This is a genomic window from Paenibacillus sp. MCAF9 (assembly GCF_052114265.1).
Lineage (GTDB): Bacteria > Bacillota > Bacilli > Paenibacillales > Paenibacillaceae > Pristimantibacillus.
Genome location: NZ_JBFREL010000008.1, coordinates 1 through 57671, shown reverse-complemented (window position 1 = coordinate 57671; position 57671 = coordinate 1). Strand labels below are relative to the sequence as shown.

The 57671-nt window shown below is 47.4% G+C and carries 40 protein-coding genes (1 of these 40 running past the window's edge); 28 read left to right on the top strand and 12 right to left on the bottom strand.

Going from position 1 to position 57671, the window contains the following annotated elements; genetic code table 11:
* The 3 genes from AB4Z45_RS15840 to AB4Z45_RS15830 all read left to right on the top strand — a co-directional run.
* A protein-coding gene (locus AB4Z45_RS15840; RefSeq protein ID WP_441910291.1) for an extracellular solute-binding protein crosses the window boundary here: on the top strand, nt 1–1452 show its 3' portion. 261 nt of this gene lie to the left of the window's left edge; 1452 of the gene's 1713 nt are visible here — the last part of the coding sequence; its start codon lies off the left edge, out of view; its stop codon occupies nt 1450–1452.
* Between the two features lie 85 nt (nt 1453–1537).
* Entirely contained in the window at nt 1538–3307 is a 1770-nt protein-coding gene (locus tag AB4Z45_RS15835; protein ID WP_441910290.1) for a sensor histidine kinase, read from the top strand.
* A complete protein-coding gene (locus AB4Z45_RS15830) occupies nt 3282–4910 on the top strand; it encodes a response regulator transcription factor (RefSeq protein WP_441910289.1) in 1629 nt (542 codons plus the stop codon). The genes AB4Z45_RS15835 and AB4Z45_RS15830 overlap by 26 nt, the downstream gene beginning before the upstream one ends.
* A 275-nt stretch (nt 4911–5185) precedes the next feature.
* On the opposite strand, the gene AB4Z45_RS15825 is transcribed toward AB4Z45_RS15830, so the two are convergent.
* The gene (locus tag AB4Z45_RS15825) at nt 5186–6328 is read right to left on the bottom strand and encodes a glycosyl hydrolase family 8 (protein ID WP_441910288.1); all 1143 of its coding nucleotides are present in this window, start codon (nt 6326–6328) and stop codon (nt 5186–5188) included.
* A 122-nt stretch (nt 6329–6450) separates the two neighbouring features.
* On the opposite strand from AB4Z45_RS15825, the gene AB4Z45_RS15820 reads away from it, so the two are divergent.
* The 6 genes from AB4Z45_RS15820 to AB4Z45_RS15795 all read left to right on the top strand — a co-directional run bounded on the left by AB4Z45_RS15820 (nt 6451) and on the right by AB4Z45_RS15795 (nt 16212).
* Nucleotides 6451–8022 (top strand): response regulator transcription factor, encoded by a 1572-nt coding sequence (locus AB4Z45_RS15820; RefSeq protein WP_441910287.1) that lies wholly within the window; start codon nt 6451–6453, stop codon nt 8020–8022.
* A gap of 630 nt (nt 8023–8652) precedes the next feature.
* Nucleotides 8653–10188, top strand: a complete 1536-nt coding sequence (locus AB4Z45_RS15815) for a glycoside hydrolase family 43 protein (protein WP_441910389.1) — start codon at nt 8653–8655, stop codon at nt 10186–10188.
* A gap of 505 nt (nt 10189–10693) precedes the next feature.
* Nucleotides 10694–11377, top strand: coding sequence for an ABC transporter ATP-binding protein (locus AB4Z45_RS15810; protein WP_441880612.1), 684 nt, complete (start codon nt 10694–10696; stop codon nt 11375–11377).
* Nucleotides 11325–12410, top strand: coding sequence for an efflux RND transporter periplasmic adaptor subunit (locus AB4Z45_RS15805; protein ID WP_441910286.1), 1086 nt, complete (start codon nt 11325–11327; stop codon nt 12408–12410). Before AB4Z45_RS15810 ends, AB4Z45_RS15805 begins: the two co-directional genes overlap by 53 nt.
* 55 nt (nt 12411–12465) lie before the next feature.
* Nucleotides 12466–15333 carry an FtsX-like permease family protein gene (locus AB4Z45_RS15800; protein ID WP_441910285.1) on the top strand — a complete coding sequence of 956 codons (2868 nt, stop codon included), beginning with the start codon at nt 12466–12468 and terminating at the stop codon, nt 15331–15333.
* Between the two features lie 3 nt (nt 15334–15336).
* Nucleotides 15337–16212, top strand: coding sequence for an ABC transporter ATP-binding protein (locus tag AB4Z45_RS15795; protein ID WP_441910284.1), 876 nt, complete (start codon nt 15337–15339; stop codon nt 16210–16212).
* A gap of 159 nt (nt 16213–16371) precedes the next feature.
* Here the strand turns inward: AB4Z45_RS15795 and AB4Z45_RS15790 are convergent, their stop codons facing one another.
* Nucleotides 16372–17133: a response regulator transcription factor gene (locus AB4Z45_RS15790; protein ID WP_441910283.1), complete on the bottom strand. Its 762-nt coding sequence runs from the start codon at nt 17131–17133 to the stop codon at nt 16372–16374.
* Nucleotides 17134–17514: 381 nt separating this feature from the next.
* Between AB4Z45_RS15790 and AB4Z45_RS15785 the strand changes: the two genes are divergently transcribed.
* The 13 genes from AB4Z45_RS15785 (at nt 17515) to AB4Z45_RS15725 (ending at nt 36026) form a co-directional block, all read left to right on the top strand.
* Nucleotides 17515–18897: an ABC transporter substrate-binding protein gene (locus tag AB4Z45_RS15785; protein ID WP_441910282.1), complete on the top strand. Its 1383-nt coding sequence runs from the start codon at nt 17515–17517 to the stop codon at nt 18895–18897.
* A gap of 95 nt (nt 18898–18992) precedes the next feature.
* A complete protein-coding gene (locus AB4Z45_RS15780; protein ID WP_441910281.1) occupies nt 18993–21887 on the top strand; it encodes an extracellular solute-binding protein in 2895 nt (964 codons plus the stop codon).
* 20 nt (nt 21888–21907) lie between these two features.
* On the top strand, nt 21908–22864 hold the full coding sequence (locus AB4Z45_RS15775; protein ID WP_339204238.1) for a carbohydrate ABC transporter permease: 957 nt from the start codon (nt 21908–21910) through the stop codon (nt 22862–22864).
* A 14-nt stretch (nt 22865–22878) separates the two neighbouring features.
* Nucleotides 22879–23742: a carbohydrate ABC transporter permease gene (locus AB4Z45_RS15770; protein ID WP_441910388.1), complete on the top strand. Its 864-nt coding sequence runs from the start codon at nt 22879–22881 to the stop codon at nt 23740–23742.
* A 16-nt stretch (nt 23743–23758) separates the two neighbouring features.
* Complete coding sequence (locus tag AB4Z45_RS15765) at nt 23759–25216, top strand: hypothetical protein (protein ID WP_441910280.1); 1458 nt, start codon at nt 23759–23761, stop codon at nt 25214–25216.
* Nucleotides 25209–25835, top strand: coding sequence for a Yip1 family protein (locus tag AB4Z45_RS15760; protein WP_441910279.1), 627 nt, complete (start codon nt 25209–25211; stop codon nt 25833–25835). The genes AB4Z45_RS15765 and AB4Z45_RS15760 overlap by 8 nt, the downstream gene beginning before the upstream one ends.
* A gap of 17 nt (nt 25836–25852) precedes the next feature.
* Nucleotides 25853–28405 carry a DUF5696 domain-containing protein gene (locus AB4Z45_RS15755; RefSeq protein ID WP_441910278.1) on the top strand — a complete coding sequence of 851 codons (2553 nt, stop codon included), beginning with the start codon at nt 25853–25855 and terminating at the stop codon, nt 28403–28405.
* On the top strand, nt 28402–29310 hold the full coding sequence (locus AB4Z45_RS15750) for a carbohydrate ABC transporter permease (RefSeq protein WP_441910277.1): 909 nt from the start codon (nt 28402–28404) through the stop codon (nt 29308–29310). Before AB4Z45_RS15755 ends, AB4Z45_RS15750 begins: the two co-directional genes overlap by 4 nt.
* Before the next feature lie 16 nt (nt 29311–29326).
* Nucleotides 29327–30277, top strand: a complete 951-nt coding sequence (locus tag AB4Z45_RS15745) for a carbohydrate ABC transporter permease (RefSeq protein WP_339209718.1) — start codon at nt 29327–29329, stop codon at nt 30275–30277.
* 128 nt (nt 30278–30405) lie between these two features.
* On the top strand, nt 30406–31689 hold the full coding sequence (locus AB4Z45_RS15740; protein WP_441910276.1) for an endo-1,4-beta-xylanase: 1284 nt from the start codon (nt 30406–30408) through the stop codon (nt 31687–31689).
* 127 nt (nt 31690–31816) lie between these two features.
* Nucleotides 31817–33346, top strand: a complete 1530-nt coding sequence (locus AB4Z45_RS15735; protein WP_441910275.1) for a glycoside hydrolase family 43 protein — start codon at nt 31817–31819, stop codon at nt 33344–33346.
* Nucleotides 33347–33379: 33 nt separating this feature from the next.
* Nucleotides 33380–34894 carry a glycoside hydrolase family 43 protein gene (locus AB4Z45_RS15730; RefSeq protein ID WP_441910274.1) on the top strand — a complete coding sequence of 505 codons (1515 nt, stop codon included), beginning with the start codon at nt 33380–33382 and terminating at the stop codon, nt 34892–34894.
* A 124-nt stretch (nt 34895–35018) separates the two neighbouring features.
* On the top strand, nt 35019–36026 hold the full coding sequence (locus AB4Z45_RS15725) for an endo-1,4-beta-xylanase (RefSeq protein ID WP_441910273.1): 1008 nt from the start codon (nt 35019–35021) through the stop codon (nt 36024–36026).
* A 249-nt stretch (nt 36027–36275) separates the two neighbouring features.
* On the opposite strand, the gene AB4Z45_RS15720 is transcribed toward AB4Z45_RS15725, so the two are convergent.
* Both AB4Z45_RS15720 and AB4Z45_RS15715 read right to left on the bottom strand, forming a co-directional pair.
* A complete protein-coding gene (locus AB4Z45_RS15720) occupies nt 36276–37499 on the bottom strand; it encodes a GDSL-type esterase/lipase family protein (protein ID WP_441910272.1) in 1224 nt (407 codons plus the stop codon).
* A 327-nt stretch (nt 37500–37826) separates the two neighbouring features.
* Nucleotides 37827–38678, bottom strand: coding sequence for an AraC family transcriptional regulator (locus AB4Z45_RS15715; protein WP_441910271.1), 852 nt, complete (start codon nt 38676–38678; stop codon nt 37827–37829).
* Nucleotides 38679–38866: 188 nt separating this feature from the next.
* Here AB4Z45_RS15715 and AB4Z45_RS15710 point away from each other — a divergent pair, with 188 nt between their 5' ends.
* The 6 genes from AB4Z45_RS15710 to AB4Z45_RS15685 all read left to right on the top strand — a co-directional run bounded on the left by AB4Z45_RS15710 (nt 38867) and on the right by AB4Z45_RS15685 (nt 48079).
* Nucleotides 38867–41215 carry a beta-L-arabinofuranosidase domain-containing protein gene (locus AB4Z45_RS15710; protein ID WP_441910270.1) on the top strand — a complete coding sequence of 783 codons (2349 nt, stop codon included), beginning with the start codon at nt 38867–38869 and terminating at the stop codon, nt 41213–41215.
* Nucleotides 41216–41330: 115 nt separating this feature from the next.
* Nucleotides 41331–42374: an alpha/beta hydrolase gene (locus tag AB4Z45_RS15705; protein ID WP_441910269.1), complete on the top strand. Its 1044-nt coding sequence runs from the start codon at nt 41331–41333 to the stop codon at nt 42372–42374.
* A gap of 390 nt (nt 42375–42764) precedes the next feature.
* Nucleotides 42765–43688 (top strand): ABC transporter permease subunit, encoded by a 924-nt coding sequence (locus tag AB4Z45_RS15700; protein WP_441910268.1) that lies wholly within the window; start codon nt 42765–42767, stop codon nt 43686–43688.
* On the top strand, nt 43685–44632 hold the full coding sequence (locus AB4Z45_RS15695; RefSeq protein WP_441910267.1) for a carbohydrate ABC transporter permease: 948 nt from the start codon (nt 43685–43687) through the stop codon (nt 44630–44632). Before AB4Z45_RS15700 ends, AB4Z45_RS15695 begins: the two co-directional genes overlap by 4 nt.
* Nucleotides 44633–44674: 42 nt before the next feature.
* Nucleotides 44675–46432, top strand: a complete 1758-nt coding sequence (locus AB4Z45_RS15690) for a hypothetical protein (protein WP_441910266.1) — start codon at nt 44675–44677, stop codon at nt 46430–46432.
* Between the two features lie 96 nt (nt 46433–46528).
* Nucleotides 46529–48079 carry a carboxylesterase/lipase family protein gene (locus AB4Z45_RS15685; protein ID WP_441910265.1) on the top strand — a complete coding sequence of 517 codons (1551 nt, stop codon included), beginning with the start codon at nt 46529–46531 and terminating at the stop codon, nt 48077–48079.
* Between the two features lie 32 nt (nt 48080–48111).
* Here AB4Z45_RS15685 and AB4Z45_RS15680 read toward each other — a convergent pair whose 3' ends face one another.
* The 8 genes from AB4Z45_RS15680 to AB4Z45_RS15645 all read right to left on the bottom strand — a co-directional run.
* The gene (locus tag AB4Z45_RS15680) at nt 48112–48876 is read right to left on the bottom strand and encodes a helix-turn-helix transcriptional regulator (RefSeq protein WP_441910264.1); all 765 of its coding nucleotides are present in this window, start codon (nt 48874–48876) and stop codon (nt 48112–48114) included.
* Nucleotides 48877–49075: 199 nt separating this feature from the next.
* Entirely contained in the window at nt 49076–49996 is a 921-nt protein-coding gene (locus tag AB4Z45_RS15675; protein WP_441910263.1) for a carbohydrate ABC transporter permease, read from the bottom strand.
* A 19-nt stretch (nt 49997–50015) separates the two neighbouring features.
* On the bottom strand, nt 50016–50924 hold the full coding sequence (locus AB4Z45_RS15670; RefSeq protein WP_430060463.1) for an ABC transporter permease: 909 nt from the start codon (nt 50922–50924) through the stop codon (nt 50016–50018).
* Between the two features lie 161 nt (nt 50925–51085).
* Complete coding sequence (locus AB4Z45_RS15665) at nt 51086–52765, bottom strand: ABC transporter substrate-binding protein (RefSeq protein WP_441910262.1); 1680 nt, start codon at nt 52763–52765, stop codon at nt 51086–51088.
* Nucleotides 52766–52875: 110 nt separating this feature from the next.
* Nucleotides 52876–54636 (bottom strand): sensor histidine kinase, encoded by a 1761-nt coding sequence (locus AB4Z45_RS15660; protein WP_441910261.1) that lies wholly within the window; start codon nt 54634–54636, stop codon nt 52876–52878.
* Between the two features lie 12 nt (nt 54637–54648).
* Nucleotides 54649–56214, bottom strand: a complete 1566-nt coding sequence (locus AB4Z45_RS15655; RefSeq protein ID WP_441910260.1) for a response regulator transcription factor — start codon at nt 56212–56214, stop codon at nt 54649–54651.
* A 53-nt stretch (nt 56215–56267) separates the two neighbouring features.
* Nucleotides 56268–57179, bottom strand: coding sequence for an AraC family transcriptional regulator (locus AB4Z45_RS15650; protein WP_441910259.1), 912 nt, complete (start codon nt 57177–57179; stop codon nt 56268–56270).
* A gap of 123 nt (nt 57180–57302) precedes the next feature.
* The coding region (locus AB4Z45_RS15645) for a SpoVR family protein (protein WP_441910258.1) at nt 57303–57671 on the bottom strand (369 nt) is incomplete at its 5' end.

The following is a 57671-nucleotide window of genomic DNA, read 5'->3' as shown; positions in this document are numbered from 1 at the left end:
CCGGGGGAGACACTCGATAACAATCGGTGGAGCCAGCTCTACGAGGATGTGCTTGGCATTCGGGTTAAGTACGAATGGACGGCCAAAAGGGATCTCTATCAACAAAAATTAGGATCTGCGCTAGCATCTGGCAATATACCCGATATCGTCAGAGTGAATGCGCAGCAGTTGCGGCAATTGGCAAACGAAGGACTCATGCAGGATTTAACCAGCGTGTACGAGCAGTATGCAGCGCCGTTCACTAAGGATGTGCTGAACCAGGAAGGGACGGGGCCGTTTGAGGCGGCAACGATTGACGGGAAGCTGATGGCGATACCAGAAACGTCGGCATCGATCGAAGGCGCCCAATACTTATGGATACGGACCGATTGGCTGAAGCGGCTCGATTTAAAGCCGCCAGAGACGATGAATGACTTGCTCGCAATTTCGAAAGCGTTTACAGAAGACGATCCCGATGGAAACGGCAAAAACGACACGTACGGGCTGGCGCTCACGCAATATTTGTGGGATCCCGTTATGGGGGCTTTGGATTTTATGGCCGGTTACGGCGCTTACCCAAACATTTGGCTGGAGAATGATATGGGCAAGCTTATGAATGGAGCCGTACAGCCGGAAGTGAAAAAGGCGCTAGCCGTTCTTCAGCAGATGTACCGCGATGGACAAATTGATCCGGAATTTGCGTTGAAGGACGGCCGCAAAGAGAAGGCGATGATCTCGGAAGGGAAAATCGGCATGATGTTCGGAGAGCAATGGGGTTCATTCTTGGTTCAAGCGAGCTACGAGAAGGATGCCGATGCGGACTGGCAGCCATTCCCTATTGTGTCGGATAACGGCGAGAAGCCCAAAGTACCGCTTCGCTTTGCGACTACGCAGTTTCTAGCCGTCAAAAAAGGGGTAGAGCACCCCGAAGCGATCGTGAAAATGATCAATTTGCATCTAGAGAAAAATTGGGGCGTTACAGCGGAATACGAAACCTACTACAGCACTCCGTATCCAGCATGGCAGCTCTCGCCTTTTACTCCCGCGCCATTGCTCAAAAACTACGAGGCTTTTCTCCAGCTGGATGAATTCCGAACCACGGGAGACGAAGCGGTGCTGCATGATGAGGCTAAAGCGATCAAAAAAAATATCGATGCGTATTTGACTAAAAACAACGTGACCGGCTGGGGGTGGGAACGAACTTACGGGCCCAAGGGGGCGTTCTCCATCTTCAGGGATTATGAAAAAAACAATCAGCTGCTCTACGAGAAGTTCGTCGGCGTTCCGACGCAAGCGATTATCGAGAAGCAATCCATATTAGACGATTTGAAGCATAAAACATATATGAACATTATTCTTGGACGGCCTATCGAGGAGTTTGACCGTTTCGTTGAAGAATGGCATCGATTAGGCGGATCGCAGATGACGGCTGAGGTAAACGAGTGGTTTACCAAGAAAGACGGTACATCCTAGATAAGAAGTAGGTTCTCTCATGGCGTTCCTTTAGTATTCCTTGTTCCCTCCATAGATAAAGCTGCTTGCGAGGAGTTGTGTAAGATTGATTAAGATACCCGTCAATTCCATGCGCCATGCTTTGTTTTTAAGGCTTGTTATCATGCATCTCGTCGTCATTTTGCCTATTATCTTACTTGGCGTTTATTTATATAACTGGAGCTACACCAACGCGAGCGAGGACATTTCCAGAAACACCTTGGCGCAGCTGTCATCGTATCTTGAGGACATGAACCGCGAGGTGGAATGGCTGGAGGTTCAGCAATTCGATATGCTGCAGGAAGGAGAGCTTACGAAAGTCGCGGTAACATGGGATATGATGGACAGCGTCGAGAAGAAGGAGAGCATGGACTACTTGGTTCATCGGCTGACCTCCATTAAGAACAGCAGCGCTTATATGAAGGATATATACGTTCATATCCCCTCCATCGGCAAAACGCTCTCATTCGGCAATGCCGTTCACGATCTCGAGCAAGGAAGGTATGACCAAATCCGTGCCGTGTCGGAACGAAACGGGGCGAAGCGTCTCATCAGGCAGGGAGATTCACTTCATCTAAGCGCCTCCAAGTTCGGGGGAAGGAAGGGGGAAGAGCCGCTCTACATCGTGCAGATCGAGCTCGATACGGCGAAGCTGAAGGAATCGTTAAATCAAATGAGCGTTTATGCTGAGAGCGGTTCTTTCCTGATCGCCGATGAGGTGGATTTTATGCTGCTTGGCAACGACAAATCTAGCATTATTTTGAATGAATATTTGCAAACAACCCGCCTTTCGAAAGAAAGTACCCTGCTATTGAAAGTAAATGGACAAACATATCATGTCGACAAAGCCAATTCGCCGGAATTAGGGCTTTCTGTCGTTACGTATTTGCCGGAGGAGACGGTCAAGAGACCGCTTAATAAGTTTAATTTATGGGCTTGGCTGTTCACGGGTACGTCGATTCTCGCTATAGTTGTTTATTCCCTCTCGACATACAGGCTCGTTCATCGGCCGCTGCTGCTGCTTGTTCAGAGCTTCCGCAGAATGGAAGGCGGTACGCTGGATATTCAGATCGATCACGAGAAGAAGGACGAATTCGGTTATTTATATGATCGTTTTAATCAGATGCTGAACAAATTGCAGACGCTGATCGATCAGGATTTTAAGCAGAAGCTGATGATGCAGAAGGCTGAACTGAAGCAGCTGCAGTCACAGATTAACCCGCATTTCCTGTACAATAGCTTCTTTATCCTTAATTCGCTTGCCAAAACGGGCGATACGGATCGTATTGAGCTTTTTACAAATATGCTGGGCGAATATTTCAGATTCATTACGCGCAACGGGGAGGATAATGTTTACCTTTCGGAGGAAATCAAGCATGCAAGGATGTATACCGAGATCCAGAAGCTTAGGTTTTCTAGACGCATAAGCGTACAGTTCGACGAGCTGCCGAAGGAAATGGAGCGCATACGTGTACCAAGGCTTATCGTTCAGCCGATTATCGAGAACGCGTATGAACATAGTCTTGAGAAAATGTCGGAGGAGGGCTTTCTGCGCATCTTCTTTGTACGGAATGAGCAGGAATCCATGATTGTCGTCGAAGACAACGGAAGCCGGATCGACGACGCTCTAATCGACGCTTTGAACGGTCAAATGGCAAATAACGGGGAAGCGCATGAAATGACAGGGATCATTAATATCCACCGTCGGATTATACTGACCTATGGCGAAGGCAGCGGCTTGTTTCTATCAAGAAGTGAGTTAGGTGGCTTGCGAGTCGAAATACGCATAAATTCAAAGGAGGCGGATGGGGATGCACCGGCTGCTAATCGTCGATGACGAGGAAATTATAACCGACGGACTTTATGAGGTGTTGAGCAAGCTCATTCCGGATCAATTGGACGTTTGCAAGGCGTATTCGGCTAAGGAAGCTTTGGAATGGATGTCGCGAACGCGCATCGATATTGTAATGACTGATATCGCCATGCCGGGCAAGAACGGATTGGAGTTGTCGGAAGAAATATTGACGTATTGGCCGAGATGCAAGGTCATTTTTCTTACGGGACATAGCGAATTCGATTTTGCTTACCGGGCATTTCAAATGCCGGATGTCCGTTATTTGCTGAAGACAGAAGGGTATGCGAAAGTGACGGAAGCCGTCCGGGGCGCCTTGCTCGATATTCAGCGAAGCACGGTCGAGAACATGTTGCTTGAGCAATCACGTGAGCAGAAGTATGCATACGAGTTCATGGCGCAAGGTGATTATATGAGGCAACTGCTGCATGAGAGCGATTCGCTCTGTTCGGAGCAGAAGGAGCTCATGGAGGAATTCGGCCATTTGAATATCGGACTGGACCCAACGAAAACTGTCATGCTCGTGCTTGCTAGGTTGTCGTACCCGTCCGGCATGACGTATACGGAGAGGAGCAAGCTGCTTGCTTCGGCCAGGACGATATGGGATTCCTTGCTGAAGGACCATGTGAAGAGCATCGGAATTGTCGATCGGCATGGTGACCTTATGTGGTTCATACAGCCTGGAAGTGAAAGCGGTGGGAAACCAGCCGTCGACTTTGCATGTTATATCGAGGGGGTACTCGAGCTTATCCAAGAAGCCTGCCTCTCCTCTCTTAAACTGGAAATCACGTTGACAATAAGCGGAGCAAGCTGCGATTGGACGGCCATCACCCAGCAATATGAGAGACTGCGCCGACTGCAGCAGCTTAGGATCGGAACCGGCATTGGCATGATTCTAAGGGATCATGACGAGAATATGGACGGATTTTCGGGGAAAGAAGCATTCGTACCGAGCCGTAAAGTAGAAATTATGGCTGCACATTTGGAGGCTGGCCGTGCGGAAGAGTTTTATTCTGATTGGGAGCAATTGTCGAGAGTGGCGCTGCTTCACAACGAGCAAGCGCAGCGATCCATCGAAGCTTATTATTCGGTTGCTCTGATACTCTACTCGTGCTTGAACAAGCTGGGGTTGCAAAGCCGCCTTGATGATCACGGGAAGCTGATGCGACTGGACTGCCATGCCTCGATGAAGGAGGGGTTCGAGTATTTGAAGCAAACCGCGGAAGCGATTTTCCGATATAAGCAGAGCGATGAGCGGGACAGAACCTCGCAAGTTATTGACCGAATCTGCCAGTACATCGACGACCATCTGAGGGAGGACCTTTCTTTGGTAAGGCTTGCGGAAATCCACTACTTCAATCCATCCTATCTGTCGCGTTTCTTCAAGCAGGAACGAGGCATTAATCTATCTGAATATATCGACACCTGCAGAGCAAGAAAAGCGAAGGAACTGCTGCATGACAACGATTTGAAGGTAAGAGAGGTTGCCGTATCAGTCGGGTATGAAGCCGCTCATTCGTTCACGCGTTTCTTCAAGAAGGTGACGGGCATGACGCCCCAAGAGTATCGCGATTCACTCAACGTATAATAGATGAATTCCAATGAACAAGGCGAAAGGATAAGGTTTCTCTTATCCTTTCGCCTTGTTTATTGTTTCTGCGCGCAGCCGGTTGTTGCAGTACTGCAATTTGAAGGGTAAAAACATAGGGTTCGTCAGGTTGTGGATGTATCTTGAAGACGATAAATTGATGTAACGAGAGGCCGAGCGGTGCCGCGGATCGCAATCGAAGTCTTATATTTCTCGGAATGAATCGAGCCACGCCGCCAAATGACGGCGACAGCCGTTTCACCTTGTGAAATTGTTTAATAAATACGGTAGTTGCCGCTTAATGCCAGCAGACTGAAGAAATACAGGCAATTATCGTAATAGCGCCGATCGCCGGTACGGAGGGGCGTGTCCCAGAACAAGCGGACAAAATAGGCGGCATCGGGTCCGTCCGCAGCGAGAGATGCCATTGCATTCGTGGCGAGAAGGCCGATCGGATGCAGCGCCAGTTCCTCAAATGGTTTGCCTTCGATAGTATAGCGACGATAGTCGGAAACATCGATGTTGCGGAAGAACGCCTGGATGCGATTACTTTGATTGATTTGCCATGGGTCCTTGCGGAACCATTCATAGTCAAGTCCGATATTCGCCGCTACGCGGTAAGCGTCACTGAAGAAATGCCGAAAGTCGCCGTGCCGCTGAGGTACCGCAGGTGTTCCGTCATAGTTAGCGTATTCGGGGGAGAGTCCCGTTTCCGGATGGCAGGCGGCATGCAGGTAAGCGCGACTCGCTTCAGCGGCATCTCTCCAGAACGGCCTGTCCTGTTCATCGGCATGAATCGCGAACAATTCATAGAAGTGCGGAAGATGATAGGAGGGATCGCTAAACGGCGATTCAGGTATGAATTTAATCAGCTTCGTTGCTGGATCCCACATCGGGTCGCCTTCGCCGTTCTCTCCCTGATGGATGCATGCGCGCAGAATTGTTTTGGCTTGCTCGGAATAATCAAACGGCACTGGCCCGTTACCCCAGCGGTTCGAGGCGAAAATTAAGGCCATGGCGAAAAATTCTTCCCCGTCGGGTGCTGGACCTTGAGAAATACGAGAGCCGTCCGGCTTGCAGTGCCACGCGAAGTAATGCTTGTAACGCCCGTCCTTATGCTGCATGAACGTCTTCGCATAGTTCCATAGCCTGTCGAATTCATCTTTTTTGTTCATTTGCACCGCCATCATCATGCCGTAAGACATGCCTTCTGAGCGTACATCCAGATTGCCGGTATCTAGAAGATACCCTTTGTCGTCGCCCAAAGGGTAATAGATGCGCATTTCAGAGCTGCCATAGAACAGTTCGTTCCAAGCCTGCTCCAGCTTGCTTTCGATTTCCTGAAAGGAATACCCAAGTTCCTTGAATAGATTTCTGTAGCTGCCTGTATGGAAAGCACCTTGGTTTGAGTCTGACATTGTCGCAACCTCCACATTACATTTTTTTGAACCTATCATAACATGGTCGATGCTTAAGGAATTATAGCGTTTACTTTAAAAAATATAGCACTTTTCAATTTTCGAAGAGAGAGGGCTGCCTCATGCATAGCGTTATTATTGTCGACGACGAACTATTTTTCCGCAAAGACTTTATAGGAATGATAGATTGGGAGGGCAACGGTTATCAAGTGATCGGTGAAGCGGCTAATGGCAAGGACGCGCTTGCCATGATTAGAGATAAAAAACCCGATCTTGTCATCACTGATATCCGAATGCCCGTACTCGACGGTCTTGCCTTAATCCAAGCTGCGGAGGAGGAGAAGCTCGATACCGAGTTCGTTATTATAAGCAGGCATACCGATTTCTGTTATGCGCAGCAGGCCGTTCGTTTGGGCGTATTGGATTATGTGCTTAAGCCTATCGAAGAAGATGACTTTGTTTGTGCACTTGTGAAGCTGCACGACAAGCTGGAGAAGAAAAAACAGCTTCAAGTGCGTAAACGCATGCTGAACAACCAGAAGCAGATCGAAACATTGATCAGGGGAGAATCGACGGGGACGGCGAAAGAGGAAAGCATAGTGCTGGAAATGGCGATCGGATCAGAGGCGTTTACATACACGTTAATTGAGCTGAATAACGTTCATCCTTGGAGCGGAAGGAAGCTTCCGTTAGAGGAGAAAATTCGGGCAGACATTCGGGATGCGATACAGCAAATCGTCCCAAGGGCGTCAGAGCCGTTTATATACGAGCACGGAAGAACCTATGGGTTGATCGTTCCCTCCATGTATCTTGCTGGCGTTGGAGGAAGCATAAAGACGTTTATGGAGCTTTTATTAATGCGGCTCGAACATCGCTATGGGCTTCCGTATCGCGCATACGCGGGAACAACGGTCAAGCAATTGGATAAGATCAAGGAATCGTATGCAAGCGCCAAGAAAGCAGTAACTAGCAAGTATTACAGAAGCGCCGAGTGTTTCATTGCATATAGCGAAGTGAAAGAAACAACATTGGTTTACGGACAATTTGACGACGACCTATATCGGAAGTTGGTAGAGGCAGTAGAGGAGAATGATTCATATGAAATCAAACTGGTCGTTAATCGGATATTTTCTGAATTTCGCGAGAAACGTTTCTCGCCCGAGGCGATTCAAACAAGCATCGTACATTGCGTGCTATTGATTAGTATATCGATTAGAAGCATGGAAGGTGATGAAACCGAGCTGACGTCCTTTGAGCCAATTATAAATTGGTATGATTATAATGTCACGTTAGACGAGATCAAACGGCTGCTTAACGCTTTCGTTTTCGAAGCAAGCGATTTGATCAACATGCTATACAGAACCTACGGGAAGGGGAGAATTCACAAAATCAAAACGTACATTGACCAAAATTACAGCAAAAATATTAGTTTGAAAATCATTGCTGGTCAATTCTATTTGAATCCGGCTTATTTAGGACAGCTCTTCAAAAAAAAATACGGTGTGTACTTTAATGAATATCTGCAGCAGGTGAGAATTACAGAAGCGAAAAAATTGTTGAGGATTAAGGACTTGCGCATATACGAGGTGGCAGAGCGTGTCGGGTTTAACAATTCCGATTATTTCATCACTCAATTCGATAAGCTGGAGCAAATGTCACCTTCCGAATATCGAAACAAATGGAACCTGCAATAGTTTTTTGACCAAGGGATGTTAGTTGGCAGTGCTGCTTGAATTGCGATTTTGCATTCTGATCGGATTCATCTGCATAACAACTAGAAATTGACGGGTAATGACTGAGAACTTGGCGGGTTGTTCCTTGCCGAGGTTAACCTTACTATGTTCAATAATAGGGAAAGAGGTGAAAGCTTTTTGACAAGCAAGAAGCGCTTTGGACTCATTGCCGCCCTTGCAGTGACCGCCACAGCGATATTCCTTCTCAGCCAATTGCAGGCTAACCGGAATGAATCGGAGCAGCGGCCTGATGTGAAGCTGTCGGCTTATCTGAAGGAAGAGACGGTAGAGCTTAGCAAGAAAAGGGATAGCACATATGAAGTGGATTTACTCATGGATGATTTCCCGATCGGGGCTGAGGTTGTACAAATTCGCGCCTTGCTTCACATTCCGGTTGCATTCGAAGTCGGTTCGATCGTTCTGAACCTCAATAATGTTTCGGCGGCAAATGTCGCCTTAAAGCCTTCCGATGAAGGATTGGAGCTTTGGATCAGCAATGACGACGGTTCCAAGGTTTCATTCACGAATCTTGACGGCAGCAAAGCGCTGGCTATGATTACATTAAAACAAAAGCGGGAGTTGATTGTGAAAATGAAAGATGAATTGAAGGTAAGCAGTCTGGAAATCTTGGAATCCAATCATAATAACACGGCATATGACGTTAACCAGGCAACCTCGAAGCTGAGCTATGAGCCGCCTGCCAGCGCGGTCGGGAAGCTTCCGCAGAACGGCAATCCTCTCGTATCCCATAAATTCGGCGCAGATCCTTATGCTCTCGTATTTAATGGCCGTGTTTATATTTACAATACCTACGACGTACTAGAATACGACTCCGCTGGAGAGGTGAAGGATAACTCTTACGGATCAATCAAGCGGCTGTCGATCGTTTCCTCCTCGGACTTAATGAACTGGACGGATCATGGTTTCGTAGTTGCCGCTGGTCTAGACGGGGAGGCGAAGTGGGCGACGCAATCCTGGGCGCCGGCAGCGGCGCATAAGGTAATTGACGGCAAGGATAAGTTCTTCCTTTACTTCGCGAATAACGCCAGTGGCATTGGCGTGCTGACGAGCGACAGCCCGACGGGACCTTGGATCGATCCGATCGGCAAGCCGTTAATTTCGAGATCGGCGCCGGCCGCAGAAGGCGTGACATGGCTGTTCGATCCGGCCGTGCTGGTCGATGATGACGGCAAGGGCTACATCTACTTCGGCGGTGGTATCCCAGAGGGCAAAGAGGAGAAGCCGGATACGGCTCGCGTTATGCAGCTAGGTGACGACATGATCAGCGTCGTCGGCGAAGCCGCTGTCATTCCAGCGCCATTTATGTTCGAGGATGCCGGGATCAATAAAGCAGGAGGCACTTATTATTACACGTACTGCTCGAATTTCTATGACGGTATTCGTCCAGAAGGGAGTCCGCCTGCAGGGGAAATCGCTTACATGACAAGCGATCATCCTATGGGGCCATGGACATACCAAGGGACCATTCTGAAAAATCCCGGCCACTTCTTCGGCGTGGGCGGCAATAATCACCATGCGATGTTCCAATTCCAGGACGAATGGTACATTGCGTATCATGCGCAGACATTATCAAAGGCGATGGGTGTACCGAAAGGCTATCGATCGACGCATTTGAACAAAGTGAGCTTCGGCGCGGACGGCTCGATTCTAGAAATTGAAGCGGATTTGAAAGGCGTACCGCAGCTCGATAAGCTTAACCCGTTCGTGCGAGTGGAGGCGGGAACGCTTGCTTGGAGCGCAGGCATTGATGCGTTGCCTCATAAGATGGACGATAACGGAACGACGGTAGAAGAGGTTGCAATCGGAGCTATTCACAACGGCGATTGGACAGCTGTGTCAGGCGTGGACTTCGGCGCCGGCGCCTCTACGTTTTCGGCGTTCATAGCAGGCGGAAGCGAGGCTGCCGTCATAGAGCTTCGTTTGGACAGTCCGGATGGCGATTTGATAGGTACGCTTGCTGTTCCACAGGCAGACGGATCGGCAGGCTGGACAGAAATAAATACGGTGGTTGAAGGCGCCGTAGGCATTCACGATCTGTATTTTGTGTTCAAAGGCAAAGCCGATACGGATTTGTTCACGTTTCGCGCATGGCAGTTTTCTAAATAATTGAATTGAACAGAAAAAGACTTGCAGCCTCTTCGCTGCGAGTCTTTTCTTTGATGTAAAGCAGAGGTTTTGTTGTTAGTGGAGTTCCTATATTGGTTGAACTAAAGAAATACAGTTTAAGCGCAGCGAGAAGATCGTTCTGGAGAAACGAAGTGTTCGCCTTTGTAGCCGGATTTTTACCTTTAAATGACTTAGTCAATCAAAAAATCTGGTTACAACCGCGATCGTAAGAATGATCTTCTCGCGCAGCGACCAAAACGAGAAACTTTAGTTCAACTTATATAGTTCAATTGAAAAAAGGCCTTAGCTTGCGATTTAGGGTTCAATTTGTTGTTTTTTAGTTGTTAATCGAGACCAAAGCTATCGTTTATAGGGTAAACGAACAAGAAATGAACAGGTACTTCTACAGAAATGAAAGCGTTAAAATAAATAGTAATAACGGGGAAAAATGAGGAGGTTAGCGGTATTGGCGAAGTTAGAATTGCCGGGAGAAGCAATCGGCGGGATGATTCTGAAGGCGGTCGGCCTTAAGCGTGTATTCGGTAGAGGCAGCGGCGCCGTCACCGCGTTATCGGATGTTCATTTGGCTATACCGGCCGGATCGATGGTTGCGCTTAAGGGCAGGTCCGGTTCAGGCAAGACGACTTTGCTGAATATGCTCAGCGCGCTTGACGAGCCAACGGAAGGGCAAGTGTTTTTCCGAGACAGAGAAATTACGCGTATGCCCGGAAAAGAGAGAAGTGCTCTGAGGCGCAAAGAAATCGGCCTCGTCTTCCAGTCATTTGGACTTATTCCGCTCATGAATGCATACGAGAACGTGGAATTCGGCCTGCGCGTTGCGGGCACGCCGTTTAAGGGCAATCGGGAGGCGGCGGAACGGGCATTGGAGCAGGTTGGAATGAAGGAAAGAATGAAGCACCGGCCGGCCGAGCTCTCAGGAGGAGAGCAGCAGCGCGTGGCGATCGCAAGGGCAATTGCCCACGAGCCTGTGCTGCTCATCGCGGACGAGCCGACGGCGGAGCTCGATAGTCGAATGGGCTTTCAAGTAATGAGAGTATTCCGGGAGCTCGTTAATCGTTCTGGTATGACGGTCGTTCTGACCACGCATGACCCGGGCATTATGGAGCTTGTCGATCATGTCATTTCATTGGAGGATGGAAGAATTGTATCGCAAACGAACATCGAATAAGGGAGGCGGACCGCTGCTTTCAGGCGTGCGCCGATCGGCAGTGGCGTTGGCATTGATGCTAGCGCTGTCCGGATGCGGCCTTCTCCCTGCAGAGCAATCTGCTTTGCAGCCGCCGCTTGTTCAGCCGGCGCAGGAGCAATTGGATATCGTAGAAGCAAGCCGCGGATCGATTCAGACGTATCTGAAAGGAACGGCTCATTTCGTTTCCTCGAGCGCGGAGAACTTGTCATTCAAGGAATCGGGAGGCCGGCTCAAAGCAATCAAGGTAAGCGCCGGGCAGGAAGTTCACGCTGGCGATCTGCTCGTGGAGCAGGAAACCGGTGATCTTGAGCTTCAGGTTAGCCTTCAACGGCTTAACGTGGAACGAGCAGAGCTGCTGTTCAAGCAAGCGTATCTTGACGGCGCGTCGACCACTGACTTGCGTTTGCGCGAAATCGATCTCGAACGCGAGAAAATATCGCTTCAGTCGATGGAGAAGCGTCTTGCCAAATCACGTCTTTATGCGACCCTATCCGGAACGGTGACGTTCGTGGAGACGCTGAATGCGGGCGACTTTGTGAACGCCTACCAGGCTATCGTATCGATTGCGGATACGTCCCGCATTCAGCTTACGTATGTTGCAGCAGACATGAAGGAGGTACAGCCGGTCGAAGCAGGAATGCCGGTCAATTTGAAATACAAGGGAAAGGCGTATACGGGCAAAGTGCTGCAATCTCCTTCGACTGTTCCTATCGGAACGGATGGATCCAAAGCAGAGCGCAATGCTGTAACGCTCTACATGAGCATGGATAAGGCCCCGGCAGGTATCCAAATCGGAGATAGCGCCGAGCTGACGATCGAGCTTCAGAAGCGCGAGAACGTCATCATCCTGCCTCGCTCGGCCATTCGTTCTTACATGGGGCGCTATTACGTACAGGTGGCGGAAGGCGAGCGACGCAAGGAGGTCGACGTTGAGGTGGGGCTGATAACGCCGACGGAGGCCGAAATCATTAAGGGACTCGAGGAAGGCCAGAAGGTCATCTTGAACAACTAACTAACAATGAAGACCGGGTACAGCAATGTATCCGGCGCTGGGATGGGGTGTACGTATGGCCTTATGGACGATGATCCTTCGAAAGATGGCAAACAACAAGTGGCTGCAGATGAACCTTTGGATCGGCCTTACGGTGTGCGTGGCTTTGTTCAGCTCCATGCCGCTTTACTCCGAAGCCATATTGCAGCAGACGCTGCAGAAGGAGCTTCAATCGGTGCAGCTTCAAGAAGGCGTGTATCCGGGATATATTCGCATCGGAACGACAGTATCCTCGTCGACCGTGGACGAGAAGACAGTAGAGGCCATCAGGCGGGCTGACCGATTCGTGCAAACGATACCGGGAAGAGCGGGACTTGAAGCTTTATCCGCTTATCAACAACGCTTCACGCAGCGAATGAAGGTGTACGGAGCGGATGCTACGGATCAGGAGAAGCAGTCGCAAAAGGCGGCGGGCAGCATCAAGTCGCTATCCGGTCTTGAGAAGCGCGTTCGCCTGATCGACGGCGTGATGCCAGCCGTACGCACGGACGGCATTTACGAGGCTCTCGTTACGCAGAAGTTCCTTATTGCGACGAAGCGTGATCTCGGGGATGAATTGATCGCGGAAGCGCCGGACAAAATGAAGTTCCGCTTTATCGCGGTAGGGATCATGGAGACGGATCCGACTGCTGATCCTTATTTGCCTTATCTCGCTTCAGAGGACAGCGATGGTTTTATTATTCCATTCGATCAATTCGAGAGCGATTTTATAATTGGAGGCAAGACGAAGCTCGCGAGCCTCGATTGGCGCGTGGCGCTTGATTACGAGAAGTTAACGATCGATTCGATTGATGCATTCGTACAGGCCGACAAGGACATCAGGCGATATTTCCGTGGTCGCATCGGCGTCGACGAAGTCAATATCCCTGCCACATCGACTGTGGATGCCTATCAAGGAAAGCAAGAGAAGCTTGATATCATGATGCTGTCTCTTTATTCGCCGGTCATGCTGATGCTCGCCTTTTATCTCTACATGGCCGCCAATCTTATTATTGAACGGCAAAAGACGGAGATTTCCGTCCTGCGCAGCAGAGGGGCAAGTCGTCTGCAGATTATGACGGCCTATACGTTCGAGAGTCTATTTCTTGGCGTTAGCGCACTTGCGGTTGGACCTTTTCTCGGCATTCTGTTCACTAAAGTATTAGGCGCCTCGAACGGTTTCCTAGAGTTCGTCGATCGTTCGGCCCTTGAGGTCAGTCTGACCAGCAGCGCTTACTTGATGTCAGGTGCAGCGGTAGCTGCCGCATTGGTTTTGACTCTCATACCGGCTTTCATGGCGACCAGAGTCAGCATCGTCAGTCATAAGCAGCAGAATGCCCGCCATAACAAGCTGACGTTTTGGCATAAGACTGGACTTGATTTTATCCTCGTCGGCGTTGCTATGTATTTGCTCTATAATTTCAACAAACGGCAGGAGGATTTGCAGCGGTTAGGGCTTGATTCGGATGCTTTCCAGCTCGATCCGATGCTGTTTCTGATGCCTTCGCTTTTTGCTCTCGGGGGCGGCTTGCTGCTGCTGCGGGTTTATCCGTGGTTCATACGTCTAATCTATTGGGCAGGCCGCAGATGGTGGTCGCCAGCGTTGTACAACACGCTAATACAGATTAGCCGATCGTCCGGTCAGTATCAGACGATCAAGCTGTTTCTGATCATGACCGTGGCGACAGGACTCTTTAGCGCGAATGCGGCCCGAACCATAAACGACAACATGGAGAGCAAGATTCAGTACGCCATCGGAGCGGATATGTCGATTATGACCCGCTGGGAAAGCGATGCGCGTCCCTCAACCTATATGTCGTCGGCCTCTCAAACACTGACCGAACCGACACCGTCCAGCTCGAGCCGGGTAAATTACATCGAGCCGCCGTTTCAGCCGTTCGAAGAGCTGGAAGGCATTGAGGCGAGCGCTAAAGTATTTAAGAAAGAGAATGCGCGCTTCGTCACGCCTGCCAGCGGGGCAAGCGGAGCGACGACGCTCTTTGGCATCGACACGATGAACTTCGGCCAGACGACATGGATGAAGGATGGGCTGCTTGACTATCCCATTAACGGCTACCTTAATCTCCTCGCGCCTAATACGAAGGCGGTACTGATCTCTCGTTCAATCGCGAAGAAGGCAAAAGTAAAGCCAGGCGACACTATCAGCTTGTCCTGGGACGGGCTCGATCAGGCGCAATTCGTCGTCTATGGCATTATCGACTATTGGCCAAGCTGGAATCCGCTTCCTACGGGCAGCAAGGATAATGAAAAAGCGGTTCAGCCCAACTTGATCGTAGGCCATCTCGGAACAATTCAGAAGAGACTTGCTGTAGAGCCATACGAAGTATGGCTGAAACTGAAGGATGGCGTTACAAGCCAATTCGTCTACGACCAACTGGCTGAGAAGAAGCTGCGAATCATCCAGCTTCAGGATGCCACGCAAGAGCTGATTGAATCGAAAAACGATCCGTTCAGACTCGCAATCAATGGCGTTATGACACTCGGATTCGTTATCTCCATGCTCATTAGCTTTTTCGGCTTCTTGCTGTTCTGGGTGCTCACGCTGTCAGGTAGAACACTTCAATACGGCGTACTCGGGGCAATGGGTATTCGGTTCGGACAAATAATCGGCATGCTCGTCAGCGAACAATTGCTGACTTCGGGAGCGGCAGTTGTTCTGGGTGTTTTCATCGGCAATTCGATAAGCGAGCTATTCGTACCGCTCTTCGAGATGTCCTTCGCAACGAAGGATCAAGTGCCGCCTTTTGAAATGATTCAGCAGCTCAGTGATTATTTGCAGCTGTACAGCATCGTCGGCATTACGCTGACCCTGGGTTTGCTTATTCTCGGTTACCGCTTGTCGAGAATCCGGATTGCACAAGCACTCAAGCTTGGAGAGGAGTAAACGATGATTAGAAGTGAAGGACTCGTCAAAATTTACAAAATGGCGGATCTTGAGGTGTTCGCTCTGCAAGGTCTGGATCTACAGGTCGAGGCCGGCGAGCTAATGGCGATTATCGGCAATTCAGGCAGCGGCAAGTCGACTCTCCTGAATATGCTGGGGGGACTTGACAAGCCGTCGGCCGGCAAACTTTATGTGGACGGCAAAGACCTGCTGAAGTTTGGAGAAAAGGAACTGGTAGACTATAAGCGCGATACAGTCGGTTTTGTATGGCAAAACAATGCGCGTAATCTAATTCCTTATTTAACGGCGCTTGCTAATGTGGAGCTTCCGATGCTGCTTCGCGGCAAGCACCGGCGGGCACGGGCTATGGAGCTACTGGAGGCGGTGGGGCTTGGCCACCGGATGAAGAACAGGCTGAATGAGCTGTCAGGCGGTGAACAGCAGCGGGTGGCGATCGCAATTGCGCTTGCCAACGATCCGAAGCTGCTGCTCGCCGATGAGCCAACAGGATCCCTCGATACGAACACATCGAATCAAGTACTCGATTTGTTCCGAGCGCTTAATCGATCGATCGGAATTACGATCGTAATTGTAACGCATGATCCGGAACTGGCTCGCAAGGTGGACCGGGTCGTCCAGATTAGGGATGGCAAAACGTCGGCAGAGATGATCCGCAAAGTCTCGTACGCTGATGAGCTGGCCATGTTGGATGCCGAAAGCGCCATGCTGGAGGCGGAGAGCCACACGGAATATGCGGTGCTGGATAAAGCGGGTCGGTTGCAAATTCCTTCCGGTTTCCTAGACACGGAAGGATTCAAAGAAATCAACAAGGTGCGGGTAGAAATGGAGGATGGCCGCATTGTCCTCTATCCGCGTTAGGAACGCACGGAAAGTTAACGTAGCAGCAAACTTAAAAAGTATGACGTGATTGGGAAACCTCCTATAAAAAAGCAAAAACCTCATTTCCCGCTATTAGGCGAGGATGAGGTTTTTTTGCTAGAAATGTCAGACGAATCCGCCAAGCAAAAATGTAAGCGGTTACGCGATAATGGAAAACAACTTACGATATTCGTTAGCACTTACACCGGTATACGCTTTGAACTTTTTATAGAACCAATCCATCTCCGAATATCCGATCTCATTCGCGATTTCGTACACCTTCATGTCCGTATTCTCAAGCAGCAGCTTTGCTTTCTCCATGCGCTGCTGCAGCAAATATTCATTGAAGGTCATATTTTCCTGATACTTGAATTTTTGACCTAAATACGAGCAATTGAAATGCAGACTGTTGGAAATTTGCTTTAAGGTAATATTTTGATGCAGCGATTCATCGACATATTCCTTGACCCTCTCGATGATATTAGGCTGAGGCTGGGCATCATTTTCCACAGGCGTCCATGATAGCGCTTTATTTTTATCGTTTACACAATCAAGCTCGCCTTTGACGGTCAGAAGACATGAAGTCAGTTCAACAGAAGAAACAGGGTCTGGCAAATAATCGTTTACTTGGTAATAGAGAGCCTTTCGGGCAAGCTGGAAGTCGTTGCTTCCGCCTATCAAGACGAGCGGTACGCGGCTCTTCCGGCGAATGTAATCACAAAGAAACAAGGCGTCATGGTGAGAGCCGTTCATGCCGACCAGGATGAGCGAAAAATAGTTTCGATCGAGAAATTCGATAGCGTCCGCAGAGCTGTTCGCATAAGCGTCCAATTCAAATCCAATTCCATTCCACTCTGGCATATGTTGCAACATCTCCATCGACGATGTGGAGTCATAGTCGACAAGCAGCACTTTATACACGATGGTTACCTCCCAATTGCATTTGCTTGAGCGTAAACGTCTACCGCCGTCTTTGGCTGTAAAAGCTAACGTTTCGCTGTGAAATATAAGCACAGTAAATCAACAGATGCTTTACATTCTTATACTTGTACTTAGGGGTTTCCCTGACGGGAGATAAGTCTACGCTTTAATTATGTAAATTGGGGGCAGTGGATACAACGTGCTTTTCTTTGCATTGCCTGCAGGTTTTTACTTGTTGAAAAAAAAACGGCTTTTGGTGAAAGTAAATGATTTCCAATCTAGAATATGACGGGTAATAAACCTGATATTCAACAGGTTGTTGCTTGCCTTATGAAAGCGCTACACTTTCGAGGTAGTTCAATATGTTAAGGGGGATTCGCAATGAAGATTCGTAAATTAATGGTTTTGTTATGCGCGCTCGTTCTCGTTCTTTCTGCATGCAGCAGCGGTTCGGGCAACAGCAAGAACAACGGAACAAACGGCGGCTCGAAAAATGGCTCGGGCAATGCGGGCACGGAGACGACCGTTCCTGAGGGCGACGGAGAAGAAGAGTTATACAGCTCGCCCGAGATGGACTTCGACATGGGTGGAAGAACGATCAAAGTCGTTGCCTGGTGGGATATGGCGATAAAAGAAGACAATCCGGATAACATACAACGCAAGAAAAACCTCGATGAACTGATGAAGAAGCATAACTTCAAAATGGAATACGTAGCGGTCGACTTCGGCGAATATCAACAAAAAGTAACAGCATCCTTGCTTGCGGGCGAACCGCTTGGCGATATCGTCCGTTTGGGAAGAAACTATACGATCCCGACATTGGTTAAGCAAGATTTGCTATGGCCGGTCGACGAGTATACGAAAAACACGAAAGTGTTCAATCAAAAGGCGACAAACGAATTCTTTGCTTATGAGGGCAAAGGCTATGCGTTCACAGAAGACCAGGGCAACCTGATTCAAGGCATTTTCTACAATCGGACGCTCTTGAATCAGCTTGGCATCAAGGCGCTTCAAGATTATGTGAACGAAGACAACTGGAATTGGGATACATTCGTTCAAGCAGCGAAAGAAGCCAATAAAGATACAAACAACGACGGCAAGCTGGATACTTGGGGGCTTGCAAATTCTCAAGTTGTCGAGCATGCGATGTATTCGAACGGTGCTCACCTGACGAAAGGTGACAAGCAAAACCTGGATGATCCAGCAACGCAGGAAACATTGAATTTCTTGTCGAAACTCGCAACCGAACAAGTGTACAGACCGACTGAGGGTGGAGATTGGACGGAGCCTGGACAGTTTTTCCGTCAAGGAAATACGCTCATGTATGCCGGTGCCATTTATGAACTGAATGGCTTCAAAACTGATATGCCGGATGCGGATATCGGCTTCGTACCGTTCCCTAAAGGACCAAGCGCAACGGAATATCATTCCGGCGAAGGCGCCTACCAAGCAATAACAATTCCAAAGGCAGTGGAGCATCCAGAGCAGCTGCTTTACATTTGGGAAAAAATTAACGATATCGACTCCGAATACGACTATCCGGGTCAGGCGTCCCTTGAAAGCAGTTTTGCGAACGAGGATGACATTAACAACGCCAAGCTAGTTGGATCTGGCATGATCGTATTCGACCATGGCACGTACGGCGATGCTTTGAAGTTCTGGGACTTTGTCGGAGAGATCAACAGCGGGGTATCGGTATCTACAGTTGTCGAGAAGTATAAACCGGTATTCCAAGCGGCGATTGATGCGGTGTATGGTTCTTAACATGTAATAAAGGGTGAGAGACAGTCCCCATTTTAGAACTATTTCTAATGGGGACTGTTGTTGAATTTAACTTCTTACTGCAGGAGGGAGAAAAGTTGAACTTCAGAAAGAAGAACTACATCGCAATTATACTCGTTCTCACCGTAGTGGCAACTTCTATATGGGCTTTCTACCCTTCAGATTCGAAGGATAGCAGACGCGTAATGGCCATGGGAGATTTCGACGCTGTTACGGCATCAGCAGGAGAAGACAGTTATGATGCGTATTTGACTAGCCACATAAATGCTGGTCGGCCGGAAGAAGTCATCCGAATAGAGGGCGAGAAGTTCTCGGGAACGACTGGAGAAGGGTTCGACATAGCGGACGATTTAGAAGGACTGTCCGGCAAGGCGGTTGTCACTCCGGATAACGGCTCCATTGTGTGGGATGTACTGGTAAAACAAGCGGGTCTGTACAACATAAGAATTCATTATTTGCCGATCGAGGGAAAAAGCTCTGCGATCGAAAGGCAGTTTGCCATTAACGAAAAAGTCCCTTTTAAGGGAGCGGATATTTTATTATTCGATCGCGTTTGGGGAAATCGACAGGACGAAATCGAGCGTGACGATCGCGGCAATGAAATCAGGCCAAGGCAGGTAGAAAAACCAGCATGGCAAATCGGAATTTTCACGGATCGAAATGGATATTATGACGAGCCTTACTCCTTTTACTTTGAGAGCGGGCAGCAATCGTTTTCCTTGACGGCCTTAAGGGAACCGATGGCGATTGATTATATTGAGCTGTATCAGGAACCAGTTTTGTATTCGTATGAGGATATGAAGAAAGAGTATGAGACCAAAGGAATCAAGGCAGTATCGGATCAATACCTTGAAATCCAAGCGGAGGACGCGGTCGCCAAATCATCTCCTACGTTATATCCGCTGGCGGACCGGTCGAGTCCGACGGTCATCCCTTACAATGTGTCGAAGCTTCGAATCAATACGATCGGCGGAACAAACTGGAAGCTTCCTGGACAGTGGATCGAGTGGGAGTTTGAGGCCCCGGAAGACGGCTTATATCAGATCGCGTTAAAGCAAAAGCAGGATACGCTGCGCGGCATATACGCCACTCGAAGCCTGACGATTGACGGAGAGACTCCTTTCCTGGAGATGAAGCGCTTGCGCTTTAATTTCAACATGGATTGGGAGATGAACGTACTGGGCGATGAAGAAGAGCCGTATTTGTTCCATTTGTCCAAGGGAACGCATCGCATTCGAATGGAAGTTTCACTCGGCGATATCGCCCCGCTCATTCGAACGATTGAATCCAGCGTGCTGCAGCTTAATGAGATGTATCGGAAAATATTGATGATTACGTCAAATACGCCCGATCCGTTCCGTGATTACCAATTAGGGAAGCGGATACCGGACATGGTTAAGACATTCGAAGAGCAAGCCGTAATCATACAGAACGTAGCCGATTATTTAGAGAAATCGACAGGAGAGCGGAGCGACAAAGTAGCCGTTCTTCATACCATGGTTGGTCAATTAAAGGAAATGATCAAAAATCCGGAAACGGTTGGCAATCGCTTAACCGCATTTAAAACGAATGTCGGGGGATTAGGCACGTGGATTCTCACAGTTCGCGAGCAACCGATTAAGCTGGATTATCTCATTGTGTCCTCTCCAGACAAGAAGCTTCCGAGAGCGGGAGCGACTTTTTTTCAAGAGATGAAGCATGAGCTTGGTGCGTACTTTGCTTCTTATACCGAGGACTATGACAGCATCGGCAATACGGGAGGAGAGCAGGACCGTAAGATAACGGTGTGGATTACAACGGGACGGGATCAAGCACAGGTGCTTAAGAGCTTAATCGACGATTCCTTCACGCCGGAGTCGAATATCGCGGTTGATTTAAGGCTTGTACCGGGGAACATCTTGCTTCCGGCAACACTGGCAGACGAGGGACCTGACGTTGCCATGCAAATCGGTGAGGACATCCCCGTGAACTATGCGATGCGGGATGCTGCGACAGACTTGACTCAGTTTAGTGATTTCGATGAAGTAGCCTCGCGTTTCCATGACAGTGGACTTACGCCTTACAAGTACGATCAAGGCGTCTATGCACTGCCTGAGCAGCAGTCGTTCCCGATGCTGTTCTATCGGAAGGATATTCTTGAGGAGCTGGGGCTTGCGCCGCCTAAGACATGGCAGGATATTTACAACATGATTTCCGTCCTCCAGAAGCACAACATGGAGTTTTGGCTGCCAATCGAGGCTACGAACGCAAGTCTCGTACCGAATGCGACCTTCTCTATGCTGCTTTATCAGAATGGCGGCGAATTCTATCGTGATGACGATAAGAAGAGTGCGCTTGATACGGATTTATCTATGGAAATGTTTAAGAAGTGGACGCAATTTTATACGAACTACAAATTCCCGGTACTGGCAGACTTCCCGAACCGATTCCGTACGGGCGAGATGCCAATCGGCATTGTGGACTATACAACATATAACATGCTGACGGTGCTCGCGCCTGAGATTAAAGGGCTGTGGGAGTTCACGCTCGTTCCTGGTACGGAGCAAGATAACGGAACCGTTAATCATGCGGTAGCTAGTCATACGACTGGCGTTATGATGATGGAGAATGCCGATAATAAGGAAGCGTCCTGGGAATTTATGAAATGGTGGACCAGCAAGGATACGCAAATTGCTTACGGTAGAGAGATGGAAGGTTTAATGGGCGAAGCTGCACGTTATCCAACTGCTAACGTAGAAGCACTTGCAGAATTGCCTTGGCCAATCAAGGATTACAACAATCTGTCCAGTCAGTGGGAGTGGGTTGAAGGCATACCTCAAGTGCCGGGCGGTTATTTCACCGGCCGACATCTGGACAACGCCTTCCGCAGAGTCGTCAACGCGAACGAGAATTCTAGGGAAGCGCTTAACGATTATGTGCTCTACATTAACGATGAAATCGAGATTAAGCGGAAAGAATTTAATTTACCGTAATTGTTTGGGGGTGGAGTTCATTGCAAGCCGAAACAACCAGTCAAGCCGTATCTAATCTTATCCATCCGAAGAAAAAATCGAAGTTGTCCCATGTATGGACGGAATTGAAAAAAAATAAGCATTATTACCTTCTGATGAGCCCATACATGCTTATTTTCTTTACCTTTACGGTTATTCCGGTCGTATTCTCGCTCATACTTAGCTTTTTTTACTTCAACATGCTCGAATTTCCGCGGTTTGTCGGATGGCAGAATTACTCCAGATTATTTCTGAACGACGACATCTTCATGATTGCATTGAAGAACACATTCATCTTCGCAATCATTACCGGTCCGGTCAGCTATATTGCCTGCTTTTTCTTTGCGTGGGTTATTAACGAGCTGTCACCTAAGATACGGGCGGTTATGACTTTGATCTTCTATGCGCCGGCGATTTCTGGAAACGTGTTTTTTATCTGGCTGATTGTATTTTCGGGCGACCGCTATGGTTATTTGAACGGATTCCTGATTAAATTCGGATTTATTCTGGAGCCGATCCAATGGCTGACTAATGAAAAATACATTCTTATGATTGTCATGATCGTGCAGCTATGGCTCAGCTTAGGCACAAGCTTCCTTGCCTTTATAGCAGGACTGCAAACGATTGATCGGACGCTGATAGAGGCGGGTGTTGTAGACGGAATAAAAAACCGCTGGCAGGAGTTATGGTTCATTACGCTGCCTTCGATGAGGCCGCAGCTGCTGTTCGGCGCCGTTTTGCAAATTACGGGATCTCTCGCGGTGGCCGATATTACGATCGCGCTCGCGGGTTTCCCGAGCGTCAACTATGCGGCGCACACGATTGTAACCCACCTGATGGATTACGGCACGATTCGATTCGAGATGGGTTATGCCTCGGCGATTGCGACCGTTTTGTTCGGTATTATGATCGGGACTAACAAATTGACGCAAAAACTGCTCAGAAAGGTAGGTGAGTAACGTTGGTCGTTAAAATGATGACCGTATTTCGGACGACGAAGCGCCTGAACCGTTCGTTTACGGTTAGCTTCATCTTGTTCGCGTTTCTCGCCGTGTTCGGAGCTTTTATGGTGCTGCCTCTGCTTTATGCAGTGAACAACGCCTTCAAGCCGCTGGACGAATTATTTATCTTTCCGCCGCGTTTTTTCGTTAATAATCCGACATTGGATAACTTCTATGACCTGATCGCCTTGATGGGCAATTCATGGGTACCGTTATCGCGTTACATTGCCAATACAGTGCTTATTACTCTCATCGGAACTGTAGGTCATATTTTGCTTGCTTCCGCCGCGGCTTACCCGCTCGCTAAATATCAATTCCTCGGATCGAAGACGCTTTTCTCGATCGTGGTTCTGTCGCTGATGTTCTCGGGTCATGTCACAGCGATTCCAAACTATATGGTGATGTCTTGGCTCGGCTGGATCAATACGCATGCATCTATTATCGTTCCTTCGCTCGCTTTTCCATTAGGCCTATTCCTAATGAAGCAATTCATGGAGCAGCTTCCGACGGCATTGCTGGAAGCCGCCAAGATTGATGGAGCGAGCGAGTACCGGATCTATTGGAGCATCGTGATGCCGAATGTGAAGCCTGCTTGGCTAACCCTTATGATTTTGCAGTTTCCTATGCTATGGGGAACCGATGGAGGCAGTTTCATCTACAGTGAGAACCTGAAGACGCTTCATTACGCACTGGGACAGATTACGCAGGGCGGTATCGCGCGCGCTGGCGTTGGGGCGGCCGTCGCGCTCATATTAATGGTCGTACCGATCACGCTCTTCGTCATCTCGCAAAGCAGCGTCATTCAGACGATGGCGACTTCCGGGATGAAAGAGTAGAGAGGAGACTTGCACGATGTTGAAGAGAAAAACGAAACTAAGGGCTTATCTCCTTGCGGCCATATGCTGCGTATTCGGCATAAGTGCGGGAGGATCGATTGCTTATGCGGCGGATGGCGATTCTTACAACTATTCGGTTTGGGGAGAATCTGTCGTATCTCCTTCCGCCTATGAAGCGACGACTTTAATGACCGGGACTACGCTCGGTGTAGGCGCGTTTAAAGATCCAAGCGATCTGCACGTCACGGTAGACAATGAAATCTATGTGCTGGATTCAGGAAATAACCGAATCGTCGTGTTGGACGAAGATTATCGTCAGAAGGCAATCATCGACACCTTCAATAACGCCGGAGTAAACGATACGTTTCTGAATCCTCAAGGTATCTTCGTAACCGACCAGAAGCATTTGCTGATCGCCGATACGGGGAACAAGCGAGTCGTTCATCTGGATGAGAAAGGCCGTTTGGAGCAAATCGTAGATAAGCCTGAATCCGATCTGCTGCCGGCCAACTTCAATTTTCAACCGGTGCGGGTCGTCATGGATAAAGCGCAGCGCATCTATGTCATGGCGATAGGTGTGTTCGACGGACTAATGGAGTTTAGCGCGGAGGGTGCGTTCACTTCTTACATCGGAGCGAACCGTGTCTGGGTAGATCCGGTGGAGCTGTTCTGGAAGCGGCTGTCGACGAAGGCGCAGCGCAGCCAAATGGTGATGTTCACACCAACAGAGTTTACCAATATGGACATTAATGACGAAGGCTTCATTTACGCGACCAGCGGTGATTCGGGCGACACCATTCGTAAGCTGAACGCCCAAGGCAATGATATTTTGCGAAGAACCGGTTTTTACAAACCACAGGGCGATATTAACTTTACGAGCGATCTTGGACCTTCCAGACTTATAGACGTCGATATTACGGACAGTGAAATCTACTCGGTTCTTGATTCGAAGAGAGGTCGGATTTTCACTTATAACGGAGACGGGCAATTCATGTACGTGTTCGGAGGCATGGGCAATCGGATCGGAGAGTTCAACACGCCGGTTGCTATTGAACGGGTTGGGGACGATTTCCTCGTTCTGGACAAGGCGTTCGGCGAAATGACGTTGTTCCAGACGACGGAGTACGGCCGGACGTTGAATGCAGCAGTCAGAAGCTATTACAAGGGCGAGGAAGACAAGGCGCTTCAGCTCTATGAGAAGACTATTAATATGAACACGAATTTGGATTTCGCTTATTCCGGCATCGGCAAGGCGATTCTGAGGCAGGGCGACTACAACGATGCGATGCGTTACTTCAAGCAAAGCCTTGATCAACCCAACTATTCCAAGGCGTTTCTCCTTTACCGCAAGGAAGTGCTAAGAGCAAACTTCAGCACCGTTATGACGGTTGTCATCGGATTAGCCGCCGTTACCCTGATCGTAAGGATCTACCGGAAAAAGCGGGCTAGAAAGAGGGGCGTTTCGTTTGAATAAAGAGTACATTAAATTTCCATTTTATGTTATCATGCATCCCTTTAACGGTTATTGGGAGCTGAAATACGAACAGAACAAGAAGCTGAACTTGATCTTGTCGTTCGGGATTCTGCTGATGCTTATCTTGACTAACGTACTAAGCAGCCAGTACAGCGGGTTTCTAGTTAACATCTACAATCCTGAATACATGAACAGCTTAATGGAGATCACTTATGTTCTCGTACCAGTCTTATTCTGGTGTGTAGCGAATTGGTCGCTTACGACTCTAATGGATGGTGAAGGTAAATTCGTGGATATCTTCACATCCACCTGCTTCGCACTGCTGCCTTTGGTTATTGTCAACTTCCCGTGGATTTGGCTAAGCAATGTCATTTCCATGCAAGAGACAACGTTTTATTATTTCTGCAACAGCTTTGCCGTTCTATGGTCGGTATATCTTCTGTTCGTTGGAAATATGACCGTTCATCAATTCACACCAAGCAAAACAATCGTAACGATTATGCTCTCGCTGATTGCCATTGGGTTCATGGCGTTTCTCTGCTTATTGTTTTTTAGCTTGATTCAACAAATTATTACCTTCATCACGATCTTATATCAAGAAATCACCTTGAGGAATTAGGAAAGGAGGAACGTTAGATGCGTATGGCCAGAAATGCCATCTTGTCCGCGTTTCTCGCAACCGGACTGCTGGTCGCCGGCTGTTCCAGCTCGGGTACCGCAAACCAAGCGGAAGACGCGCAGCAGCTAGAGGCGGCATTCGTGCAAGGAAAGGCGCTTAACGCTTCGTTCACGGATGCGCGTCTCGCCGATATGAAGGGAATCGCCGAGAATGAGCGGCTTAGGCTGTTCATCAACGAGGAGACGGGCGCTATTGCCGTGCTTAACAAAAGCGGAGGCGAAGTATGGCATAGCAATCCCCTCGAAGCGGAGGCTGATCCTGTCGCAACCGGGGTGAATAAGGGTTTGCTGTCCTCGCAATTGAAAATAGATTACTATAACAGCTTCGGACAGGTCAATTCGATTAATACGTTCCTGGACAGCGTTGCATACGAACAGGTTAAATATGAAACGATTGATAGCGGAGTTAAAGTAACCTATAAATTTGGTAAAGCCGAGAGATCTGCCATGGATCTGCCTCTCATGTTAAGTATGACTCGTTTTGATGAGTTGTCGGGCAAGCTGGATAAGGCAGGTCAACGTGCTTTGCGTATTGGGTATACAAAAAATGAGGATAAAGCGGTCTATGCTCGGAATGACCAAGCGCTGAATGGTCTTCAGCTTGATCGTGCGTTCAAAGCATTCGAGGATGCCGGCTATACGCAAGAGGATCTGGAGAAGGATATGGCTGAACTGAATTTTTCGCAAGATTCGCCTGCACCGAGAATTTTCCTCGCTTCCATCGAGTATAAGCTCGATGCGGACTGTCTTGTTGTTAGGGTCCCATCACAGGAAATTCAGTCTCCTAGCGAGTATCCGGTCAGCAGCGTCTCAATGCTAAGCTTCTTTGGCGCAGCGGGGAGTAAGGAGAAAGGCTCGATCTTCGTTCCGGACGGCTCCGGCGCTCTCATCTCGTTCAATAACGGCAAGACGAAGTACCCTGCGTACCAGCAGGCGGTTTACGGTAATGACCAGGCAATGGAGAGGGTCGAGAACGCTGTTAACGAACAAACCGTTAGGCTGCCGGTTTTCGGCATGATCAGGGACGGCAACGCATTTCTTGGCATTATCGAAGAAGGCGCGCCTGTTGCGACGATCAATGCGGATATCAGCGGCAAATTGAACAGCTACAATTATGTTTATCCGACCTTCAACGTTACGAACAAAGGGGAGCTTACGCTCCAGGCGAACGGATCGGAGCGAACATTGCCGAAATTCCAGGAACATCCGATGAAAAGTGATTTTACGGTGCGTTATGCCTTCCTTACGGGCGAGTCAGCATCGTATCAGGGCATGGCGGAGTATTATCGTGAATATTTGGAGCGCCAGGACGGATTACCGGCTCCGAAGAAGGGGAGCGGGGATAGTGAGCTTCCGTTCTACGTTCAGGTCGTGGGAAGCATTGCGAAACAGAAGCATTTCGTCGGCGTCCCGTACATGACGCTCGAGCCGCTTACCACTTTCAAGCAGACGCAGGAAATGATTAGCGAAATGAAGAAGCTCGGCATCGCTAATATTAAGCTTCGATATGCTGGTTGGTTCAACGGCGGACTCGATCATAAAGTACCCGATGACCTGTCGGTAGACCATGCGATTGGCGGTGCAAAAGGCTTGCGCAGCTTGGCGTTGTTCGCGAAGGAGCAGGACGTAGACCTCTATCCTGACGTAGCAATTCTAACCGCGCATACGGGGAAGGGATTCGACGAGAAGGAGGAAGCATCGCGTTCTCTGCGTGGCGTACCTTCGTCATTCTATCCTCTTGACCTTGCGCTAGGGCGACGAGACCGCTCGAAGTCCCCGTCCTATGTCGTATCGCCGAGGCGTGTCGGCACTTACGTGGATGCTATTCTAAAGGACATGAAAGGTTTCAATGCGGACGGGATTTCGCTTCGTGATATGGGCGACAAGTTGAATAGCGATTTCCGCAAAAACAAACAAATCGACCGTACAGAGTCGGAAGATATTTCTACTCAGGCGCTGAACAAAATTCGTGAAGCAAACTTGAATATTTTGGCCGAGGGCGGCAATGCTTACACACTGCCTTACTTATCAGATATTACAAACGCACCTTTAACGAATAGTCGCTATAAGCTTGAGGATCAAGAAATTCCATTTTTCCAAATGGTGATTCGCGGAAATATCAATTACACGGGTTCGCCATATAATTTGACCAGCTACACGAATGTAAGACAATATATTCTGAAATGTCTCGAGTACGGCTCCGGCGTATACTTCGAATGGATTCACGAGCCGAATTACAAGGTTAAGGATACGGAATTCAGCAAGCTATATGCAGTCAATTACGAACAGTGGCTGGAGCAGGCTGCACATATTTATGCTGAAGTGAACGGTGTACTGAGTAAAGTTCAGAATGAGCGTATCGTTGCGCACGAGAAACTAGCTGAAGGCCTGTTCAAAACCGTGTATGAAAGCGGGACGTACGTCATCGTTAACTACAATGCGACGAAAACAACAATAAACGGGATGACGATAGAGGCCGAGGGTTATGTGACGGGTGGTGAGCAATCTTGAAAACGATAACGAAGCTGGTATTCAGATCAAGAACGTACAACGAGCAGAAGGCTTTGTGGGGCTTTCTGTACGTGCTGCCCTGGCTGCTTGGATTTCTATTTTTCTTTTTTATTCCTTTATTGACTTCACTGCAATACAGCTTAAGCTCAATTAAGGCCAATGCGAACGGGATGACTATGAAATATATCGGATTCGCGAACTATATTGAAGCGCTCACCGTAAATACGAGCTTTAATCGAATATTAACGGAATCGGTCGTTAATATGGTCGTAAACGTTCCGCTTATCGTTATTTTCAGCTTGTTTCTGGCTGTGCTGCTGAATCAAAAGTTCGTCGGGCGAGCACTGGCAAGATCGATCTTTTTCCTTCCAGTTATACTTGCTTCCGGCGTCATTGCGACTTTGGAGGCATCAAGTCTGGTGCAAGCGATCAATGAACAAAATGCGAACGGGGGCGTATTCTCGAGCGGTACGCTAGAGCTGGCGAACATTATGGTGAGATCAGGCGTCAATGAGGATATTGTCTTGTACTTGATGGATGCTGTCGAAAGGATTTATCAGATCGTCAGTCAATCCGGTGTGCAAATTCTTATTTTCCTAGCTGGGATTCAGACCATCTCGCCGCAGCTGTATGAGGCCTCCAAAATCGAAGGGGCAACCGGGTATGAGGCATTCTGGAAAATTACGTTTCCGATGGTCAGTCCGCTCATACTCGTAAACGTCATTTATACGATTATCGACTCTTTCTCCAGGAACAACATGACGACGCTAATCAAAGAAACCGGCTTTACCACCTTTAATTTCGGGCTTAGCTCGGCGATGGCGTGGATCTACTTCCTGGTCATCATGATCATTCTATTAGTTAGTGCATACTTCATATCCAAGCGGGTCTTCTACCAGGAATAGAAGGAGAGTGAAAACGTTGATATTGGCCCGATTGTTATCGTTGGAAAGCTGGAAGCGAGGGCTGTGGACGATCGTTCGGCTCGTGCTGATCATCGGATTGTCGTTCGTTATCTTGTATCCCATTATTCAAAAAATTTCGACGGCGATCAAAGATAAGGCGGATCTGTATTCGCCGATCGTCGTGTTTATTCCAGAGCACTTTACGCTCGACAATTTCAAGCAAGCGATCTCTATTATGGATTATTGGGAAACGCTGGCAAATACATTTGTGCTATCTAGCATGACGACGATCATGACCGCCGCATCCTGCGCGTTCGCAGGTTATGCGTTCGCCAGGCTGAAGTTCAAAGGAAGCAATCTGCTGTTTGCTGGCGTTATATTAACCATCTTGGTTCCGCCTACGACCATCCTAATTCCGATCTATATGAACTTGAAGGACTTTACGCTTCTAGGCGTGATCCCGCTGCTAACCGGCGGAAAGTCCTTGAATTTGCTTAATTCTTACTGGCCGTTTATTCTAACTTCCCTTACGGCGAATTCGTTGAAGGCGGGGCTGTACATCTTCATCTTCCGGCAGTTTTTCCGTGGTATTCCGAAGGAGGTGGAGGAAGCGGCATACATCGATGGGGCGGGCGTTGGCTCGACGTTCCTTCGTATCATGCTGCCGAATGCGATTCCGTCCATTGTTACCGTATTGCTCTTCTCCTTTGTGTGGCAGTGGAATGATAGTTTCTTCACGACAACCTATCTGACGTCGAGCAAAGTGATGTCCACGCAGTTGTCGTCCCTTCCTTACAACTTGCAAATTTTGCTAGAAGGCGGCGCAACGACCAACAAAGACCCGTTCTTCATGAGCATGGTGCAGGATACCGGTATTTTGCTTGCGATTCTGCCGCTCGTTATTCTTTATTTGTTCGTTCAAAGATACTTCGTCGAAAGTATCGAGCGTACTGGAATCGTCGGTTAAGAAAAGTACTGACGCATGTATAGCGCCTTGGGGGGCCAGCTACTTCGGCCAGCGCCCGCAGGGCGCTTATTGCTGCTTAGAGATTTGGAGTGCAAAACAAGATTACGAATGAAAGGCGGGCAAACGAATTGAGTCAAAAAAGAAACAAGCTAATATACAGCATTATAGCTGCTGTCACCTTAATTGCAGTTGTTGCTGTGCTTATTCTCAATAAGCATCAAGCGGAAACAGTGAATGAAACGGCTGCGCTTCAAACGGAAGCACCTGCTGGCAGCGTCAATCCTGAAGATGGCCAGCCTACAAGCACGATTGAAGCGACTCCGGCGCAAGCAGTGAAGCCAACTCCGACGCCGGAACCATCGGTCGAGCAGGATATTCCATCGCTTGCGGAGACATTCGCTGATTATTTTCCGATCGGAGCTGCCATCGAGCCGGCCCAGATGGAGGGCCTAAAGGCAGAGATGCTCAAGAAGCACGTGAACTGGCTTGTTGCGGAGAACGTGATGAAGCCCGATGCGATTCAACCTACGGAAGGTAAATTCAATTGGGGGAATGCGGATCGAATCGTAGCGTTCGCGAAAGAAAACAACATGGAGGTGCGCTTCCATACCTTGCTTTGGCATAGTCAGGTCGGCGCTTGGTTCTTTAAGGATGCGGAGGGCAAGCCGATGGTTGAGGAGACAGACGCGGCTAAGCGCGAAGCGAACAAAAAGCTGCTGCTGCAGCGAGTCAATACGCATGTCCGCACAATTGTCGAACGATACAAGGACGATATCCAATCATGGGACGTTGTCAATGAAGTAATAGAGCCAGCCGATCCGGACGGGATGCGAGCTAGCGAATGGTATAAGATAACGGGTACAGACTTTATCGAGACGGCATTCCGAGCGGCACGCGAAGCGGGCGGAGCCGAGGCAAAGCTGTACATTAATGATTACGGAACGGACAATCCGGCGAAGCGAGACCGATTGTATGAGCTTGTGAAGGAAATGCTGGACAAAGGCGTACCGATCGATGGTGTTGGTCATCAGACCCATATCGACCTATTCGGGCCGACGGTGAATTCTATTATCGAATCGATGAAGAAGTTTGCTGAGCTAGGTCTTGATAATCTCGTTACCGAGCTGGATATGAGTCTCTACGCATGGAACGATCGCAGCGATGTTGGCAGCGATATACCGGTTGATCTGCTGCAGAAGCAGGCGGATAGATATCGCGAGCTGTTTGAGGCTTTCAGAGACAATAAGGACATTCTTAGCGGCGTCGTATTCTGGGGCATCGCGGACGACCATACGTGGTTGAACAGCTTCCCGGTGACGCGTACCAATGCGCCATTCTTGTTCGACAAGCAGCTTCACGCGAAGCCGGCATTCTGGGCGGTCGTCGATCCATCTGGGCAAGTACGACCATAAAAGTATAAAAAGTACCGCCTATAATTTATGTGGGAAAACCTATAGATAGACGGGTTGTTGCCGAGGTGCATACAGGCTAGACTGGTTGGATGATGGACTAATCCAGCCCTACTAGGAGGAGCTAGCGATGAACAAAACAACAATAACGAACCCGGTCATCTGGGCGGACGTTCCGGATCCGAGCGTGATCCGTGTAGGATCGACCTTCTATATGGTCAGCACAAGCATGCATTCGATGCCAGGCTGTCCGATTATGAAGTCCGAAAACCTGCAGAATTGGGAGCTTGTTAATTACGTATACGAGACGTTCGAGGATAATGACGCACACAATTTGCTTGACGGTAAAGGCATTTACGGCAAGGGATCATGGGCTGCCAGCTTACGCTATCGCGACGGTATCTTTTATGTGTGTTTCTCGAGTCTGGATATGAATCAGTTCTATGTGTATACGACTGAGGATATCGAGAACGGGAAATGGGAACGAAGCGTTATTCAAGGACTTCACCATGATCCGAGCATGCTGTTCGACGACGATGGCCGTGTGTTTGTCTTCCATGGCAATGGCGATATTCGGATTACAGAGCTGTCTAAGAAAGCAACTGCTCTGAAGCCGGACGGCATCAATCAATTGCTGCTCGAGACGGAGCGAGACGGAATTATGCTTCGTGCCGAGGGCTGCCATGCCTACAAAATCAATGGTTATTATTATTTATTCTTCATCGATTGGCCAAATACAGGTAACAAGCGCCGCAGACAGCTATGCTATCGTTCACGTGAACTGCTCGGTCCATACGAGCACAAGCTAGTACTCGATGATCAAATGGATTATCGGAACAATGGCATCGCACAAGGTGGCATTTTTGATACGTCAGAAGGGGATTGGTATGCGGTACTGTTCCAAGATCACGGGGCCGTTGGCCGTATTCCATGCGTACTGCCGGTCGTTTGGGATAATGACTGGCCAGTTCTGGGGCAACAGGGCAAAGCGCCAAAGACTCTCGAAGTGAAGCTGCCCAGCTCGGAGACAAAACCGCTTGTCATCAGTGATGAGTTTGATTACGGGGAGAATCGTCTAGCGCTTCATTGGCAATGGAATCATAATCCCGACAATGGTAAATGGTCGGTAACGGAGCGACCGGGCTGCTTGCGCCTAACGACGGGACATATCACGAATAGCGTAGAATTTGCCCGCAATACGTTAACACAGCGTACAGAAGGTCCGGCATGTGTCGGTACAACGGTTATGGACATCAAGGCTATGAAACCGGGCGACCGTGCAGGGTTAGTGTCGCTGCAATATGCTTTCGGCTCGGTCGGTATTCAGGTCGATGACAACGGCGATTTTTACGTAGCAATGTGCGTCAATGGCAGAGTGGACGACGGTCAAGGCGAAATCACAGTTGAACGCGTAAAGTATGAGGGCGACCAAATCTATTTGCAAATAGAGTGCCAGTTCGATAATGGCGATCGCGAGGATATTGCCTGGTTCCGCTATTCCACGGACGGAGTGAATTGGGTTGTGATCGGAGAACCGTTTCATATGCAATATAGGCTTGAACACTTTATGGGCTACCGATTCGGTCTGTACAATTACGCCACGAAGCAAGCTGGCGGTTTCGTTGATTTCGATTACTTCCGCTATGTGAGTCTGATTTAACTATTTTCGCAACGATAAGGAGAGTGCGCTTGCATGAATTATAACAATCCGGTTATAAGCGGTTTTCATCCGGACCCAAGCGTCTGTCGCTTTGGCGATGATTATTATCTCGTAACGAGTTCCTTCGAATATTTTCCGGGTGTTCCGCTGTTCCACAGCAAGGATCTTGTGAATTGGACGCAGCTCGGCCACGTTTTGACAAGGCCCGAGCAGCTCGATCTAAGCCGTGCACCAAGCTCCGGCGGCATATTCGCGCCTACGATCCGTGAGCATAACGGAACGTTTTATATGGTGACGACGAACGTTACCGCCGGCGGTAACTTCTTCGTACATACGAATGATCCGCGCGGGGAATGGTCGAATCCGATCTTCGTCGACCATCCCGGCATAGACCCAGACTTGTTCTTCGATGAGGATGGAACATTGTATTTCAATTCCTCTGCTCACGGAGATCAGGGTCCTGGCATCTATCAAAGCAAGATTGATCCGAAAACCGGCAAAAGGCTGACTGATCCTGCTTTCCTCTGGACGGGAACAGGAGGCCAGTACCCGGAAGCACCGCATATTTATCGTGTCGGCAGTTGGTACTATTTAATGATTGCCGAAGGCGGCACCGAATACGGCCATATGGAAACGATCGCTAGAAGCGAACGTCCGAATGGACCTTTCGCAAGCTGTCCGCACAATCCAATCTTAACCCATCGAAGCCAGTCGAAAACGATTCATGCAACGGGACACGCAGACCTCGTTCAAACGCCGGACGGAGACTGGTGGGCTGTATTTCTTGGCATCAGGCCGCATGGCTATCCGAATAAACACCATCTCGGCAGAGAGACGTTTCTTTCTCCCGTCACATGGACGGAAGAGGGTTGGCCGATCATTGGCGATAACGGAACGGTCAGCGAGACGATGCCGGCAGGCAATCTTCCGCTGTTGCCTGTAGCCGCTGCCCCAGTTCGGGACAATTTCGATGCGGCGGCGCTTGCACCGTATTGGAATTTTATGCGTTCACCCAATCCGGATAACTGGTGCCTTAGCGAGAAGGATAGTTGTCTAACATTACGGGGCAACGAGACGACGTTGAATGAAATCGGAGCGCCTGCATTTCTAGCGAGAAGACAACAGCATTTCGATTGCAGCGTGTCTACGCATATGGAATTTGCACCTCAGCGTGACGGAGAGGAAGCGGGCATTACCGTTTATATGAACGATCGCTTCCATTATGAGATTGCTTTGACTCGTATCGCTGGCGTGTGCAAAGTCATTTTCCGTAGAAAGCTTGGCAGCTTGTGGAAGATCGAGAACGAGGCGCCGTGGCCGTTCGAATCTATCGTTCTTCATGTGAGCGCGACTCGCGACCTGTATGCTTTCGGATTTTCTGATGGCAACGGAGAACCATTCTGGTTCGGCCATGGAGAGACCTCTCTTCTTGCAACGGAAGTGGCTGGCGGATTTACTGGCGTGCTCTTCGCCTTGTATGCGACCGGAAATGGCGCCAAATCGCAGTCGCTCGCCCATTTTGACTGGTTCGATTATGAATCAAAGTAACAAATTATCCATACGAACAATAAAAGCTTTTCCCATATTACCTGGAAAAAGCTATATTCTACTAAATTGGCAATCAAATTATGTCTAAAGTCAACCTAAACATGAAGAGGAGGCGATCGGAGAAATGGACAATTCCCGATATGAAGGATCTTTAAAACTTCATAAATCGTTTAGTCAGCAGTTTTTAATTGGCGCAGCTGTAAATATGAAGACGCTGGTCACACAACGCGAGTTGTTGGCGTATCATTTCAATAGTTTAACGGCTGAAAATGAGATGAAGTTCGAGCGTTTGCATCCTGCAGAACACCAATATACTTTCGAGGATGCGGATCGAATAATGAATTTCGCGAAAGTAAACGGAATGCAAGTAAGAGGGCATACGCTCGTCTGGCATAATCAAACGCCTGCTTGGGTGTTCGAGAATGAAACTGGAGGTCTAGTTGATCGCGATACGCTGTTGGAGCGAATGAAAGCTCACATTAATACAGTGGTTGGGCGTTATAAGGGTCAAATTTATGCATGGGATGTCGTGAATGAAGCCGTATCTGATAGTAGCGAAGAACAACTGCGTTCGTCCAAATGGCTCGACATCGTCGGTGAGGAATTCATTTCCAAGGCGTTCGAATATGCGCATGAAGCCGATCCCGAAGCGCTGTTGTTCTATAACGATTATAACGAGTCCGTACCTGAGAAGAGGGAAAAAATTTATAGACTGGTAAAATCTCTGAAGGAGAAGGGCGTGCCTATTCATGGTATCGGACTTCAAGCGCATTGGAATTTATCCCATCCGTCACTGCACGATATCCGAACGGCTATTGAACGTTATGCTTCGCTCGGACTGAAGCTGCATATCACGGAGATGGACGTATCGGTGTTCGAGTTCGAAGATAGGCGAACCGATCTGATATCGCCTACATCCGAGATGATGAGTCTTCAGGAGGATAGATATTCCCAGTTATTCCAGCTTTTCTGCGAATATAGCGATGTCCTGACGAGCGTGACGTTCTGGGGGGCCGCGGACGATTATACTTGGTTGGACAACTTCCCAGTCAGAGGGCGCAAGAATTGGCCGTTGCTATTCGACAAGGAGCAACTGCCGAAAGGATCGTACCACAAGCTCATCAGCAGATAGCAGAAACGTTTAAAAGCAAGAATATCGTAAAGCTTTCTTTGCTTAGGTGATCATGCGATTCGATACAACATGAAAGCCCTTCTGCCCGGGTATACCAGGGCTAGAAGGGCTTTCATGTTGTATGGTCATTTATTATATATAGAAATGTCGCTTATATAATGAAGGCTTTTTCCTAAATAGGCTTTTTAACATATGTAGGTGAAAAGATCAGTAATAAGAAATTCTCAATGCAAAATGAGCTGCGAGTGACTATTGAGTGAAGCCGAAACCAAGAATTGTAAATTGCTTGCTCTCATGCTCTGACGCCATTCTGATTTCCACAGTATGCTCTTTCGATTGCTGCTCCCGAATCAAAAGGAGGGCGTGGCAACGCGTCCACTTGACGGTGTGGGACTCCGCCACCTTCACAAGCTTGCCGTCAACCAAAATATCGGCGTTTCCGAATTCGTTGCTTCCGGAATTTTTAAAAATGAGAAGCAGGCTTTTGCAATGAATCGTCATCGTGAAGCTGTCGCTGCCGGATTCAGATGTATGCATCCAGTTGTTGGGGAATTGGGCTGTGCCGTATGGATGATCGTCCATCTCCGCGAATTGGAGTTCGGTATCGGATGTGTAGAAACTGCCTTCCGTAATCTTTGCTACACTAGAACCATTGTTCCTATCCAGCAAACGAACATCAGCGAAATCGTTGCCGTACATCGGTGGTTTGTCGAGGACGATATCCTTTTGATAAGGTGCGCAACGATCGGTCTCCATGAAAAGCGAGCGCAAGCAGTCGGCCATGATGAGATGTCCCAAATTGGTCGGATGATAGATGTCACTAAAAAATTGCGACTTGGAAATGATGTTGCCTTCGTCCTTTGACTTATGAAATTGTTTTGTAACCGCATCCTTCACGCTTACCATGGGAAGATCATAATGATAGCCTACAGGAGAAAGTTGTTCCTGCAGATTCCAATCGTTTTCGAACACGCTGAACAGCAGAATAACGGCAGGCGAATTGGCGGCGGTCAAGATTTTCAGTACGAGACTCTCGTAGCAAATCCCTTTCGTCTCGTCGTCAGCGTCATTGACGGCAAACTCCACGACGACGATGTCCGGCTGAACCGTTCCGTTTCTCAGGACATCCCGCTCATAGCGAATCATGCCCAGTTCAGAAGGCGTACCGCCTAAGCCAGCTTTAATAAAGCGAATTTGATTACCGCCGTCCTTGCCAAACATCTCTTTGAAAGCGGTATATGTTCGGTGAGCGTAGCAAGACGTATGGAGCGGGTCTGCTCCAGCTCCATGAGTAATGGAGCCGCCAATAAAAGCAATCGTAACGTTATCGCCTCTCTTAGCCTTTTCAATGGCGGCTTTCAATCGCTTATTGTTGCCTTTGTCAAGCAGCGATTGGGCGATCATCTCATGATAAGCCTCCGAGTTAACATCAACGAGCTTCTCAGTTGCGTTTAAGGATAGACCATCTGTCATTGTTATTCCCCTTTCTTAGGTTCTATTAGATTATCTTAGTACAAACCGACCGAGCAGCAAACCCGTCAAAGCATTGTTAACGGTAGCAAATTAGGCGGTTAGGAATGGATATTGTATTCCCTCTTTCAAATAGCCGATGAATTTGAGAAATCATACGAAAATAACTATGAAGGATTTAAACTATTGCATACAACGAAACCGTACAACATTTTTTAAGTACTTCTGATCCAGCCCGAATCATTAAATAGTGGGTAGGCGAATGTAATTTGGAAGCTCTGAAAGAGCAGATACAGAAGCCGAATCGGTGATAATTGTTCTACTCTTGTCTCACTTGTAATATAACAATCGTTTTGCTGATGCATTGCGGAAGCCGGTCGGTGTAAGATTCGTCAGCTGCTTGAACGATTTCATAAAATGATGACTGTCGCAATAGCCGAGCTGCATCGCGATTTCGTTGATGCTCTGATTAGTATCCGTCAGGAGAAAGGATGCGGCTTCAATCTTTTGACTCATAATAAAGTGCTTGAGTGAAATACCGGAGATTGTTGAGAACAGGAAGGACAAGTATTTGGCATTATAACCGAAATGATCCGCGATCTGAGACACCTTCAGCGGTTCAAAGCGGTGCCACTTGATATAGTCTGCGATATCGTTGTAGAGCTGAAGCTGCTTCAGCTCTTTTTTTACGGCGTTTGTGCCAGGATCACATTGCTTGTAAAGCTCGTACAGAATACTCGTTGCCAAAAAATTATTCAGAGTCGGGTCTTGATAGCTTCGAACGGAGTCCTGCAGCTGTTTCATCATGACGATGATCTTATCCGAACGCTGCAGTGCACCTTGACGCGGTATCATCATATGTCCCGTCTGGGCTTCATACTCTTCGATGAGTATTGGAGCTGCCGATGGTTCCTCCGCGGTAAAATGAAGCCAATAAAAGCTGCAGTCGGACCCCTGATACCCGAATTGCCGGGTACGGGGAGCCATAAGAAGAAAATCCCCTTCCTGCAAGACATGCCGCTCCTCGTCATCTGCAATGTATAACTGTCCTTTAATCTGTATAAACAATTCATAATCCATGAGTACTCTGTTCATATGCGTCCATTCGGGAAACGGTGAAACGAATTTGCCGGTCATCGTCATCGTTAACGGTTTTTCTACGTTAAAGGTATAGCCGATCATTTAGAATTGACGCCGCCTTTCTGTCCTTTTTTCACTTAACTGGTTTAATCATAACCTTACGGTAGCCAAATTTCTATAACTTCTGTGCAGTCAACGATTAGAATTAAACCTGACTTTTTTACACAAATTCGAACCTTTCGCCATTTACCTTGTTAGTCGCAAAACGGTAATCTGAGGATAGTACGGATATGAGATCACAAAGGGACATGGAAGGTGAATGGATGATGAACAGGAATAAAGCGACGCTGCAGCGAATTGCTTTGCAGCATTTCGGATTGGATCAAGTGGTGCTTATCGAAGACTATCAAGCCAATGCTTTCAAGAAGGAACTCGAATACCTGAACAGCTATAATGTTGACAGGCTGCTGGCCGGATTCCGGGAAACCCGTGGGCTCAAGCCGAAGGCAGCGAAATACCCGGGATGGGAGGAGACGGAGATTCGCGGACATACGCTAGGTCATTATCTGTCGGCATGCGCGCAAGCATACTCCGCGACGAAGGATCCGGTAATGCTGAAGAGACTGACGTATATGGCAAATGAATTGTCGGAATGCCAGTTTGAAAGCGGTTATCTCTCCGCATTTCCTGAAGCGCTCATTGATAATATCGAGCAGAAGCAGCCAGCATGGGTTCCCTGGTATACGATGCACAAGATTATTGCGGGATTAATATCCGTATACCAAGCTACTCATTCCAAGGTCGCCTTCGACACGGTTGTGAAATTGGGTGACTGGGTGGCGTCGAGGACATCCCGTTGGTCAGACGAGCTGCAAGCGACAGTACTGGCCGTCGAGTATGGGGGAATGAATGATTGCCTCTATGAACTGTATAAAATTTCCGGCGATCCGAAGCATCTGGGGGCAGCTCACAAATTCGACGAGCTCCCTTTATTTGAGGCGACCCGGCAAGGCAAGGATGTTTTGAGGGGGAAGCATGCAAACACGACGATTCCGAAATTTTTGGGAGCGTTGAACCGTTTTCTTGTACTAGGGGAAAACGAGCGTTTCTATCTGGAAGCGGCTATAAATTTCTGGGATATGGTTGTTAACCACCATAGTTATATGACCGGCGGCAACAGCGAGTCGGAGCATTTTGGCGAGCCGAAATCGCTCGATCAGAGACGCACGGACATCACCTGCGAAACGTGCAATAGCTACAATATGCTGAAGCTGACCCGCGAACTGTTTAAGCTGACCGGAGACCGGAAGTATGCGGACTTCTACGAGACGACCTATATGAACGCAATCCTTTCCTCACAAAATCCCGAAACGGGCATGACCATGTATTTTCAGCCGATGGCGACAGGGTACTTTAAGATTTACAGCTCGCCGTTTGAGCACTTCTGGTGCTGTACGGGAACGGGGATGGAGAGCTTTACGAAGCTGGGCGACAGCATCTACTTCCATAAAGAGAATGAGCTGTATATTAATCAATATGTAAGCTCCACTTTAGACTGGAGTGAGCAGAATGTACGCCTTGCTCTAAGCTCCGGCATTCCAGACAGCGACTGTGTAACGCTCCAGCTTGAGACGGAAGATCGACAGCCGAGTGAGCTCAAGCTTCATCTTCGCATTCCTTACTGGGTTCGGGGAGAGATCGAAGCGCACTTGAATGGTGAGCCATTGCCTCTCGAAGTCAAGGACCATTACATCGTGATCGACCGTAAATGGAACCATGGCGATATGCTTGCTCTAAAGCTCCCGATGAAGGTGTTTTACTCCGGCCTGCCGGATAATCGCTATGCTGTCGGTTTTCAATATGGGCCGGTCGTATTAAGCGCGACGCTCGGAACAGAGGACATGATCCAGGCGAGTACGGGGATTATGGTAAGCGTGCCAACACGCAGAATGCTTGTGAAGGATTTTATAATTCCCCAGGGATTGAGCCCACAGCAGTGGCTGGACGATATTGAGCAGCACCTGATGAAGGAAGACGGCAAGCTTGTCTTTAGGCTCCGAAATACTGATGAGGACGAACGGCTTGTATTTACCCCGCATTATAAGCAGCATCAGGAGCGTTACGGCATCTATTGGAATATTGTCGAAGCGGACTCCGAAGAGCTGAAACGCCATTTGGCGCTTGGACGAATGGAGCGGCTTGTGAAAGAGGCGACGATCGACAGCGTCCAGGTCGGTAATGATCAATACGAGCTCCAGCATGAAATACAAGGACAAGAAACGTTCAGTGGAGCTTGGGACGGTCAAAATGGAAGATTGGCGCATCCCGGCGGATGGTTCAGCTATAAGCTTAACGTTGATCCAGAAAGCGAGAACGTGCTTCAGGTGATGTATTTCTGCATCAATTATGATAGGGTGATGAACATTTATGCGGATGGCGTATTGCTTGTACGCGAACAGTCATCCTGGGAGTGGAAACGCGACTTTATTACGAAGCACTATTTGATTCCTGCAGAGATTGTGAAGGGGAAATCGCAAGTGGAATTCAGGTTTGCTCCGGAAGACAAGCTGAGCGGCATCTATGGTATGCTGCGAACGATGAGACCGGTGTCCCATCCTATTTTCAGCTTTCCTCAGTAGGATTTCGGTTATACGTGCGTAAATGAATAAGCAGAGGCTGCCCTACATGATGAAAATATTGCTGAAGCGATGTTTGCAGTGCGGAAAAATATGTCATAGAAAGCGAGCTTAAACGATGACGAGCTTGGAAATAGCGGGAATTCCCGCCGCTTATATAAGAGCGGCTGCGAGTGGCAATCAAGGTTCAGTGCGAGATGTTGTTTATCCGGTTAACCACTATATTAACCAATTGCGCCAATTCGTGACGAATCGAGAGGTCGATTTTTGGGAGACGGGAAGAGAAACGGTTAGAGGAGAGGCCATTATGAAATGCTGTAGTGTCTATCTCCCGGCGGGTTACGACGATAGCGACAATGCTACCCGTTACAATGTTTTATATTTGCTTCATGGTGTAGGCGGGGACCAATATGAATGGTTGCGCGGTAGCTGGAATGTGGGCGGCAATTCGATCTTGTGTAATATGATTGATAACCTCATCGCAAACGGTGATATCGATCCAGTTATTGTCGTAATGCCGAATGGAAGAAGCTCGCATGACTGGACAGAGAGTAAATTCAATTCCGAAGGAACCAATATGCTCGGGTTCTATTATTTTGATTATGAGCTGAGATATGATTTGATTCCGTACATTGAATCCACATTCAAGACGTATGCGAATATAGGGGAGACCGATCCAGAAGCAATCGAATTCAGTCGCAAGCATAGGGCTATCGCAGGTCTATCCATGGGTGGCATGCAGGCATTGAATCTGATCCTTGGGGGGTATCGATTCGATTCTGCGACAATCACTGGAGTGGCAAGCGAATGGGAGAACGGGCTTGCCTCGACTGTTCCCGTACGTGGCATGACTGATATATTCGCTTACGTAGGCTCTTTCTCAAATGCACCTACATCAAGCAATGGTAAGCTTCTGGGCACGAGCATTGCATTAAGAGGCCGGAAGCTTCAAGTATTGTATATGACATGCGGAGATGCCGACGAAGTATCGTTCAAATGCTACAATCAATCAATTGAAGGTCTTACGGATAGAGCAGGGGATTTCCTTAATTCGTATTACCAAGTTACGATTAAGGGCGGGATCCATGATTTTCAAGTATGGCACAACGGCGCGTATCATTTTATCCGTTTGTTATTTGGAAATGGAGAAGCGCACTCTTAATTCACTCAGTGAAGTTGAGCAAGACACAGATTTAATTGACATGCTCCTCTTACAGCGAACAGGTGAATCATTCCTAACCTGACTCTGTAAAGGAGCTTTTTTTATATTGAAATGTATTGAACTGCAATCAAATTTACAATTACTGCATATCAGAATATATCAATTATACGTTAGTATAGATCATTGTTTTTAGACGGCTGATAATTTACTATTTATTAGAAAGTTGGTAATTAATTGAAGGGTAAACAGTGCATTTACGGAGGTGTATGGGCTGGAAAGGAAATGGAACCACGGATAGAGGAGTGTTAGCTGGTTGCTTGGACATCTCTAAATATTTCTTTTCTTCAATGTTGGAAGCGCTTCCAAACAACTTATTTATAGGGGGATTACATGGTGCGTATAAAAGAATACAGGATGAGAAGTGAATCTATTAAAAAATTTCTCTACATACTGCCTTTCATGGGTTTACTTGCTACCTTTGCATACTACCCGCTATATGGTTGGGTTTATGCCTTCTTTGACTATACGCCGCCGACACCTTTGTCTCAATCCGCTTATGTTGGTTTCAAGTGGTTTCGTTCCTTAGTCGAAAACCAAGTAAAGATAGACCAATTGCTTCAGGTAATCAAAAATACGTTTGGGATGAGCGGCTTGGGTTTGCTATTCTCATGGCTACCAATGATTTTTGCTATATTTCTGAATGAAATAAAAGCTTTGCGTTTCCGGAAGTTTGTGCAAACGGTAACGACCTTGCCAAACTTTATCAGCTGGGTACTGGTCTATTCACTGGCATTCTCTATGTTATCGAGTGAAGGTATCATTAACGGTCTATTGAATCAATTGGGCCTCACCGATTCTCCGATCCTATTCCTTCAAGACTCTGAACATGTATGGATCACGATGTGGGGGTGGTCGATTTGGAAAACGTTGGGCTGGTCAGCCATCTTGTATATAGCTGCCATTATGAGTATAGATGAATCCCTTTATGAAGCGGCGCGTGTAGACGGTGCAACAAGGATGCAGGTCATATGGAATGTGATTTTACCAAGTCTGATGTCAACCTATTTTGTTCTGTTAATGCTGCAAATTGCGAGTTTCCTGAATAATGGCTTGGAGCAATATTTTGTTTTTCAAAATGCATTTAACAAAGAAAACATACAGGTTCTGGATTTATATGTGTACAACCTAGCCATGGGGGGCGGGAGCTATTCCGTTTCTGTTGCGATCAGCATGCTGAAGAGTTTGGTTAGTGTTGTGCTTCTCTTTTCAGTGAACGGATTATCAAAAATGATAAGAGGAGAGAGCGTGGTATGAGCGATAAAGCAGCAGGCCTGGCAGTGAACAATGTTCACACTAACAAGAAGCATTCCAGCATTACCGATATCTTGATTTCAGCCTTGATTTATACCCTGTATACGCTGTTTGCTCTCCTATGCATTTTTCCATTTTACTCTATCATTATCAATACCATTAGCGCCAATGATCTTAGCGCCAGAGGTGAGATTGTATTTTACCCGCAGCAAATCCATTTCCAGAACTACTTGGATGTATTTAAGATTCCGGGGCTATGGGACGCTGCTATTATATCGCTGGGAAGAACGCTAATCGGAACTTCTCTGACCGTCGGGGCTTCAGCCTTTTTGGGATTCATGTTTTCTCAGGAGGATATGTGGGGGAGAAAGTTCTGGTACCGCTTCACGATAATTACGATGTTTTTTAATGCAGGAATTATCCCGTGGTATCTCACCATGCGGTCCTTGCATCTGACTAACCATTTTTTGGCCTACATTTTGCCGACTATTGTAGCTCCATTTTTTATTATCCTTGTAAAAACCTTTGTGGAATCGACGCCCAAGGAATTGCAGCAGGCGGCAAGTATCGATGGGGCTGGGGTTATGACGATTTTCTTCAAAGTGATATTGCCTATAAGCAAGCCGATATTGGCTACAGTTGCCATATTTGCAGCGGTGGATCAATGGAACTCTTTTCAGGATACGCTGCTGCTCGTCACTGACAGCAAATTGTATAGCCTGCAGTTCATTTTATATAACTATATTAATCAGGCAAGCTCATTATCTACCATGGTCAATCTTCAAAATGCCGGTTCTACAGCTATGGCAACTCTGGCAACCAAGCAAACGACAACTTCAATCCGTATGACGGTTACCATTATTGTTGTTGCGCCTATATTGCTGGTTTATCCGATCTTCCAGAGGTTTTTTGTAAAAGGGATTATGATAGGGGCAGTGAAAGGCTAACCTGCACCATTATAATAAAAAATGAATTGAGGGGGTTTACCATTGAGTAATCGTCATAAAGCGGTGAAAAAATCGATGGTGGTGTTGTTCGCTTGCATATTCACGGTGACAACAGCATTGGCCGGCTGCAGCAAATCGGAGCCCGGCACTGATGAGAAGGGACCACAAAACCACACCACGATTGATCACAGCAAGCCGCTAACCCTTACCGTATTCAGCAATGCGGCAAATTACCAAGGAGAGCAGACCGGGTGGTATGGGAAGCTTCTCAAAGACAAGTTTAATATTACGCTCAACATTCTTGCACCACAGGTAGCCGGCGATCAGTTATACAAGACTAGATCGGCAGCAGGTGATCTAGGAGATATTCTGATCATCGAGAATAGTCAGTTGGAAGAATTGATTCCGGTCGGTCTTGTTATGGATATTACCGATCGAGTTGCGAATACGAAGTATCTGTCAAAATATGTGGACAATCACTTCAAGCCTTTTAATGGAGGATTCGATAAAGTAAATCCGGAAGGCAAGATTTATGGTCTGCCGACTTTTGTAGCGGATACTTCACCAACGACATTTTCAGAAGAACTGCCTTACTCCAGTCCAATTCTGCCTTGGGATTATTATAAGGGAGTAGGAGCTCCTAAGCTGAACAATCTTTCCGATCTACTGAGTGTACTGAAGAAGATGCAGGAAGAATACCCTAAGACTCCAGACGGCAAACCGATTGTTCCGATCACATTGTGGAAGGATTGGGACGGGGGAGGCATGGAAAATGTACGCTGGTTAAGCAACTGGTATGGTTATGAACAGCCCAATGGTACCTCTACGATACAGTTGAATGCAAAAGGTGATATTGCGCCGCTCATCGATGACAACAGCATGTACAAAAAAATTCTACAATTTTATTTTACCGCAAATCAAATGGGCCTGATCGATCCGGACTCGGCATCCCAGGACTGGAACAAGGTTGCTGAGAAGCTTACCAACAAGCAGGTGCTTCTTTTGTGGTATTCATGGCAAAGAGGGTTTTACAACTCAATTGAAAGAGGGATGAACGGAGATGGGAATGTCGCAGTTCCGATTGCTGACACCCGAATCATTCAAAGCAGCGATGCTTATTACGGCAGCGGGAGAGTATTTGCTATCGGGTCAAAAGCGAAAGAGCCCGACAGAATTATGGAATTTTTGGATTGGTTTGTGTCTCCTGAAGGCCTGCGCTACACGACGAATGGTTTTGAAGGCTTCAACTACGAAAAGACAGCAGACGGCAAGTTTAAGCTGACCCAAGTCGGTCAAACGGCATTTCAGGAAAATACTCCAGTTCCGGAGGAGTACGGCGGCGGCGGTTATCAGGATGGCCAAAGCAAAATCAATAGTATGATCATGAGCGATTTTGTGAAGGATCCCGATTCAGGAGAGTTTTACAACAATAATTACTGGAGCTCCACAATAGAAGCCAACAAGACAACCTTAACGACAGATTGGCAGAGTACATTTAATGCAACGAACGCAACGGAATACTACCTGAAAAATAATATGATCGATATTGTACCTAACATTAATACAAGTTTTGGTGTCGATTCATCTGATATCAAAAACAAGCGAAGCCAAATTTCGGATTATGTAAAAAACACATCATGGAAGATGATATTTGCAAAAAATCAAGGGGATTTCGACCAGCTGTGGGCAAAGATGAAGACAGATGTGGTGGGTTTGGGTTGGAATGATGTCGTTGCCTCGGATACGGAAAAAGCTAAAAAAATCGTTCAAATGCGTGCCGAAGCGTTAGCAAGCAAATAAATAAAATCGTTCATCATTTCAAACAAGTGGGGTATGAATGAATATTCATACTCCTCTCTTGTACTAGATTACTCAAATTGAAGGGAGTCGTTGTCAATGCTTAGAATCATAAAGGTTAAAAATGGTATAGTCCAGGGTCTTCCAGCAGCGGACCCGCGAATTACAAGCTTCAAAGGAATCCCATTCGCAGCTCCACCTGTTGGCGAAAACCGCTGGCGTGCCCCTCAGCCCGCGCAAGATTGGGAAGGCATATTAAAAGCATACGAATTCGCGCCGATATCGATGCAGGTGAGACAAGAGATCGACGAAAACAATATCTATACCCGGGAGTGGGCTGTGGAACCTGACATTGCGATGGACGAGGATTGCCTTTACCTAAACGTATGGACGCCAGCCAATCGTGCAGATGAAAAACTACCGGTCTATGTATGGTATTTTGGCGGAGGACTGCAGGTTGGCCATCCTTCCGAAATGGAGTTTGACGGCGAACGCATAGCTAGACGGGGCATCGTGGTGGTTACGATCAACTATCGTCTGAATGTCTTTGGGTTCTTGTCCCATCCCGACATTACGGCGGAAGCCCCCGAAGCTCCCGCTAACTTCGGCAATCTCGACCAGCAGGCGGCTACAAGGTGGGTCAAGAGCAATATTGAAGCTTTCGGCGGCGATCCTAATAAGATCACCATCGGAGGGCAGTCCGCCGGCGGTGGAAGCGTCATGAGCCAGCTTACTTCACCTCAGAATGAAGGGCTCTTTCAAAGGGCAATTATACAAAGCGGAATCTTTACGCCGTTATACCCGGGAAATCTTATGCCGCTTCTTCGGAGCAGCTTGGCAGAAGCGGAACAGGACGGTGTGAAGTTTTTTGAGTATCTCGGTATATCCTCGCTTGCAGAAGCTAGGCAGCTGGATGCGGTGTATCTCCGCGACAAGGCGGTGGAGTACCGTGGATTCTGGGGCACGGTCGCAGACCAAGTGTTTAGCTTGGGTAACCCGTTTGAATTGTTTCTTCAAAACAAGCGCTGGATGGTACCGGTAATGTTCGGTCATACGTCCACCGAGTTTTTCAGCGTTCCGCAAGTCGACACCATTGACGACTTCAAGCAAATGGCCATCGCTTTGTTTGGCAATGATGCCGAAACCTTTATGGAGCTTTGCAGCGTTCAGCCTGATCATCTCGAAGAGAGCAAGAAGAAGGCCTCGGTGAGCGGCATTGAATATGCCATTCGAATTGCTGCGCAAGGGAGCGCCGATGCTGGTGCCGATACCCCGCTGTATTATTATAATTTTGATGCTGAAATACCGGGTTGGGATAACCCTGGCACTTTTCACTCGGTGGACCTCTGGTTTTTCTTCGAGACGCTCGCTAAATGCTGGAGACCATTTGTAGGCAAACATTATGATTTGGCGCGCCAGATGTGCAATTACTGGGTGAATTTCATCCAGTCGGGAGACCCGAACGGACTAGATGCTACAGGAGAGGAATTGCCCCAATGGGAGCCCTATACACCCGAAGCCCCGTATGGGATGCTGTTCGCAGATCGGGCCGAGTTTTCTAAGGAGCAGCCTAGCGAAATTATGAAGTTTCTAGTGGAGCAATATTTCAAGAACAACAGGCTGAACCGCAGCGCCCTTTCATTCGGATGAACCGATTTTGACATAGTAGTCCGGGATGGAAATTATTCATTTACATGCTTTTGAAATTTTCTTGGCGAATACCCCGTTATTTGTTTGAATTGCCTGCAGAAGTGTTCCACATTATGATAACCGCTAAGAGTGGCTATTTCAGCAATGCTCTGATTGCTGTGAATTAAGTATTCTTTGGCCATTCGAATGCGGCTGTTGATGACATCATCCATGCAAGAGGTACCAAATGTCTTTTTATAAATATTCTGAAGATAGCCCGGACTGATACAGAGATAATCCGCCATTTTCGAAACCGTCCAATAATCGCCAGGATGGTTTTGAATGGCGATGCGAAGCTTCAATAAAGGATAATGCTGAGGCAAAATGTCAACTTGAAAGTAAGATTCTAATAGCTTGTTGAACAGCGTACGGAGTAAGCAGTCAATGGAGGATTTTTTGTAATCTCGATTAAAGTTGTGTTCAATGACGAGCAGTTCAAATAATTTGTAGCAGTAGTCCGGATCATTTAGAAAAAAGGGAACGCCTAACGGAAGCGAAGATTCCGTAAAGTAAGGTTCATTGGTTTCGAAGCGAATCCAGTCATTGACGAATTGATCCGCACAGGCTTGGTAATATACTTTTTGTTGCGGGCAATACAGAATGGCGTTATGGGCGGGATATTCCTTTAATTCGCCATTGACCCAGAATTGTGCGGGAGTTTTATTGATGACAAGGAGCCAGTGATTGCCAATGGGGACATCGATAACAAAATTTTTTTCGTGCGTAGTATTGCATTCTACATAATGAATATGGGTCATGAGCCCCTCCTTGTAATTAGATCTACTATATTAAGTAGAAGAAATTTATGGATTAATATTCAAATGCGTTACAACAACCAATAATATAAACTAATGGTAAAAGGTTGAATTGAAATTATGCCCTTTCGGCTTTCCGAGCGGAAGCGAAAGGGCTAATCAGGTTACATTCTCGTTAGTTGAAGCTTTGTTATAGTTGTCATTAACCTTTCACACCACCGACGACCATTCCTTTGACAAAATACTTCTGTAGAAACGGATAGACCATAATAATGGGCAAGCTGGCTACGATCGTCATCGTTGCGCGAACAGATGTTGGCGTAACCGTCGTTACATTGCCCTGGGCATTAGCAAAGGCATCGGCAGCCGAGCCGCCTGAGCTCGTTGTAGCGCTTGATGTAGACAATACCTTCATCAGTTCATACTGTAAGGTGCTTAGTTCTGGCCGGGAAGAGTTGTACAAAAATACATCAAACCAGGAGTTCCACTGGGATACCGCTACGAATAGAGACACCGTAGCAAGCGCCGGTATAGTAAGCGGGAGCACAATGCGCGTAAATGTGATAAAGTCTCCGGCGCCATCCATTTTGGCCGACTCCATAATGCCCTCCGGCAATCCTTCAATGAAGGAACGGATAACAATCATATTAAACACGCCGATAATGCCGGGGATAATGTATACCCAGAAGCTGTTCAACATCCCAAGCTCTTTGGTCAGCAGGTAGGTCGGAATCAAGCCGCCGCTGAAATACATCGTGAAAATAAAGATCATAGATACCATTTTTTTTAATGCATATTCAGGACGGCTAATGGTATAGGCCAGCATCGCCGTACAAAAGACGGAGATGATTGTCCCGATAATCGTCCGCGCCGCGGAGATAAAGGTCGCATAAAAAACATTGGATTCGTTGAACACATATTCAAAGTTTCTCAGCGTCCATTCACGTGGCCAAATATAAATGCTGCCTCGAATCGAATCATTCGCATCGTTAAACGACAAGGCAAACATGTTCAAGAAGGGATAAAGGGTCAAAATAACCAGAATAATCATAAAAATAATATTACACACATCGAATATTTTATCGCCTATCGAAGAATTTCGAGCTGTTTTGGCTTGTTCCATAACCTTTGCCTCCTTTCATTTAGTACAATCTGCTTTCGCCCATTCGTTTGGCGAGGTTGTTGGCTGCGATGAGGAAGATGAAGCTGACCACGGTTTTAAACATCCCGGCGGCGGTCGCCAAGCCAAAGTTATTCATTTGCATCCCGTATTTCAAGACGAAGATATCCAGATTTTCCGAAAATTCAACATTGATACCATTGCCTAGCAAGTACTGTGCTTCGAACCCGGACTCCAGAATATGGCCCAAATTCATAATGAGCAGGATGACAATGACCGGTTTCATGCCCGGAAGCGTAACATGCCACATCCGTTGAAGGCGCGAAGCGCCATCCATTTCAGCCGCTTCATATTGAGTCGGATCAATTGTTGTAATAGCAGCCAAATAAATGATGGTATTCCAGCCTACATTTTTCCATACTTCCGTTACTCCGAGGATTCCCCAGAAATATTCACCAACTCCCAACCACAAAATAGGATGATCGATGAGCTGCAATCGGAGCAGCAATACATTGACGATACCCTCTGGCGCGAGTGCTGTTTGCACAATATTTGCAGCGACTACCCATGAAATAAAATGCGGCAAGTAGCTAATCGTCTGCACCGTTCGCTTGAAATAAACCTTACGCAATTCATTTAGCAGCAGCGCCAGCACAATGGCCGTTGCAAATCCCAGTACCAGATTAATAGAGCTCATAACGAGCGTATTGCGCAGGACGAGATAAAACTGCTGTTCCTGAAACAAAGACTTGAAGTTATCTAAACCGATCCAGGTCTGGTCAAAAAGATCCTTTGCCAATTTGAATTTCTGAAAGGCAATCGTCCATCCCCAGAGCGGAATATATTTAAATAGGATAACCCAGAGGAGAAAAGGCAATGACATCAGCATTAGCATTTTCTGTTTGGATAATGTTTTGAATAAGGTTCTCAGGCGCGAATCGACAGAAGTCGATCCTGCCAGCTGTACTGCATGTTTCTTCACCCGATCCATCTCCCTTCCGGCTAAAACTGTCTCTCTTGAGCAAGCTTAGAAGGGAAAAGTGAAGTGGCTTCACTTTTCCCGGTTCATTATTATCATTCAGATCCTGCAGTCTACCAATTGCCTTCGATACGATCCTTTACTTTGGCGGTAACAAATTTTTCAAATCCAGCAGAACCTAGCTTATTAAACTCTGCGATATATTCATTCCAAATGGACTCAAAGGCTGCCTCAGAAGCGAACACCATTTTTGGATAGTATTTCTGCTGTAGATCGCCTGCTTTCTGATTGAAGATTTGTTCAGGAGAGCCTTGTTCCTTCTCGATACTCCAGGCAGGGTACCAAGCTCGTTCTACCGGTTCGGAGTAAAAGCCGGAGAAGGTCTTCAGACCGTAGGCTTTTAGCAGGGCTAGATCGCCCTCCGTGTAATTGACCGCCGCAACCTCTGGCTGACTAGTAGGCACATGAGCGTTGCCGTCCTCGTACACCGAGTTGTTGCCATATCGCGGCCACTCATAATCGAAGTATGCCCAGCCGTATTTGCGTTTGAATTCATTGTCGTTGCGGTTGGCTACTTGCTCCTTGCTCATGACGAAACGGCCTTCTTCATTTACCGAATAGGTGACATCTTTCTCACCCCATTGAATGAGCTTCTGATTTTCTTCGGTCAATAGGTTATCCCAATATTTAATGATTCGTATCGGATCCTCAGCGCTCACGGTAATTCCGAGCCCTCGGTTGTTTACAAAGGAGGGAGGATCGATATAGGCATCTGTTATGCTTTCGTCAAAGACAATCGGTAGCGCCACATAACGTAGGTCGTCATTGCCTGCGGCTTTCAAATTGTTGGTAGCATCGCCAATTTGCCAAGCATAGTTGACATATCCCAGCACGCGGCCGGACGTAAGTTTAGCGAGGTACTGGTCTTTGTTAGCAGTAAAGGTTTCCGGGTCAAGCAAGCTTTTCCGGTTTACCGCGTTTAGTGAGGAAAGCCAGCGCTTCTCATATTCGCTAGCCATATAAAGCTTGGCTTCATGAGTTTGCATGTCAACCATGACGTTGCCGTCGTTTGGATATCCGGCTAGATGCATCGGCTGATTGGTGATGGTGAAAAACTCACCAGGCGTGCCTGCAAAAGTAAGGAAGCCAATCGTACCTTTTCCGTCTACCGTAGGGTATTTGGCTTGATACTTCTCGATCAGATCAAAATATTGATCAAGCGTTTTCACTTCCGGATAACCAAATTCTTTCAATACACGTCTTTGCATCCAAAATGTACTGGACGCGTCCGGCTCCATCAAATAACCGTTTACATTGGCCGTGAAAGGAAGAATATAGATGTTTCCATCCTCATTCGTAATCTTGTCCATATAATCGCCGTAGACACGCTTGATGTTAGGGCCATACTTCTCAATTAGATCGTTGAGCGGGATGAATGCGCCTGCATCCAGTAGCTTAGAAAGCTCGCCTACTGGAGAGATGACATCAGGATAATCGCCGCCGGCGATCATGACACCAGACTTTGTGCTTGCATCTCCTACAACATATTCCATCTTCCAATCGACACCTGTCTGACCTTGGAGGATCTTGCCGATGGTCGTGTTGCTTGCAAGCACGTCTTTATTCGTACCGAAGGCGAAGTAATCGTAGGTTACCGGTTCAGTACTTACCTCGCTTTTCGTTCCTTCTGCTACTTTGTTTCCTCCTGCATCATTACTTGAGCAGCCAGCAAGGAGGATTGTCATAGCCGTTAGAACGGCCAGGCTGGATTGCAGCCATTTTTTGTTGCGCATTGCTGTATCCCCTTTCTCTATCAAAGTATTGTAAGCACTTTCAGTATAGAAGATAGTGTTTATGATTGTTATATAGCAAAGCTTAGATCGGTCTTTGAATAATTAAGTACTTATTGCTCGGAATTTATCTTTTTTTTGTCCAGCGGTAGACGCAGCATGATCCGTGAGCCTCCCCCTGGAGAACTGTCAATCGCGAAGCTGAACGATTCACCATAGCATATTTTCAGGCGAGTAATGACATTTTTCATTCCGATGGAATCGCCCATAATCGCTTCCTCATGGAGATAATGATGAAGCTCGCTGATCTTTTCCTGATCCATGCCTACCCCGTTGTCTGCAATAAGGAAGACTATCTGACCTTGCTCTTGCGCGATCTGAATCGTAATATAACCGATGCCTGGCACACTCTCAATGCCATGAATGCTTGCATTTTCCACAAACGGCAAAAAGGTCATCTTCGGAATTTCAATATCCAGCAGGGATTGATCCACCTCGATATGAAACTCCAGTTTTGTATCGAAACGGTACTTCTGAATTTCCAGGAAGCTTTCCATTAATTCAAGCTCCTCGCGAATCGTAACGAAGCTTCGCTTCCAAATAATGGATTTGCGGAAAATTTTCGCCATGTTCTGAATCGTCTTGGCCGTCTGCAGCTCACCCTTCATCTGACTCCGCATTCGGATCGTTTCGAGCGCGTTGAATAAAAAGTGAGGGTTGATCTGACTGTGCAGCGCGTGCAGTTGAGCTTGTCTTTGGCTTAGCTCCAGCTCTTTCTTCTGTATTTCTGTAACATACACATCATTGATCAGATTCTCAATCCGCTCGCTCATTCGGTTGAACTCCACTGCAAGCTCGCCGACCTCATCCCGTTCTCGATGATAAGGAATACGTTCGAAGTTTTTGCCTTTTACGGATTTCATGTGTTTTAGAATCTTTTGAATGCGTGTATGGATCGAACGGGAAACAATAACAATCACGATCGTAGGCACAAGGAAATTAATTCCTGCAAACCAAAGGATAAATTGCCCTGATTGCCGGACATCATATAAAATTTTCTCTTCATCCATTACTCCGTATATCGTCCAGTCTCCCAAATAGCGGTTATTATGATATTGCTTGCTAATGATGATTGCCTTATTCGGTACGGGTATTTCCTTGAGACTTAGTGTCCGTCCTGTTTTGATCAAATCACTTGGTTGACCGCTCGACAGACGGCCGTAACGAGCTTGAGAAGACGGATCCATAAAGTAAAAATCCCCCTCAAAGCTGGATAAATCAAGAATCTGATTAATGTATTCCATATTTAAATCGATTTTCATGACATGCTCATAGGTTTCAATGCGGGGATCGGATAGCTTTTGAATAACGCTGATACTGTCGGACGTCACATACAAATAGGGATACGTGTTATTGAAATTTTTAATTTGATGATACCAATCCGTATTCCGCATCTCGTTCTCGAGCCTGATGATATGGCTCGAAGCCAGTATCGACGGATTGTCGCTCATAATCACAACGGAGCTGATGGATTTGTACTCCTTGTCGGCTCGGTTGAACAAATTTGATATGGCATTTAGTGACTCCACATAGTGGTCATGAGAGGCATGGAGGGTGTTTAAATGATTGTTGAGCTGCTTGTTAATCGAATACAGATAAGAAATACCTGCTGCATCTTCAATGACTGCCCCAAATTCGGCTTTCAAAAGATTTATCGCTTGTTCCGCATCTGTCGTTTTCTGATTTTTGATGTTAATGGTGGTTACATTATAGAACATCACGTTAGTCAGTACGATCGGTATGAATACGCATACAATATAAATGAAGACCAGTTTATTTCGGAGCTTCAGATGATGAAACCGATAGTTGAGCATGGGGGAGCCTCCTTATTTTTTACCGATAATCTTATTCCGATAATCCGTTGGCGTCATGTTTTCCAGCTTTTCAAACTGGGCGGCAAAATAATCGGCATTTTGAAAGCCTACGAGATCCGCGATTTCGTACATGCGTTTTTTCGTTTGCCGCAGCAGCCGCTTGGCGTCCTCTATGCGAAGCGACAGCACATACTCATTGAAATAAACGCCGTAATTTTTGCGAAACAACTGACCGAGGTAGACCGGATTCATATGGAATTCGGCAGCTATTCCTTTCAAATAGATGTTTTCTTTGTAGTGGCTGTCGATATATTTTTTCACTTTTTCAATACTGCCCTCGTTCTTTTCGCCTCGCTTCTCCGCGATATATTTAGCCGCTTCTTCTATAAACTGCAAGAAAACATGTCTTATCTGCTTCAAATTGCGGTATTTCTTCTGCCAATTAAGCAATTCGTCCAACCATTGCAGGTCTTTTTCGTTTCCTCCCAGCTGCCGGATGATATTGATGATAGCAATCATGATTCGCCTAATGGTATTCGTAACGGCACCCGGAGCGAAATGCCGCTCCTGAAAGGCAATAAAAATGGCATCAATGGCGGAATGATAACCTTTCAGTTGATTGGCTTCAACCTCATAGATGAGCTTGCTATGCAGTTCTTCATCCACATCAAAGTAATACAAGGGCAGCTTATGCAGGTCCGATGCCATAAAGATGCCGTTAGAGCCTGCGGCAAAACGATAATTCAAGCATTCCTCGGCACTGATTCCGGATTGAGCAATTTGTTTTAAATGGCTAGTCGAATGGCCTATAAACAAAGCTATCGTCGTTGCGAGCTCCGTCTCCAGCATTTCAAGCAGCTTGGTGAAGTTCGTCCGCTCTGCATTGTTTTGCTCGTCCAGCCACAACTGAGGCACAATAAAGCCATATTGATTGTACGCGCGTACATGAATGAGCAGAGATTGTCCCTCATGATGAAGATATTGCTGGAGTGCCTTTTGCAGTGCTGGAAAATAATCAATTTCCCCTTGAGGCAACGTATCTTGTATTTCTGCAATGATATACGTATAGGAAGAGGAGAGTGGAAGCTCCAGCGCATGGGCAATCCGCGCCATCACTTGCTCGCTTGGTTCGGTCTGCAGCAAGCTTTCGATGACGGTTTCGATAAGCGGCTTTTCTTTCGTTATCGATAAGAGCTGTTTTTGATTCAGCGAATTGGCTATTTTTTTTAAAGTGGATGTAAACTCCTGTTCATCAACGGGCTTTAGGATATAATCCGACACATTATAGCGGAAGGCTTGCTGGGCATAAGAGAAATCGGGGTACCCGCTTAAAATAATAAACAGCGGTTGATGCTCGCACTCCGCTTTCACCTTTTGAATCAGCTCCAGACCATCTAGCACAGGCATGCGTATATCCACAATAACTAGGTCGGGGGTCTGTTGTTCGATAAGGTCCAGTGCTTGCTTCCCATTTTCCGCTTCACCACAGATTTCAAATTGCATAGACGACCAATCCATTAGACTTATTAAGCCCTTGCGCACAAAAATTTCGTCATCCACGATCAGCACCTTATACATGGTTTTTCCTCCTTTTAGATACCACAACTATGGCCTTAACTACGGCTATTCAACTACAGTGATTCTTTTGGTAATGATGCATTCCCTTGCAGGCGTTTAAACGTTGAAGGCGAAATTCCCTTATATTTCTTGAATTGCTTTGAGAAGTAGCTAAGCTGCTGAAAGCCGTTTTCGAGAGCTGCTTGCAGCATACTGCACGAGCCGGACTGGATCATAAGCGCGGCGCTGTTGACGCGGAGCATATTAATATATTCGAGTGGCCTCATGTCCGTCAGTTCCTTGAATAGCCGGCATAGATGGGATGGCGACATGGAGCCGATGGATGCCAGATCGTCGAGCGTGAGTGGAGATTTGTAGTTTTCGTTGATGTACTCCAGCACTTGAATCATGTTTTTCCATTTGTTCGTGTTTAAAGGATTGGTGCGTTCGTATAGCTGCTTTGGAATCAAATGCGGGTAGAGAACTGCGAGAATCATATAAAGCCGTCCCTTGACACCAAGCTGAAATCCTTCGCGTTCGACCCGGTATTCCGCGAGCAAATCTTCGATTCGGTCAATCAATAGACGATCCTGCACTCGCCGTCGAGTGAGCAGGGAAGGGAACAAAAGATCTCCTCGAAGAAGCGGATTCAAGCATTGCTCCTGACAGAAATCGGGATGCAGGGCGGATAGCCACGATAGCTTGAATACGATAGCGGTGTAGGAGCAACCGTATGCGGAGTTGCAATAGCCGCTGTGGAGTTCTGCCGAATTGACGATCAGACAATCGCCAGCCTGAACATGGATCTCCACATGGTTCACGGAGAATACAGCCTGTCCCGCTCGAATATAAATCAACTCGATTTCCTCGTGCCAATGCAATGGAAGGATAGACTGATTTCCAGAAAGATAATCTACGTTATAGACGGCAAGCGGAAAGTCAGAGGAGCCGTGCAGTACTTTTTCCAGAAGACGGTATTCCAGCAAAGATATTCACCATCCTATCAATATTGAGTTAATTATAAACAAAATAGAGTTATAAGTTAATTTATAATATCAATTTCGTGGTAATACTGAGGATTCGAATTCAGTATACGAAGGAAATGAATATCAGGGCCAAGCCAAGCTTGGTACATCACGCTGATGCCAGTAGGAAGCCCAGCCTTCGTTCATAATCTTGGTCTCGATTTGCGGCCAGAAATAGCGCATCTCATCGCGAAGCCTAGATAGAATATCGCGCTGCCAATCCTCAAGAGTAGGGGAGTATTCCTCAATGAACCAGACGAGATCTTTTTCTGGCCGTGGTTGAAAACGTTTGGCGTCAGCGGCCTGCGATTGAGCGGCTGATGCGGCGGCAGCGGTTCGATCCGGGTCCAGATTCCACAAGTCATCATAAGAGGAGGAAGGGATGTTCCACTCCGAGCGCTCGCTGTCCTTTTGCACCATTTCGATATAACGTTTCTTATCTAATTGATAAGG

What these genes read in the sequence shown, in the direction of transcription:
- AB4Z45_RS15685 (WP_441910265.1), top strand. Translation starts at nt 46,529, where the DNA reads ATGCTTAGAATCATAAAGGTTAAAAATGGTATAGTCCAGGGTCTTCCA.
- AB4Z45_RS15770 (WP_441910388.1), top strand. Translation starts at nt 22,879, where the DNA reads ATGATGACCGTATTTCGGACGACGAAGCGCCTGAACCGTTCGTTTACG.
- AB4Z45_RS15730 (WP_441910274.1), top strand. Translation starts at nt 33,380, where the DNA reads ATGAATTATAACAATCCGGTTATAAGCGGTTTTCATCCGGACCCAAGC.
- AB4Z45_RS15725 (WP_441910273.1), top strand. Translation starts at nt 35,019, where the DNA reads ATGGACAATTCCCGATATGAAGGATCTTTAAAACTTCATAAATCGTTT.
- AB4Z45_RS15810 (WP_441880612.1), top strand. Translation starts at nt 10,694, where the DNA reads ATGATTCTGAAGGCGGTCGGCCTTAAGCGTGTATTCGGTAGAGGCAGC.
- AB4Z45_RS15655 (WP_441910260.1), bottom strand. Translation starts at nt 56,214, where the DNA reads ATGTATAAGGTGCTGATCGTGGATGACGAAATTTTTGTGCGCAAGGGC.
- AB4Z45_RS15700 (WP_441910268.1), top strand. Translation starts at nt 42,765, where the DNA reads ATGGTGCGTATAAAAGAATACAGGATGAGAAGTGAATCTATTAAAAAA.
- AB4Z45_RS15675 (WP_441910263.1), bottom strand. Translation starts at nt 49,996, where the DNA reads ATGGAACAAGCCAAAACAGCTCGAAATTCTTCGATAGGCGATAAAATA.
- AB4Z45_RS15815 (WP_441910389.1), top strand. Translation starts at nt 8,653, where the DNA reads ATGAAAGATGAATTGAAGGTAAGCAGTCTGGAAATCTTGGAATCCAAT.
- AB4Z45_RS15665 (WP_441910262.1), bottom strand. Translation starts at nt 52,765, where the DNA reads ATGCGCAACAAAAAATGGCTGCAATCCAGCCTGGCCGTTCTAACGGCT.
- AB4Z45_RS15765 (WP_441910280.1), top strand. Translation starts at nt 23,759, where the DNA reads ATGTTGAAGAGAAAAACGAAACTAAGGGCTTATCTCCTTGCGGCCATA.
- AB4Z45_RS15755 (WP_441910278.1), top strand. Translation starts at nt 25,853, where the DNA reads ATGCGTATGGCCAGAAATGCCATCTTGTCCGCGTTTCTCGCAACCGGA.
- AB4Z45_RS15820 (WP_441910287.1), top strand. Translation starts at nt 6,451, where the DNA reads ATGCATAGCGTTATTATTGTCGACGACGAACTATTTTTCCGCAAAGAC.
- AB4Z45_RS15695 (WP_441910267.1), top strand. Translation starts at nt 43,685, where the DNA reads ATGAGCGATAAAGCAGCAGGCCTGGCAGTGAACAATGTTCACACTAAC.
- AB4Z45_RS15825 (WP_441910288.1), bottom strand. Translation starts at nt 6,328, where the DNA reads ATGTCAGACTCAAACCAAGGTGCTTTCCATACAGGCAGCTACAGAAAT.
- AB4Z45_RS15715 (WP_441910271.1), bottom strand. Translation starts at nt 38,678, where the DNA reads ATGATCGGCTATACCTTTAACGTAGAAAAACCGTTAACGATGACGATG.
- AB4Z45_RS15705 (WP_441910269.1), top strand. Translation starts at nt 41,331, where the DNA reads ATGACGAGCTTGGAAATAGCGGGAATTCCCGCCGCTTATATAAGAGCG.
- AB4Z45_RS15660 (WP_441910261.1), bottom strand. Translation starts at nt 54,636, where the DNA reads ATGCTCAACTATCGGTTTCATCATCTGAAGCTCCGAAATAAACTGGTC.
- AB4Z45_RS15795 (WP_441910284.1), top strand. Translation starts at nt 15,337, where the DNA reads ATGATTAGAAGTGAAGGACTCGTCAAAATTTACAAAATGGCGGATCTT.
- AB4Z45_RS15785 (WP_441910282.1), top strand. Translation starts at nt 17,515, where the DNA reads ATGAAGATTCGTAAATTAATGGTTTTGTTATGCGCGCTCGTTCTCGTT.
- AB4Z45_RS15710 (WP_441910270.1), top strand. Translation starts at nt 38,867, where the DNA reads ATGAGATCACAAAGGGACATGGAAGGTGAATGGATGATGAACAGGAAT.
- AB4Z45_RS15805 (WP_441910286.1), top strand. Translation starts at nt 11,325, where the DNA reads ATGTCATTTCATTGGAGGATGGAAGAATTGTATCGCAAACGAACATCG.
- AB4Z45_RS15830 (WP_441910289.1), top strand. Translation starts at nt 3,282, where the DNA reads ATGCACCGGCTGCTAATCGTCGATGACGAGGAAATTATAACCGACGGA.
- AB4Z45_RS15680 (WP_441910264.1), bottom strand. Translation starts at nt 48,876, where the DNA reads ATGACCCATATTCATTATGTAGAATGCAATACTACGCACGAAAAAAAT.
- AB4Z45_RS15720 (WP_441910272.1), bottom strand. Translation starts at nt 37,499, where the DNA reads ATGACAGATGGTCTATCCTTAAACGCAACTGAGAAGCTCGTTGATGTT.
- AB4Z45_RS15800 (WP_441910285.1), top strand. Translation starts at nt 12,466, where the DNA reads ATGGCCTTATGGACGATGATCCTTCGAAAGATGGCAAACAACAAGTGG.
- AB4Z45_RS15735 (WP_441910275.1), top strand. Translation starts at nt 31,817, where the DNA reads ATGAACAAAACAACAATAACGAACCCGGTCATCTGGGCGGACGTTCCG.